The organism is Marinobacter sp. es.042 (assembly GCF_900188315.1).
In the GTDB taxonomy this organism is placed as follows: domain Bacteria; phylum Pseudomonadota; class Gammaproteobacteria; order Pseudomonadales; family Oleiphilaceae; genus Marinobacter.
In genome coordinates this window covers 223,071-279,492 of record NZ_LT897781.1, presented here as the reverse complement: position 1 = coordinate 279,492, position 56,422 = coordinate 223,071, and the positions used below count along the sequence as shown (strand labels likewise).

The 56,422-nt window shown below is 56.4% G+C and carries 55 protein-coding genes (2 of these 55 only partly in view); 27 read left to right on the top strand and 28 right to left on the bottom strand.

Annotated elements, in window-relative coordinates; translation table 11 throughout:
- From CFB02_RS01460 to CFB02_RS01430, 7 genes are all read left to right on the top strand, one after another.
- Positions 1–203, top strand: partial view of an MBL fold metallo-hydrolase gene (locus CFB02_RS01460; protein WP_088559127.1) — the end only. Its footprint begins 664 nt before the window's first position; only the last 203 of its 867 coding nucleotides appear in the window; the start codon falls outside the window, past its left edge; the stop codon is at positions 201–203.
- Positions 204–216: 13 nt separating this feature from the next.
- Positions 217–633, top strand: coding sequence for a TIGR01244 family sulfur transferase (locus tag CFB02_RS18225; protein WP_088556580.1), 417 nt, complete (start codon positions 217–219; stop codon positions 631–633).
- Positions 634–696: 63 nt separating this feature from the next.
- A complete protein-coding gene (locus CFB02_RS01450) occupies positions 697–1,959 on the top strand; it encodes an FAD/NAD(P)-binding oxidoreductase (RefSeq protein WP_088556579.1) in 1,263 nt (420 codons plus the stop codon).
- A gap of 12 nt (positions 1,960–1,971) precedes the next feature.
- Positions 1,972–3,732: a SulP family inorganic anion transporter gene (locus CFB02_RS01445; RefSeq protein WP_088556578.1), complete on the top strand. Its 1,761-nt coding sequence runs from the start codon at positions 1,972–1,974 to the stop codon at positions 3,730–3,732.
- Between the two features lie 34 nt (positions 3,733–3,766).
- Complete coding sequence (locus tag CFB02_RS01440) at positions 3,767–5,200, top strand: cytochrome ubiquinol oxidase subunit I (RefSeq protein WP_088556577.1); 1,434 nt, start codon at positions 3,767–3,769, stop codon at positions 5,198–5,200.
- A 2-nt stretch (positions 5,201–5,202) separates the two neighbouring features.
- Positions 5,203–6,204, top strand: a complete 1,002-nt coding sequence (cydB, locus tag CFB02_RS01435; protein WP_088556576.1) for a cytochrome d ubiquinol oxidase subunit II — start codon at positions 5,203–5,205, stop codon at positions 6,202–6,204.
- A gap of 73 nt (positions 6,205–6,277) precedes the next feature.
- Entirely contained in the window at positions 6,278–6,658 is a 381-nt protein-coding gene (locus CFB02_RS01430; protein WP_088556575.1) for a cupin domain-containing protein, read from the top strand.
- Between the two features lie 340 nt (positions 6,659–6,998).
- On the opposite strand, the gene CFB02_RS01425 is transcribed toward CFB02_RS01430, so the two are convergent.
- From CFB02_RS01425 to trxC, 4 genes are all read right to left on the bottom strand, one after another.
- Positions 6,999–8,819 carry an SLC13 family permease gene (locus CFB02_RS01425; RefSeq protein ID WP_088556574.1) on the bottom strand — a complete coding sequence of 607 codons (1,821 nt, stop codon included), beginning with the start codon at positions 8,817–8,819 and terminating at the stop codon, positions 6,999–7,001.
- Positions 8,820–9,259: 440 nt separating this feature from the next.
- Positions 9,260–10,429, bottom strand: a complete 1,170-nt coding sequence (locus CFB02_RS01420; RefSeq protein WP_088556573.1) for a MerR family transcriptional regulator — start codon at positions 10,427–10,429, stop codon at positions 9,260–9,262.
- A gap of 481 nt (positions 10,430–10,910) precedes the next feature.
- Positions 10,911–11,627 carry a substrate-binding periplasmic protein gene (locus CFB02_RS01415; RefSeq protein WP_088556572.1) on the bottom strand — a complete coding sequence of 239 codons (717 nt, stop codon included), beginning with the start codon at positions 11,625–11,627 and terminating at the stop codon, positions 10,911–10,913.
- Positions 11,628–11,884: 257 nt separating this feature from the next.
- Positions 11,885–12,325 carry a thioredoxin TrxC gene (gene trxC / locus CFB02_RS01410; RefSeq protein WP_088556571.1) on the bottom strand — a complete coding sequence of 147 codons (441 nt, stop codon included), beginning with the start codon at positions 12,323–12,325 and terminating at the stop codon, positions 11,885–11,887.
- A gap of 74 nt (positions 12,326–12,399) precedes the next feature.
- Between trxC and CFB02_RS01405 the strand changes: the two genes are divergently transcribed.
- Entirely contained in the window at positions 12,400–13,203 is an 804-nt protein-coding gene (locus CFB02_RS01405) for an SDR family oxidoreductase (protein ID WP_088559126.1), read from the top strand.
- A 9-nt stretch (positions 13,204–13,212) separates the two neighbouring features.
- Here the strand turns inward: CFB02_RS01405 and CFB02_RS01400 are convergent, their stop codons facing one another.
- Together CFB02_RS01400 and CFB02_RS01395 are read right to left on the bottom strand one after the other, a co-directional pair.
- Entirely contained in the window at positions 13,213–13,596 is a 384-nt protein-coding gene (locus CFB02_RS01400) for a DUF2750 domain-containing protein (protein ID WP_088556570.1), read from the bottom strand.
- A 47-nt stretch (positions 13,597–13,643) separates the two neighbouring features.
- Positions 13,644–14,453 carry a type II CAAX endopeptidase family protein gene (locus CFB02_RS01395; protein WP_088556569.1) on the bottom strand — a complete coding sequence of 270 codons (810 nt, stop codon included), beginning with the start codon at positions 14,451–14,453 and terminating at the stop codon, positions 13,644–13,646.
- A gap of 192 nt (positions 14,454–14,645) precedes the next feature.
- On the opposite strand from CFB02_RS01395, the gene CFB02_RS01390 reads away from it, so the two are divergent.
- Genes CFB02_RS01390 through CFB02_RS01380 form a run of 3 tightly spaced genes read left to right on the top strand, consistent with a single transcriptional unit; the run spans position 14,646 to position 17,688 of the window.
- On the top strand, positions 14,646–15,476 hold the full coding sequence (locus CFB02_RS01390; RefSeq protein WP_088556568.1) for a CPBP family intramembrane glutamic endopeptidase: 831 nt from the start codon (positions 14,646–14,648) through the stop codon (positions 15,474–15,476).
- Positions 15,477–15,484: 8 nt separating this feature from the next.
- Positions 15,485–16,690: a serine hydrolase domain-containing protein gene (locus tag CFB02_RS01385; protein ID WP_088559125.1), complete on the top strand. Its 1,206-nt coding sequence runs from the start codon at positions 15,485–15,487 to the stop codon at positions 16,688–16,690.
- Positions 16,691–16,731: 41 nt separating this feature from the next.
- Positions 16,732–17,688 carry a DUF2860 domain-containing protein gene (locus CFB02_RS01380; protein WP_088556567.1) on the top strand — a complete coding sequence of 319 codons (957 nt, stop codon included), beginning with the start codon at positions 16,732–16,734 and terminating at the stop codon, positions 17,686–17,688.
- A 27-nt stretch (positions 17,689–17,715) separates the two neighbouring features.
- Here the strand turns inward: CFB02_RS01380 and CFB02_RS01375 are convergent, their stop codons facing one another.
- From CFB02_RS01375 to CFB02_RS01365, 3 genes are all read right to left on the bottom strand, one after another.
- On the bottom strand, positions 17,716–18,513 hold the full coding sequence (locus CFB02_RS01375; protein ID WP_088556566.1) for an SDR family oxidoreductase: 798 nt from the start codon (positions 18,511–18,513) through the stop codon (positions 17,716–17,718).
- Positions 18,514–18,532: 19 nt separating this feature from the next.
- Entirely contained in the window at positions 18,533–19,582 is a 1,050-nt protein-coding gene (locus tag CFB02_RS01370; RefSeq protein WP_088556565.1) for a mechanosensitive ion channel family protein, read from the bottom strand.
- A 75-nt stretch (positions 19,583–19,657) separates the two neighbouring features.
- Complete coding sequence (locus tag CFB02_RS01365) at positions 19,658–21,214, bottom strand: BCCT family transporter (RefSeq protein WP_088556564.1); 1,557 nt, start codon at positions 21,212–21,214, stop codon at positions 19,658–19,660.
- A gap of 139 nt (positions 21,215–21,353) precedes the next feature.
- On the opposite strand from CFB02_RS01365, the gene CFB02_RS01360 reads away from it, so the two are divergent.
- Both CFB02_RS01360 and ovoA read left to right on the top strand, forming a co-directional pair.
- On the top strand, positions 21,354–22,547 hold the full coding sequence (locus CFB02_RS01360; protein ID WP_088556563.1) for a multidrug effflux MFS transporter: 1,194 nt from the start codon (positions 21,354–21,356) through the stop codon (positions 22,545–22,547).
- A 107-nt stretch (positions 22,548–22,654) separates the two neighbouring features.
- Positions 22,655–24,808 carry a 5-histidylcysteine sulfoxide synthase gene (gene ovoA / locus CFB02_RS01355; protein ID WP_088556562.1) on the top strand — a complete coding sequence of 718 codons (2,154 nt, stop codon included), beginning with the start codon at positions 22,655–22,657 and terminating at the stop codon, positions 24,806–24,808.
- On the opposite strand, the gene CFB02_RS01350 is transcribed toward ovoA, so the two are convergent.
- Positions 24,783–25,892, bottom strand: a complete 1,110-nt coding sequence (locus tag CFB02_RS01350; RefSeq protein WP_088556561.1) for an ADP-ribosylglycohydrolase family protein — start codon at positions 25,890–25,892, stop codon at positions 24,783–24,785. The two genes, ovoA and CFB02_RS01350, sit on opposite strands and share 26 nt — an antisense overlap.
- A gap of 116 nt (positions 25,893–26,008) precedes the next feature.
- A complete protein-coding gene (locus CFB02_RS01345; protein WP_088556560.1) occupies positions 26,009–26,455 on the bottom strand; it encodes a pseudoazurin in 447 nt (148 codons plus the stop codon).
- 186 nt (positions 26,456–26,641) lie between these two features.
- Here CFB02_RS01345 and CFB02_RS01340 point away from each other — a divergent pair, with 186 nt between their 5' ends.
- From CFB02_RS01340 to CFB02_RS01325, 4 genes are read left to right on the top strand one after another with little or no spacing between them, the layout of a single operon-like run.
- Positions 26,642–27,220, top strand: a complete 579-nt coding sequence (locus CFB02_RS01340) for a demethoxyubiquinone hydroxylase family protein (protein ID WP_088556559.1) — start codon at positions 26,642–26,644, stop codon at positions 27,218–27,220.
- Between the two features lie 10 nt (positions 27,221–27,230).
- Entirely contained in the window at positions 27,231–27,749 is a 519-nt protein-coding gene (locus CFB02_RS01335; protein ID WP_088556558.1) for a hypothetical protein, read from the top strand.
- Positions 27,750–27,763: 14 nt separating this feature from the next.
- On the top strand, positions 27,764–28,393 hold the full coding sequence (locus tag CFB02_RS01330; RefSeq protein WP_088556557.1) for a DNA-3-methyladenine glycosylase family protein: 630 nt from the start codon (positions 27,764–27,766) through the stop codon (positions 28,391–28,393).
- Positions 28,394–28,403: 10 nt separating this feature from the next.
- Positions 28,404–28,895, top strand: coding sequence for a nucleoside deaminase (locus tag CFB02_RS01325; RefSeq protein ID WP_227499637.1), 492 nt, complete (start codon positions 28,404–28,406; stop codon positions 28,893–28,895).
- Here the strand turns inward: CFB02_RS01325 and CFB02_RS01320 are convergent.
- Entirely contained in the window at positions 28,865–29,731 is an 867-nt protein-coding gene (locus CFB02_RS01320) for a DMT family transporter (RefSeq protein WP_088556556.1), read from the bottom strand. The genes CFB02_RS01325 and CFB02_RS01320 overlap by 31 nt on opposite strands.
- 119 nt (positions 29,732–29,850) lie before the next feature.
- Between CFB02_RS01320 and CFB02_RS01315 the strand changes: the two genes are divergently transcribed.
- The 3 genes from CFB02_RS01315 (at position 29,851) to CFB02_RS18420 (ending at position 32,097) form a co-directional block, all read left to right on the top strand.
- On the top strand, positions 29,851–30,777 hold the full coding sequence (locus tag CFB02_RS01315; protein ID WP_088556555.1) for an AraC family transcriptional regulator: 927 nt from the start codon (positions 29,851–29,853) through the stop codon (positions 30,775–30,777).
- Between the two features lie 12 nt (positions 30,778–30,789).
- The gene (locus CFB02_RS01310) at positions 30,790–31,449 is read left to right on the top strand and encodes a hypothetical protein (RefSeq protein ID WP_088556554.1); all 660 of its coding nucleotides are present in this window, start codon (positions 30,790–30,792) and stop codon (positions 31,447–31,449) included.
- Between the two features lie 114 nt (positions 31,450–31,563).
- The gene (locus CFB02_RS18420; protein ID WP_088556553.1) at positions 31,564–32,097 is read left to right on the top strand and encodes a Tfp pilus assembly protein FimT/FimU; all 534 of its coding nucleotides are present in this window, start codon (positions 31,564–31,566) and stop codon (positions 32,095–32,097) included.
- Positions 32,098–32,131: 34 nt separating this feature from the next.
- Here CFB02_RS18420 and CFB02_RS01300 read toward each other — a convergent pair whose 3' ends face one another.
- Complete coding sequence (locus tag CFB02_RS01300; RefSeq protein WP_088556552.1) at positions 32,132–32,545, bottom strand: hypothetical protein; 414 nt, start codon at positions 32,543–32,545, stop codon at positions 32,132–32,134.
- 126 nt (positions 32,546–32,671) lie between these two features.
- Between CFB02_RS01300 and CFB02_RS01295 the strand changes: the two genes are divergently transcribed.
- Complete coding sequence (locus tag CFB02_RS01295) at positions 32,672–33,241, top strand: NnrU family protein (RefSeq protein WP_088556551.1); 570 nt, start codon at positions 32,672–32,674, stop codon at positions 33,239–33,241.
- Positions 33,242–33,261: 20 nt separating this feature from the next.
- On the opposite strand, the gene CFB02_RS01290 is transcribed toward CFB02_RS01295, so the two are convergent.
- From CFB02_RS01290 to CFB02_RS01280, 3 genes are all read right to left on the bottom strand, one after another.
- A complete protein-coding gene (locus CFB02_RS01290) occupies positions 33,262–34,227 on the bottom strand; it encodes a putative zinc-binding metallopeptidase (protein WP_088556550.1) in 966 nt (321 codons plus the stop codon).
- 115 nt (positions 34,228–34,342) lie between these two features.
- On the bottom strand, positions 34,343–34,969 hold the full coding sequence (locus CFB02_RS01285; protein WP_088556549.1) for an NAD(P)H-dependent oxidoreductase: 627 nt from the start codon (positions 34,967–34,969) through the stop codon (positions 34,343–34,345).
- A gap of 124 nt (positions 34,970–35,093) precedes the next feature.
- The gene (locus tag CFB02_RS01280) at positions 35,094–35,672 is read right to left on the bottom strand and encodes a substrate binding domain-containing protein (RefSeq protein ID WP_227519288.1); all 579 of its coding nucleotides are present in this window, start codon (positions 35,670–35,672) and stop codon (positions 35,094–35,096) included.
- Here CFB02_RS01280 and CFB02_RS01275 point away from each other — a divergent pair.
- Both CFB02_RS01275 and CFB02_RS01270 read left to right on the top strand, forming a co-directional pair.
- Positions 35,653–36,099 carry an EamA family transporter gene (locus CFB02_RS01275; protein ID WP_227519287.1) on the top strand — a complete coding sequence of 149 codons (447 nt, stop codon included), beginning with the start codon at positions 35,653–35,655 and terminating at the stop codon, positions 36,097–36,099. The genes CFB02_RS01280 and CFB02_RS01275 overlap by 20 nt on opposite strands.
- A gap of 121 nt (positions 36,100–36,220) precedes the next feature.
- Positions 36,221–39,502, top strand: coding sequence for a carboxyl transferase domain-containing protein (locus CFB02_RS01270; RefSeq protein ID WP_088556548.1), 3,282 nt, complete (start codon positions 36,221–36,223; stop codon positions 39,500–39,502).
- 9 nt (positions 39,503–39,511) lie between these two features.
- Here the strand turns inward: CFB02_RS01270 and CFB02_RS01265 are convergent, their stop codons facing one another.
- The 6 genes from CFB02_RS01265 to CFB02_RS01240 form a co-directional block, all read right to left on the bottom strand.
- Positions 39,512–40,606, bottom strand: a complete 1,095-nt coding sequence (locus CFB02_RS01265; RefSeq protein WP_157677782.1) for a hypothetical protein — start codon at positions 40,604–40,606, stop codon at positions 39,512–39,514.
- Positions 40,607–40,704: 98 nt separating this feature from the next.
- Entirely contained in the window at positions 40,705–42,162 is a 1,458-nt protein-coding gene (locus CFB02_RS01260) for a DUF4105 domain-containing protein (RefSeq protein ID WP_157677781.1), read from the bottom strand.
- Positions 42,163–42,234: 72 nt separating this feature from the next.
- A complete protein-coding gene (locus CFB02_RS01255; RefSeq protein WP_088556545.1) occupies positions 42,235–43,074 on the bottom strand; it encodes a hypothetical protein in 840 nt (279 codons plus the stop codon).
- Between the two features lie 84 nt (positions 43,075–43,158).
- Complete coding sequence (locus CFB02_RS01250) at positions 43,159–44,859, bottom strand: BamA/TamA family outer membrane protein (protein WP_088556544.1); 1,701 nt, start codon at positions 44,857–44,859, stop codon at positions 43,159–43,161.
- A 52-nt stretch (positions 44,860–44,911) separates the two neighbouring features.
- A complete protein-coding gene (locus CFB02_RS01245) occupies positions 44,912–46,795 on the bottom strand; it encodes a monovalent cation:proton antiporter-2 (CPA2) family protein (protein WP_088556543.1) in 1,884 nt (627 codons plus the stop codon).
- 68 nt (positions 46,796–46,863) lie between these two features.
- On the bottom strand, positions 46,864–47,724 hold the full coding sequence (locus CFB02_RS01240) for a LysR family transcriptional regulator (RefSeq protein WP_088556542.1): 861 nt from the start codon (positions 47,722–47,724) through the stop codon (positions 46,864–46,866).
- A 191-nt stretch (positions 47,725–47,915) separates the two neighbouring features.
- On the opposite strand from CFB02_RS01240, the gene CFB02_RS01235 reads away from it, so the two are divergent.
- Entirely contained in the window at positions 47,916–48,191 is a 276-nt protein-coding gene (locus tag CFB02_RS01235) for a hypothetical protein (protein ID WP_227519286.1), read from the top strand.
- On the opposite strand, the gene CFB02_RS01230 is transcribed toward CFB02_RS01235, so the two are convergent.
- The 3 genes from CFB02_RS01230 to CFB02_RS01220 all read right to left on the bottom strand — a co-directional run bounded on the left by CFB02_RS01230 (position 48,188) and on the right by CFB02_RS01220 (position 51,532).
- Positions 48,188–49,093 (bottom strand): homocysteine S-methyltransferase family protein, encoded by a 906-nt coding sequence (locus CFB02_RS01230; RefSeq protein WP_088556541.1) that lies wholly within the window; start codon positions 49,091–49,093, stop codon positions 48,188–48,190. The genes CFB02_RS01235 and CFB02_RS01230 overlap by 4 nt on opposite strands.
- Positions 49,094–49,103: 10 nt before the next feature.
- Positions 49,104–51,134, bottom strand: coding sequence for an alkyl/aryl-sulfatase (locus CFB02_RS01225; protein WP_088556540.1), 2,031 nt, complete (start codon positions 51,132–51,134; stop codon positions 49,104–49,106).
- Positions 51,135–51,208: 74 nt separating this feature from the next.
- Positions 51,209–51,532 (bottom strand): hypothetical protein, encoded by a 324-nt coding sequence (locus CFB02_RS01220; RefSeq protein ID WP_062781459.1) that lies wholly within the window; start codon positions 51,530–51,532, stop codon positions 51,209–51,211.
- Between the two features lie 133 nt (positions 51,533–51,665).
- Between CFB02_RS01220 and CFB02_RS01215 the strand changes: the two genes are divergently transcribed.
- Positions 51,666–52,130 carry a hypothetical protein gene (locus CFB02_RS01215; protein ID WP_088556539.1) on the top strand — a complete coding sequence of 155 codons (465 nt, stop codon included), beginning with the start codon at positions 51,666–51,668 and terminating at the stop codon, positions 52,128–52,130.
- A 16-nt stretch (positions 52,131–52,146) separates the two neighbouring features.
- Here CFB02_RS01215 and CFB02_RS01210 read toward each other — a convergent pair whose 3' ends face one another.
- The gene (locus CFB02_RS01210; RefSeq protein ID WP_088556538.1) at positions 52,147–53,247 is read right to left on the bottom strand and encodes a mandelate racemase/muconate lactonizing enzyme family protein; all 1,101 of its coding nucleotides are present in this window, start codon (positions 53,245–53,247) and stop codon (positions 52,147–52,149) included.
- Positions 53,248–53,465: 218 nt separating this feature from the next.
- Between CFB02_RS01210 and CFB02_RS01205 the strand changes: the two genes are divergently transcribed.
- Complete coding sequence (locus CFB02_RS01205; RefSeq protein WP_014578027.1) at positions 53,466–53,669, top strand: DUF3185 family protein; 204 nt, start codon at positions 53,466–53,468, stop codon at positions 53,667–53,669.
- Between the two features lie 13 nt (positions 53,670–53,682).
- Here CFB02_RS01205 and CFB02_RS01200 read toward each other — a convergent pair whose 3' ends face one another.
- Together CFB02_RS01200 and CFB02_RS01195 are read right to left on the bottom strand one after the other, a co-directional pair.
- Positions 53,683–54,075 (bottom strand): DUF2784 domain-containing protein, encoded by a 393-nt coding sequence (locus tag CFB02_RS01200; protein WP_088556537.1) that lies wholly within the window; start codon positions 54,073–54,075, stop codon positions 53,683–53,685.
- A gap of 16 nt (positions 54,076–54,091) precedes the next feature.
- Positions 54,092–55,126: a GGDEF domain-containing protein gene (locus CFB02_RS01195; protein ID WP_157677780.1), complete on the bottom strand. Its 1,035-nt coding sequence runs from the start codon at positions 55,124–55,126 to the stop codon at positions 54,092–54,094.
- Between the two features lie 391 nt (positions 55,127–55,517).
- Between CFB02_RS01195 and codB the strand changes: the two genes are divergently transcribed.
- Positions 55,518–56,422, top strand: the 5' portion of a protein-coding gene (codB, locus tag CFB02_RS01190) for a cytosine permease (RefSeq protein ID WP_088556535.1). It continues 379 nt past the right edge of the window; only the first 905 of its 1,284 coding nucleotides appear in the window; it begins with the start codon at positions 55,518–55,520; its stop codon lies off the right edge, out of view.

Sequence of the window (56,422 nt, the reverse complement as noted above, 5' to 3'; positions counted from 1 at the left end):
CTGAGCAAAGGGCTAATAACATCCACGTTGGCGAGGGTATGAGCGAGCAGGATTTTGTCGTTCTCCGAACAGAGCGAGATGCCACGCTGAACATGCCTCGCCTGATCCTGCCGTCTGTTCAAGTCAATATGCGTGCGGGCGAAATGCCGGTCCCCGAGGAAAACGGCCAGGTCTATCTGAAGGTCCCCATTAACCTGTTCTAAACGGAGCACCGAGATGAAAATTCAATTTCTTGAACCCGAATTTGCCGTTGCAGACGCGGTCTATCCCGAGGACATGCGCGAAGTCCAAGAGCAAGGATTCCGGACTGTCATATGCAATCGCAGGGAGAGTGAAGAGGATTACGAGGGCGAACGAGCCTACGCCGAAGCTGCCGAGGCCCAGGGCCTGGAATGGGTGAGCATTCCCGTCGCATCGGGTGAGTACCCGCAACGCGATATCGAGGCGTTTGGAAAAGCCCTCGATACATCAGCCTCGCCCATTCTGGCGTTCTGCAGGACCGGTCGCCGAGCGGTCCACATGTGGGCTCAGAGCCGCGCAATGAGCCCAACGTGCAACATCCCGGATCTTCTGACAGCGGCCCATGAAGCCGGACATGATCCTCAGCCGATCAAGGATCTGCTGGGGCAATGATGCCAGTCATGACTTACTAATGCGGACAAGGAGGTCCTCGAAGCGAACGGAGAGTATCCTTACATGTCTTTTTCCAAACCTGAGTCCGCAACAAATCACAGACACCACGACGTTGTAATTATCGGTGCTGGAGCCGGCGGCATTGCGACCGCTTCCAGCCTTTTGAAACGTCAGGGAGACCTGGATATCGCGGTTATTGATCCCAGCGAAACTCACGATTACCAGCCGGGCTGGACCATGGTTGGCGGTGGTGTTTTTTCTGCTGAGAGCACGCGTCGGATGGCAGAATCGGTTATCCCGAAAAACTGCACCTGGTATCGGGCGGCTGCCGAAATCGTTGATCCCAAGGCACAAACGGTCCTGCTGTCAGACGGTAACTCGGTTGGTTACAGTCGCCTTGTTATTGCACCCGGCCTGGTTCTCAACTGGGGCGCCATAGAAGGCCTTGAGGATACCCTTGGTCAACACGGTGTCACCTCGAATTACCGTTATGATCTCGCACCCTACACCTGGTCACTGGTACAGGAGCTAGAGAAAGGTAACGCCGTTTTCGTTCAGCCACCGATGCCCATCAAATGCGCCGGGGCACCACAAAAGGCCATGTACCTGTCGGCGGATCAATGGCGCCGTAACCATCGATTGGACAATATCAAAGTTTCTTATCATTCGGCCGGAAAGGTACTTTTTGGCGTCGAGGACTACGTCCCCGAGCTACAACGATACATAGACCTTTACGGGATCGATCTTTGCTTTGACGAGCGACTACTGAGCGTTGACGGCCCGAACCGTATTGCCCGGTTCTTGAAAACTACGGCCCAAGGACAGCACCAAATCGAGGTTCCGTTCGATATGCTTCATGTCGTGCCTCCGCAATGCCCCCCTTCGTTTATCGAGCAATCCGGTCTGGCCAATTCTGAAGGCTGGTTAGACCTCGATTCGGAAACACTGCAGCATAAACAGTTCCCCACGATTTTCGGCCTCGGCGACGCAAGCGGTACACCTAACTCGAAGACGATGGCGGCGGTAAGGAAACAAGCACCGGTGGTTGCGCAGAACGTCGTGCAAACCCTTCATGATCGTCCTTTAACTGCAGCCTACCTCGGTTATGGGTCCTGCCCGCTGACCGTTGAGAGGGGCCGAATCGTTCTTGCTGAGTTTGGCTACGGTGGCACGCTCCAGCCCAGTTTTCCGAAATGGATCAATGATGGAACCAAAGCCACAAGGATGGCCTGGTTCCTGAAAGCCAAACAGCTTCCATGGCTCTATTGGAACGGGATGCTAAAAGGGCGCGAATGGATGGCTGCGCCGGCCGTCCGTGATGCTTAAGGGAGGTAAATTGTGAAAAATCCTGGTGCCTACCTGCCGATCATCAACTGGCTGAAAGGCTATCGTTCGGATGCGTTGATCAGCGACGGCCTCGCGGCGGTTATCGTAACGCTCATGCTCGTCCCCCAGGCTCTGGCATATGCCTTGTTGGCCGGGCTGCCGCCCGAAGTTGGCCTCTACGCCAGCATGATCCCCCTCGTGGTCTATGCCATATTTGGCACCAGCGCGACTCTCGCGGTAGGTCCCGTGGCGGTCGCGTCTCTTATGACAGCGTCGGCGCTTGGCGGTATCGCGGTAATTGGCTCTCCGGAATATGTTGGCGCAGCTCTGGTGTTGGCCACACTCTCCGGGCTGATCCTCTTTGCCATGGGCCTTCTGAGGCTGGGGTTCATGGCCAACTTCCTGAGCCACCCTGTGATCTCCGGCTTCGTAACGGCATCAGGCGTACTCATTGCCGGGAGCCAGCTTGGCCATATTCTGGGCATTCAGGGCGGCGGTCACACGCTCCTGGAAATGGTAGGCAATCTCGTCAGAGATTTGCCTGCAACCAACCTTGTTACATTGACGATCGGTGGTGGCACGCTGCTTTACCTTTTTCTTTGCCGGAAATACCTCAAAAAGACTCTTTCCGGCTTTGGCCTGCCTACGCGGTCAGCGGATTTGATTGCAAAAGCGGCACCGGTTTCTGCCGTGATCGTAACGACCGCCCTGGCCTGGCAACTCAACCTAGGGAGTGCCGGTGTCAATCTGGTTGGCAAGGTGCCAAGCGGTCTTCCCGACATCAGCCTTCCGCCACTGGAATTCGACATCTGGGCCACCCTGGTTCCGGCCGCCATTCTGATCAGTCTGGTCGGGTTCGTGGAATCTGTTTCAGTCGCGCAGACGCTGGCCTCCAAAAGACGCCAGAGAATTGATCCTAACTCCGAGCTAATTGCACTGGGATTGGCCAATGTGGGCGCCGGCGTCAGCGGTGGGTCTCCGGTTTCCGGTGGTTTCTCACGTTCTGTCGTGAACTTTGAGGCGGGTGCACAAACACCGTTGGCCGGCATGTTCACAGCGGTCGGCATTGCCCTGGCGACCCTAACGCTCACAGGAGTTCTCGCGTTTCTGCCCAAGGCGACGCTGGCAGCGACCATCATGATTGCAGTGAGCACGCTTATCGATATCGACGCAATCCGTCGGACCTTTAACTACTCGAAAGCCGACTTCGTGGCGATGTTTGCAACCATCCTCCTGACGCTGGTTGAAGGCGTTGAGGCTGGCATCCTTGCCGGTGTCGGGCTCTCGATAGGCCTCTACCTTTACCGTACAAGTCGCCCTCACAGTGCCGTGGTTGGGCTTGTACCCGGTACCGAACATTTTCGGAACGTTGAGCGCCACCGGGTCGAGACGGATGATGAAACGGTCGTACTTCGCGTCGATGAGAGTCTCTACTTCGCCAATGCCCGCTACCTGGAAGAAACCATACTGGAGCTCATTGCCAACAACCCTCAGGTGAAGAATCTGGTTCTGGCTTGCCAGGCCGTGAACGTGATTGACGCATCCGCGCTGGAGAGCCTGGAGGCAATCAACAGTCGGATGAAAGATTCAGGCATCGTGCTTCATCTGGCTGAGGTTAAGGGGCCGGTTATGGATAGCCTGAGCCGAACGCATTTCTGCGAAGAATTGTCTGGACAGATCTTCATGAGTACTTACCACGCGTGGAAAGCACTCGCTCATTCACCATATTTGGGAAGAGACAAGCTACACCTGGCTGCAACCTCAACCCAATAGTCTTACCACCTATGTGTCTACTGGAGTACGCGCTATGGAATTAGATCCCCTGATTCTTTCAAGAATCCAGTTCGCGTTTGTAGTGTCCTTTCATGCCATTTTTCCGGTGTTTACCATCGGCCTTGCTTCTTACATTGCGGTACTCGAAGGGCTGGCCTTCAAAACCGAGAACCCGGTTTGGGTTAAGCTATCGGCCTTCTGGACCAAGGTGTTCGCCGTGGTGTTTGGCATGGGGGTGGTCTCGGGCATCGTGATGTCGTTCCAGTTCGGAACCAACTGGAGTAACTTTGCCCAGGCGTCTGCCAACTTCCTGGGCCCTGTTCTCAGTTATGAGGTGGTGACCGCGTTCTTCCTGGAAGCGGCGTTCCTCGGGGTGCTCCTGTTTGGTCGCGACAAGGTGCCCGCTGGTGTTCACCTGTTTGCCGCTATCATGGTTGCCACCGGCACCTTTATTTCGTCGTTCTGGATTCTCTCGGCCAACAGCTGGATGCAGACTCCGGCGGGCACCGAGCTCCGTGATGGGGTGTTCTACGTCACTTCCTGGAGCGAGGCGCTCTTCAATCCCTCTTTCCCCTACCGCTTCGCCCACATGGCACTGGCCTCCTTCCTGACCGGTGGCTTTGTGGTGGCCGGTGTAAGCGCCTGGTACCTGCTGCGCGGCCGCGAGGTTGAGGCGAACAAGAAAGCGTTGTCCATGTGTCTTTGGCTGTTGCTGTTCATTGCCCCTGCACAGGCAGTCCTGGGGGATTTCCATGGCCTGAGCACTCTGGAGCACCAGCCGACCAAAGTAGCGGCCATGGAAGGCAACTGGGAAACCTCCCGCAATGTGCCGTTGCTGCTGTTTGCCATTCCCGATCAGGAAAACCAGCGCAACCTGTTTGAGATTGGCATTCCGAGTCTTGCCAGTTTCATCCTCACCCACGAATGGGACGGTGAAGTACCGGGCGTAAGCGCGGTGCCGGTTGAAGAGCAGCCGCCCGTCGCAATCGTGTTTTGGTCGTTCCGCATCATGGTGGGCATTGGCTTGCTGATGATCGCCTTCGCGGTTACCGGACTGGTTCTTCGTGCCGGCGGTCGATACTGGCGCACCAACTGGTTCCTTCAGGGCATGCGCTTTATGAGCATTGCACCCTTCTTTGCGGTGCTGACCGGCTGGTTTGTGACCGAGGTAGGTCGGGCGCCCTGGCTGGTGTACGGCCAGATGACCCAGGCCGAAGCCCTAACCCCGTCATTGACCGGTGGTATGGCTCTGTTCACACTTATCGGCTATGTCGTGGTCTACGCTCTGGTGTTCTCCGCCGGCGTGTACTATCTGATGCGAGTACTCTACGTCGGTCTGGAGGATCGTCACGACGAAGATGAGCACGAAGCGGAACGTCCCAAGCGACCCCTCTCAGCCGCTCATGTACCGCTCGAACCAGAAGAAAACGAAATTCCAGGTAACACCACGGGACAGGGAGCGCACTGACTATGGAACTGTTTGATCTGCCTCTTATCTGGGCATTCATTATTGGCTTCGGCATCATCATGTATGTGTTGATGGACGGCTTCGATCTGGGCGTCGGAATTCTCTTTCCTTTCGCCCCGAATGAGGAAGCCCGGGACACCATGATGAACTCGGTGGCGCCGGTGTGGGACGGTAACGAAACCTGGCTGGTGCTGGGTGGTGCCGGCCTTCTTGCTGCCTTCCCGATGGTGTATTCCATCTTCCTGCCGGCACTGTACATTGGTGTGTTCCTGCTGCTGGCCGGTCTGATTTTCCGGGGCGTGGCGTTCGAGTTCCGGTTCAAGGCCCGCACCTCGCGGTATCTCTGGAACTGGGCCTTTGCAGGCGGTTCAACCGTTGCGTCTTTCGCTCAGGGCGCTGTCGTCGGCGCCTATATCCAGGGTTTCGAAACCGCCAACGGCGTTTATGTAGGTGGCGCATTGGACTGGCTCACGCCGTTCACCGTGCTGACGGGTCTGGGAATGCTGGCCGGCTACGCCCTGCTGGGTTCCACCTGGCTAATCATGAAAACCGAGGGTTACCTGCAGCAGTGGGCCTACAAGATCACCGTGCCTCTGCTGCTGGCGGTGCTGGTTGTCTTTGGCATCATTGGAGTCTGGACACCGTTCGTGGACGAAATGGTCCGTGAGCGCTGGTTCTCTAACCTGAGCATTATCTGGATTCTGCCGGTTCTTACACTGCTGTGCGCTATCCAGATTTATCGTTCGGTGCGTGATCGCCGGGACGGCATGCCGTTCGTCGCCACCATGGGGCTGTTCATAACCACCTACCTGGGCCTGGTGGTCAGCCGCTGGCCGTATGTGGTTCCGCCGGAATACACCCTCTGGGACGCCGCGTCTGCCTACGAATCCCAGCTGTTCCTGCTGTTGGGCCTGCTGTTCGTAATCCCGATCGTGTTGGCCTATACCGCGTGGACCTACTGGGTCTTCCGGGGCAAGGTCCGTGCCGGCGAGGGATATCACTGATGAGGCCTAAAGATTAAATTTTATCCGATTCGTCAAAACATCGAATCATCAATCTCATTCGGGAGCCAAAATCATGAAAGAAGTTAGACAAACCACCCTTCCCATCGTGGAAATGGCAAAGGAAAACGAAGAGTTCCGACAGGTCCTCTGGACGGGAGAAAACACCCAACTCGTGCTTATGGCTATCCCCCCGGGTGGAGAAATCGGTGGGGAAGTTCACGAGGGGCATGACCAGCTACTCTACTTCGTTGAGGGCAACGGCGAGGCCAACATCGGAGAAACCACAGTGCGTGTTAAAGCGGGTGATGTCAGCATTGTGCCGTCCGGGGTTTATCATAATTTCCGCAACACGGGCAGTGAAATGCTCAAGCTCTATACAACCTACTGCCCTCCCGAACATGCGCCTGGAACCGAGCATGAAACCAAAGGAGAGGCGGACGCAGATGAGTCATAACTAGCCAAATCCGCGCCTTCGGTACTGGAACTATTGTTCCGAAGGCGCTTTGCACTGACTGTCCGAACTAGAGGTTCTTTTTACAACCAGTCACTCAAGGGTTTGCTTGACGCTATTCAATTTTAATTATCGTGTTTCTGGTCTTTTCAGAGCAGGCGCTATCTTTGTCGCAAAAGGTCTGAATTCATAGGGTGTAACTTCCACGCATGACGCAACGAAAAAAGGCTGAACTCAAAAATTACGGAAGGCCTGATGCAAGCCCAACTTTCCGTCGCGAATGCGCCCGCGCTCACTGCGAGGGCGTCTTTGGGAGAGATGAAGAAGGCTTAAGGGAGAGACTTCAAAACGGAAAAAACAGCGGCGTGAGCCAAATTACCACGCCCATGGCAAGCAGCTGCAGGGGCACCCCTACCTTGGCGAAATCGAGAAAACGGTAGTTTCCCGGCGCAAGCACCAGGGTATTGACCGGCGAAGCAATGGGGGTGGCAAAGGCAGTGGACGCCGCCAGGGCTACAGTCATTAGCACCGGCTCGGGATTGACCCCCATTTGCTGCGCGGTGGCAATGGCAATGGGGGCCACCAGCACGGTGGTAGCAGTATTGGAGATAAACTGACTGAAAACAGATGTCAGCACAAACAGGCTGACGCAGAGGGCTCGGGGACCGGCGTCGCCTAGGCCCGCCACAAGCTGGTCCACAATCAGTGCCAGGGCACCGCTTCGTTCCATCGCCAGCGCCAGCGGTAACAGTCCGGCAATCAGGACGAGGCTGGTGGCATTGAGGGATCGATAGGCTTCCGGCAGTGTCAGGCAGCCACTGCCAATCATCACCAGCGCAGCCAGCAGAACAGCGGTCAGGTTCGATGTCAGGCCGCTGACCATCAGCACCAGCATCCCGAGCATAATCGCCAGCGCCAGCGGGGCTCGCTGGCCGTGGCTGGGCGCGTCTTCCATTTCCTCGGGCGTGTCCAGCAGGACAAAATCACGCTCCTGCTGCAATTCACGAAGTCGGTTCCAGCCACCTGCCAGCAATAGTGTGTCGTTTTCTTCCAGGCGTGTGGCACCAAACCGCGTAGCTAACGGCTGTCCCATCCGCCGTACACCAATAACACTGAGCCGGAACCGCTCACGAAAGCGTCCCTCTTTGAGGGTCTTCCCGATCAGTGACGAACCTCGTCGCAGTGCTACTTCTGCCACCCCGAACTCCTTCCGGACCCGCTCCATTTCACCCTCAGGAAAACCCAGGGACGACAGGCGCTGCGTTAGACACAACTGTTCAACGGCTTCAGGCGAACCATACACCAGCAGCCGGTCGCCGGCCTCCGCGCGGGTTTCAGACAAAACCGGCACCAGAGTGGAAAGCAATCTGCCCGCCCGCCGGATGCCAAAAAGCGTGACCTCGTAGTGTGTACGCAGGCCCGCCTCAGCCGCGGTTTTGCCGGCCAACCCCGAGCTGGCCGGCACCCTCAACAGGTGCAGCTGATCGGCAATGTCGTAGCGTTCGGCAAGTTCTGCCAGAGGAGGGTGGGCTGCACCGTGTTTTTCCGTGGCGCGGTTGGGCAGCAAGTGACGGGCAACGAAAATGAGGTAGAGTCCCGCCACCAGCAGCACGACAAGGCCAATCGGCGTGAAGTCAAAAAATCCGAAAGGGGTCATGCCCGATTCGCGCATCTGGCTGGCGACCACCAAATTGGGCGGCGTTCCGATGAGCGTCAGCATACCTCCTACCAGGGAAGCATAGGCCAGCGGAATCAGCAGGCGGGCCGGGTTCATACCTGAACGTCGGGCCATGCTCAGTACTACAGGCAGCAATAGCGCTACGGCGCCGGTTGAGCTCATGAAGGCTGAGAGCAGCGCAATGAGCGGAATAAGTACAGCCAGCAGGCTGGTCTCGTCAGTTCCACCAACCCGCAGCAACCACTGCCCTGCAGCTGCAGCAACACCGGTCCGAAAAAGCCCTTCCCCTACCACAAACAGGGCAGCGATCATCACCACCAGCGGGTTACCGAAGCCAGAGACCGCTTCGGCGGGTGAGATCAAGCCGGACAGGGCGAGCACAGCGACCACCAGGAGCGCGACCATATCCATACGGATTCTGTCGATCAGAAAAAGACCGACAGTGGCCGCAAGCAGTGTGAGGACGAAAAAAATCTCGGCGTTCACAGGCAATTTCCTTGAGCGAGCAAAAAGCGGGCGTCGTTAACAGAGTTATCTTAAGCAGTACATAACCATAGGGAAGCTCTGATTAACGCCTTTTCCGAGCCACTTTGGCGGAACCCAAGAGCACTTACCCTATGCCAGAAGATATTTTCACCAATCAGCGTACCTTTGGTCTGCTACTCGGCTTCTGAGAAGGTGATCTGAAGCATAGTGGAACGAGTCCCGTGCGGTTTGCGATGAGCGTATTATCGCCGGTTTTGGGACTTATTCAGAATCTTCTCAGTCTATTGGGAGTTGGCCAATTGTGAACAGCTCAAAAGGTCCGCCCTCCAATGGAAGCGCACATAGTGCAAGGGGCTATCCAAAGTTCGCTTTTGTTTAGCTGGGTTCAGACGATGCCCCGGTCGCAAAGCGGACATTCGAGATGGAGCAAGCCGTTCTGTCTAATCGACCTGCAAGATGAACATCTCATAACCAAACTCACCGAGATACTGGTCAATAATTCCAATCTCTCGATCAATGTCGTTCAGTGCCATCGGTTCTGCCATCTGAGGCTTCAATTCATTGAGGCGTGAGCGTAAAGGTTCATAATAATTTGCCCATGCCTTCTGGCTCAGGGAAAAATGATCAATTACCGTATATCCCGCCCGCAGGATTTGTTGCTCACGTAAAGAAACTGATTGCATGTCAGGATATTCTTGATGCCAAAAGTCCATGGCGGTCTGACTTGGCGTGTCTGTCAGCCAGACCAAATCATTCACCACGATGCAGCCTTTTGGCTTCAAGAGTTTTTTCCAAGTTGTAAGCGCTTTCTCAAAGCCCATAACGTAGGCTGAAGCTTCTGCCCAGATGAGATCGAAGCTGCCAGTCTGGAATGGCAAATCCGTCATACTCTCGCATTTGGTTCTCACTCGGTCTTGAAGGCCTTGCTCAACAAGCCGTTGTTTTAACGCCTCTAGTGCGCTTGCTTCATTGTCTACGGCTACGACCTGAGCCTGGGTCTTTTCGGCAAGTATGATAGTGGTAAGGCCCTTGCCACAGCCGATATCAACCACTTGGGTTGGTACGATAGGCAATTGCGCCAGAGCTTTAACAGTATCTTCTTCAGAACCTGGTCCCCACCGGTCAAGGCCCTCGAAAACGGCCATAAAATCGGCCATGTATTGATCATGTTGATTCATATCTTTAGATAACCATTTTAAGTGCAGGGCTTGCTGCTCATTGAAGCCTTGCTGTTTAAGCCAATCCAAGTGGGCATCGGGGGCGAGCCGATCAGTTATCTCATGCCAAGAACGCAATGAGTCATTACCGAGCAGTGCGGTAAGCAGGCGACTGGCTCTCTGCTTTGCTTCGATCTCAGCATTCAACTGCACCACTCGGCGTTGCAGCATATTTCTGTCGAGCTTGCCATTGAGGCAGTCCTTGCACTCCTGAAGGCTCAGCCCTCCGGCTTGTAGCTGTTGCAATAGTCGAAGCCGCTGGAGGTCCTTTTCCCCATAAAATCGATATCCGTTCGACTGACGCTTACTACTGATGAGTCCTTTTTTTTCGTAATACAACAAAGTCGATCGGGTTAGACTGAGCTGTGCAGCCAGCTCTGAGATTCGATACATGACACCCCCAACTTTGCTACGACAGATATAAGGTAAACTATGAAGTTATAGACGGGTCAACAGCGAGAGCGTTTTGAGTCAACCTACAGTGTCCCGAAAGCCGTTCCAATGTCCGCTTTTGTTTAAAAACTGGGGAAGCTCGGCCTGGTCGCAAAGTAGACATTCAGGTGGATGAACCACCCCTTCCCCTGGGAGAAGCACAGCTTCTTTATTCCAGGAATATCCGCAACTGAAAACCAGAGATCTCAGGTTCTTCAAACTTGGCGCTAACTCTCGCAGCTTGGAAGATGCTTTTTTTCTCTGTCTCAACATCTACATGTAGATGTTGATTGCGGGAATCGAGTAACAGGCCAAGAAAACCACTATCCAAATAGGCCCAAGGCAACGGCCAGGCCAACAAGCAGAATGGAAACCTGCAAACACAATTGAATGAGGTTGTATTGGATTGAATGGCGTATGGACAAATCGACCGTCAATCTCTTCAACGATCCGGCCGCGGCAATTTGGGTAGCATGGCCTCCACGTCAATCGTGTAGGTAGAGAAGAAAGCTTCCGCCGCTTCAATTAAAGCAGTCTCGTTTTTAAGTATCCCGAGATAGACCGGCCACTCGGCGTCTATCAGTTCCGTGCTGTAAAGCTCTGGATCGACGTCCCCTAGCTGTGCAAGAAACCGGAACTCCATTTCGTTCATGACGATGTAATCGCAGCGTTTGTGCAAGAACATGAGTAGCATCTGCTCGGCGTTGTAAGCGTCATGGCGAACCAGCTGGTTCCCGATCCGCTCCTCAAGTCGATCACTGTAGACAAACCATCTGCGAAGGCAGATACCTCCCTTGAGGTCATCGAATGAGTCCGGTTGCCGCCCAGGTTGCGCGAACACTCGGTCACGCCAGGTCAACAGCGGCCCTACGGCATGCATTTGGTCCGGCGAAGGCATCCATAACGGGTTGGCGAAAACCGCGTTGGCTAGCCCCCGCTCCAGAGCCCAGGGCTGGCGTTTGCGCGCCATCGGGAGGAAATCGGCTGCAATACCGGTCTGCAGGGTGAATTCATTGATCACCTCGACCAAAATGCCCTCGTTGAGGTCGTTGCCGTAATAAAACGGCAGAAAGCCCTCGTCCGATCCCATAATCTTGAGCGTTTGGGAAGAAGCTGGGAGGAGCCAGAATGCCATGATCGTAAACAGGACTGCTCTCATTCGGTCCTCGGTGGAGTGATCACTCGGATAAGGCCGTCGCTTGCCCGACTATGCCTTGCTCGTTACAGACAGTTTGGCTCGAATTCTGGCCACACGCCATGAAAAAGTCGACATCGCTGCAACGTCAGCTTTACCCACAAAAACTGTGGATAACTTTGTGGGAACTGCTCGGATAGGTGCCTTCAGCCCTGCAATGGCAGGGCTTCAGCAATTGTGGCGTTTTAATGACCGGCCAGCGAATAAATGGCCTTATCAGGCTAGCGAATACCCTTGGACTGCAGCCACTGACTGATCTGTGCCTGGTTCATGGCGCCGCTCTGGCGGGCGACTTCCCGGCCATTCTGGAACAGGATCATGGTAGGTATGCTGCGAATGCCAAACTGGCCGGCCGGGCCCTGGGCCTGTTCTGTATTGAGCTTCGCAAAGCGTACCTTGCCCCGCCAGTCTCTAGCAGCCTGCTCGAACTGGGGCGCCATCATTTTGCAAGGGCCACACCAGCTTGCCCAGAAGTCCACCAGTACCGGCACATCACTGCGCCCGGTATGAGCAGCAAAGGTCTGGTCCGTAAGTTCCAGGACCTGATCCGGCCACAACGGCTGTTTGCAGGCACCGCAATTGCCGCCCGCTGACAGTTTATCCACGGGTACGCGATTAACCTTGTGACAGTGGGGACAGACCAGGTGTCGGATGTCAGTCATGATTGATTACCTTCAGGTTGTATACTGGTATACATGATCTGGGCAGACGAAAAGAAATCAAGCTGGGGTTCAGGATGAAAAGACTCGATGGCAAGACCGCTTTGATCACCGGCGCGGCCCGCGGCATTGGTGAAGCAATCGCCATTCAGTTCGCTGAGCAGGGAGCAACGGTCATCGTATCGGATATTGATGACCAAATGGGACAGGCACTGGTTGATGGCTCAAAACTGGACATGCACTATCTTCACCTGGACGTCAGCGATGAGTCCCAGTGGATAACCTGCGCCAAGTCTATCGAAGATCAGTTCGGAGGGCTGGACATTCTGGTGAACAATGCCGGGATTACCGGTTTCCTCGAAAGTGCTGGCCCCCACGATCCGGAGCACCTCGACCTTGCTTCCTGGGAGACAGTCCACGCCACGAACCTGAATGGCGTTGCCCTGGGCTGTAAATATGGAATCAGATTGATGAAGTCCTCGAGGTCCGCCAGCATCATCAACGTTTCCTCACGATCCGGGATTGTTGGCATTCCCGGGGCGGCGGCTTACGCATCCAGCAAGGCCGGCGTTCGGAATCATACCAAATCAGTCGCGTTGTACTGCGCCGAAAAAGGCTATCCGATCCGGTGTAATTCCATTCATCCCGGCGCCATCATGAGCCCCATGTGGGAAGCGATGCTTGGAGAGGGAGAAGCAAGAGAGGCAGCGATAGCCGAGGTTGAGGCTGGCGTTCCAATCGGAAGGATGGGAAAACCCGAGGATGTTGCCTATGCCGCCCTTTACCTCGCCTCTGACGAATCAAACTACGTCACCGGCATTGAGCTGAACATCGACGGGGGCATACTGGCCGGAAGCGCCTCTGCTCCGGCCAGGCGATAAAATCCGTCTTCAGAAATCGGACATTACATCCTTAAGATCCTGCTTGAGCTCTGCAGGTTCGGTGATCCATACCGTTTTATCGAGGCCGGGAAACACGCCCACATCAAGGCCGTCCCTGGTTAAGCCTGGAACCCATTTCCGGAAAAAGTCTGGCAGTGAAATACTGCGGGGCGTCAGCTCCTCGCCGCCGTTGGCGTATTCGGCGGCAAATCCCGAAGCCGGCCACACGGGCAGATATTCCACGTCGCCATCGTCCGAGGCGATCTTGAGGAACTGGCTCTCGCCGTTCACCAGAATCCAGATTTCCCGCTCTTCGGCCACCTGGCTCAGGAAGTAGTCGTACCGCTCTTCACCATCCATTTCCATTACTTGATTGAGGTCTTCACCGCTCATGTCAGGTACGCCACTCCAGTCGTTTGCTTTTGGGTATTTGCCGGAGACTAACACGTATTTGGCAGAGACTGGCGACCGCTTTTCCAAAACATGACCAGCAGCGCTGCAAGGGCCAAGTTGCCGAAGAGCATGAAGGGGTACATTTCAGGGGAAATTCGCAACCATTCACCGGTGAAGTTCATCATGGCGTGGAAAATCAGGACCGCCAGAATGCTTCGACCAGTGCGGTTATAAACGAGCACAATCAACAACGTATGGCAGATGATCATCGGCATCCACCAGTAAAGCTCGGGGTGAAACGTGGTGTTGGCGTAATACCCGGGGAAAAAGACAAAGGGTGCGTGCCACAGCGCCCAGACCACACCGTTCACCAGGCCCGCTAAAAGGGGACTGAAGCGCTGTTGCAGGGCCTCCAGATAAAAGCCGCGTAACCCCACCTCTTCCACTGCCGGGAACACAAAGGAAAGAACCAACAAGAACAGCAAGGGCCCGGGATTAACAAACAACTGCCAGTTCGTATCGAGGGGCTCGCCAGCAACGCCCAGAAGCATTGCCAGGCCGGCCATGGCAAGATCGTAAGCAAGCCAGAACAACAGGATGATGAGCCACCAGCGGCCGGGTATACGACGCCATGCTGTCAGGCGCCGCCAAAGGTCTTCCAGTTGCTCTTTTCCACCGTTCGCCGCTGCAAGGCCAAGACCGGCAACGACAGGGCTGGCCCCGCCAATCAAAAACCAGATCAGGTTTGGAAATGCCCAAACCGAGGAATCCGAGAGCAGCACCGGTATCCAGAAGATATACGCCCAACCCAGATAAACCAGGGGAAAAGCTATTAACGGTCGCCGGATCAATGGCATTGCCCTCCGTGAGTCATCGTTCCGGGCAGTATCCCCTCAATCCACCAAGCTTTGTTGATATATATCAAGGGGTCAACAAGTCATTGGTGACGGAAGGAGTTCACACTTTCCTCGCCCCCTTTGACCTGAGTATCATCACGGGTCGATGGATTCGGCTCACTCCTCAGCCACCCACAACGCGAACTCCCGAGAATGCCATCTGCAAATCAAAGCACGCAACCCGATGCCATTCCTTTTCGGTCGATAGGGCTGTTTCTTCTGCTGACCTTTGGCATCGCCTGGGGGATCCTGGCTGCCTTCATCTTTTTTCCGGAAACCATGGTTGGGCTGTTCGGCGAAATCACCGGCGAACACCCGCTTTTCTATCTCGCGGTCTGGGCCCCGGCCATCTCGGCGTTCATTGTGATTTTTCAGTGGTCCGGGCTGGAAGGATTGCGACGGCATTTGGGGCGCGCCCTGCTGTGGCGCTGTTCATGGTCCTGGTATGCGTTTCTGCTCCTTGGTGTCCCCCTGGTGTTTTTTGCGGGTTCATTCTTCAAAGGGAACCTGTCGGAGGCTGCCTTTCCCTTCCCTTCAATGTCATCCTTCATAGTCGCGCTTATTTTCATTGCCATAAAAGGCCCGATTGAGGAGTTTGGCTGGCGAGGCCTGGCACTCCCCCTCCTGCAACGCAAGATGACGCCAATATGGGCCGCACTTGTCATTGGCGTGATCTGGGGCCTTTGGCACACCCCGGCTTTTCTACTGAGCGGTACCGAGCAGAGCGCCTGGTCATTTTTGCCATTCTTTACGGGCACCATTGCACTGAGTGTGATTGTCACCCCACTGTTCAATGCTTCCCGGGGCAGCATCTTCCTCCCCGCACTCTTTCACTTCATGCTCATCAATCCAGTCTGGCCCGACGCCCAACCCTATGACACCTATATTTTCGCGTTGATTGCCATTGTCATCGTCTGGTTACATCGGGACAGTATGTTCACGCGCACCAATAGCGTTACCGAGGTCGTCCCGGACAAACAGTGAACGCATTGATGACTTTGCGAAAAGGGCCGGGTTTCGGCCTCAAAATTTTAATTCTGGTGAGCCTGCTCTGGTTGACCGCCTGCCTGGCCAGTCCTCAGCGGACAGCCAATACGCCCCTGGAAGCCGCATTCTCAGATGCACTGGAGCGGTTTCAGAGCGAGTACGATTTCCCCGGCATAACCGCCAGTTACGTGCTTCTTGATGGTTCTTCGCACTCGACAGCAGCGGGTTGGGCCGATGCAGAACTTCGCGAGCCAATGACGCCGGAGTCGAGAATGCTGGCCGCGAGTATCGGCAAGACTTTTGTTGCCGCCACCATGGTGTCGGTCGCACAGGAACGGGACATTGATCTGGACGACCCCGTATCGGCCTGGCTGGCCCGGAACAGCTGGTTCCGGCGGCTTCCCAACCATCAGGGCCTGACCGTTCGCCAGCTGCTTAACCACACATCGGGCTTGCCGAACCATGTGTATCTGCCAGCCTTTGCAGAAGCAGTCTCACAACGCTGGTCGGAACCCGGAAACCCATTTACACCCGGAACACTTGTCGGTTTCGTTCTGGACTCAGAGGCACTGTTTCCAGCGGGCGAGCAATGGGCTTACACAGACACCGGATATATTCTTATCGGACTTGCCATTGAAGCCATCACTGGGCGAACTTACTACCAAGAGGTTAATGACCGTTTTCTCGAACCACTGGGGCTGACGGCGACATCAGCATCGAACAAACGCTGGCTTGCGGGTCTGGCTGCCGGGTATGTTGCTGTCGACAATCCCTTTGGCTTCCCGGCAAAAACAACAGATAAGAACGGCGTTATGGTCTGGAATCCAGCGCTAGAGTGGACCGGCGGCGGACTGATCAGCTCTTCCCGTGACCTGGCACAATGGGGAGCTGCCCTGTTTGGCGGACAAGGAGTGTCAGAGGAGATCCTGAACCCAATGCTCCAGTCTGTTCCGATCGGCGAAGACATGCCCGGAACCTATTATGGCCTTGGCGTGGCTATTTCCCGATCGGGTCCGCTTTCTCCGGTTTTCGGTCATGGTGGCTGGATTCCTGGCTACAGCTCAAGCCTCCGTTATTATGCCGAGAGTGGGATTACCATTGCCTTTCAGGTAAACAGTGATCGTATCTCTCACCAACGCCTGTCTGAAATCGAACTATGCCTTGCCGCTGTAGTCATATCAGGTGGCAAGGAAACCGACTGTGTACCCTGAAGCACATAGCCCCCGACGAGTCGCTAACCCGGAGCTCAAGCATGAAAAAACACCTTTCTCTCCCGATCCTGTTCATCGCGATGCCTGTCTTCGCACAACCGGCGCCTCCTCAAAAGGGGTTCAGTGGTGAAATCTCGCTGAATGCAGGGATCATCTCTTCCACGTCCAACTTTAACGTCGATGGCGACCGAACCATCAGTTCCCTCGAGAACAAGGCAGACAGCGAGTCAGAGGGCCTGATCGCGCCCCTTGGCAATGTTGCCTACACCTTCGGCGATGGACTGAATCAGCAGACTTACTTTGGTACCACCAGGGAAGATATTGCGGTCGGCACCCTGGCCGTGCAACTCGGGTATAAATACAGTCTCAGCTCGGGCACCGTGGTGGATGTTTCCTTTTTGCCCACGGTGATTTCGGGAGAAACCTGGCAAAACCCTTATCAGCTCAACACGCCGAGGAAAGAAACAGACGTCTCGGGCAACGCCTACCGTCTGCAACTTAACAGCATCTCCGGCTCCGGCTTCAGCCTGGATCTCGCCTTTGCAACAACGGATGTTGAAGATGATCTGACGGCCGGATCAGACTTGGCCCGCGATGCGGACAGTTACTACACCAAAGGTAGTTACCGCTTTACCGTCTCGCCGACCAGCTTTGTTTCACCCTCCATTATTTACATCCAGCACGATGCCGATGGCAGTGCCAGCAGCTTCGACGCCTATGGAGCCGAAGTCAGCTGGTTCAATATTCTGGACCGGCACAGACTGGTGTTGACCGCAGGATTCACAAGACGGGATTACGACAGCGCCAGCACCCTGTTCAAGAAGACGCGCTCGGATGATGAGTTCAGTCTCTTCGCAGCCTACGAGTACCCACAGTTCATGGGCTGGAAGGATTGGTCGTTTATTTCGTTTGCAGGTTACGGCGACACCCAGTCCAACCTGACCTTCTACGATGAATCCTCGTACCTGCTTGCAGTGGGGCTGAACTACAAGTTTTGATCAGCCCCGGCTTTACTCGGCTGAACCCTAGGATCGAGCCCTCGCCATACGGAACAGGGCCTCTGGCGAGATTCGCTTGATCCAGAGGGCAGCCATTTCCTTGCCCTTCCCCACCGGGATTTCGCGCTTCTTTGCCTCGAGACCCTTGAACACCACCTCGGCGCACTCGGTCACGTCCATGCCGGCAGCAATGTCCTCATCTTCCTTGCCGTAGGCTGAGCCGTCACCGGCAAGGGCATTGCGAGAAATATCCGTGCGAATGAAACCGGGGGTGATGGTCGAGACACTCACGCCCTGGCCTTCCACCTCGGCCCGTAATGCATCAAAGAACCCCATAACGGCATGCTTCGCGGCACAATAGCCGGTACGCATGGGGGCGCCGACTTTACCGGCGACGCTGGAGGTCACGGCGAGGTGGCCGGAGCCACGCTCGAGCATATGGGGAAGCACCGCTTTGGTCAGGGCAATCTGGCCCATGACATCCACATCCATCAGTTTCTGGTAGACCGACATGTCGGTGTCCTTGCACAGGGATCGCTGCGAAACGCCGGCGTTGTTCACCAGCAGATCGACGGTACCGAACTGTGCCAGAACCGTCTCAACCTTGCCCGGAAGTGAATCCCAGTCGGTAACGTCCAGCGGGAGTACCAGTACCTGCCCGGTTGCTGTCCCGGCGACAGCCCGGCAACGTTCGGCAACACGCTCCAACTCATCTTCCCGGCGAGCTGAAAGCACCAGACGGTCGCCATTCTTCGCAAACTGCAAGGCAAGTGCTTCACCGATGCCAGAGGAAGCACCAGTTATCCAGACGGTTTTGGCAGACATGCAGGGTCCTCGAGAAATCTCAGTTTTCCACCATCCGGGCCCGAAGCCTGGGTAGCTGAGCCGGGTAGTGTTCCTGAATGAAGGTTACCATGCCCTCCCGGACCGCACATCTCAGGTCCCAGTTCTTGCTGGAATTGGCGGCGCTCATCAAAAAACGCACCTGGATGGCCTGATCACTGGAATCGGTCACCTGCACTGAGGAAAATTCGCCATCCCAGAGCCCCGACTCATTGAGCAGACGAGTGAACTCCTGCCGGAGCGGTTCAACCGGCATGGTGTAGTCGACCCAGATAAAGACTGTCCCCAGCAGCTCTGCGGTATTCCTGGACCAGTTCTGGAACGGATTTTCGATAAACCATTGCAGTGGTACTACGAGGCGACGCAGATCCCAGACCCGCAAGACCACATAGGTGGCTGTTACTTCTTCCACCCAGCACCACTCGCCCTGCACATATAACACGTCGTCTATACGGAAAGGTTGTGTCAGGGCAATCTGCATGCCGGCCAGCAGGTTGCTCAACACAGGACGGGCTGCGAAACCGAGAATCAGGCCACCGACACCCGCGGAGGCAAGAAGGCTGGCGCCCATGTGCTGAACCGATTCAAAGGTCATCAGGGCAGCGCCGAGACCGATGATCACGATGAGAATGTTAAGAGCGCGGACCAGGAATCGGGTCTGGGTTTCGACCTTCCGGGCTCGCTTCCACTGCCCTTCCAGCACCGGATTGAGCGCGACAATGACTTCGCCAATGGCCGAGGTCAGTCTCACTGCCGCCCAAGTGATGGCGAGGATGAGCAGCAGGGTGGCGACCTGCTGAATGGCTGAGATCAGGGGCAGATCCGATGGCGCGGTAGCCAACGAACCGACCAGGGTAAGCAGGCAGAAAACGACACCCAAAGCCCGGGCAGCGGCATCCAGAAACAGCCGGATGACCGTTCTGGACTCTGAGAAATGCCGGAACACCGCCAGAGCCAGGCGATAAACAACATAAGTAGCGGCAACCGCAAGAATCGCCGAAGACCCCGGCCACAGCCATACCGTGAAACCGGCTTCAAACGATTCCAGCATCTGCCCTCCCGGAGCGCTCAGTCAGCAAAATCAGCAGGCGGACACATCCCTGTGTTTCACTCCGCTCCTAAAAGACTAGACCAGCCCTTGCTCACGCGCCATTGCCATGGCCGCTTTCGGCCCGGTCCAGAGCGAGGGAAGGATGATCAGTGAAACCGGAATCGCCGTCAGCACAATGAACTGCTGGAGCACACCGATCTGGCCCGCCCCCATGTACAGAAGGATCGCTGCCATCAATGCCATGGCACCCCCCCAGAAGACACGGATCCACGGGTTCGGTTCGTCATGGCCTGCCCCGACCATGGCAATGGAATAGCTCATGGAGTCGCCGGTGGTGGCCACGAAAATGGTTGTCAGCAAAAGAATCGCAGCCGCCATCCAGGTGCCGCCGGGCAGGGCCTGTGCCACGGTCAGTGTGGCCACATCAAAGCGGAAGTTGTTCAGTGCTTCGGTCAGGTCGAAGGTGCCGGCAAGCTGGTGGTAAATGCCGGAACCACCGAGCAGTGTGAACCAGATGGTGGTCGCGATGGGCGCCAGAACAGCCACCGACAGAACCATTTCCCGAACCGTCCGGCCCCGGGAAATTCTGGCAACGAAGACCGCCATCAACGGCGTGTAGCCAATGAACCAGGCAAAGAAGAACACCGTCCACCATTTCATCCACCAGGCCGGGGCGGTTTCAGCGGTCATGGTTGCCATGGCAAAGAACGAGGTGACGTATTCGCCCATCGACTGGGTGTAGGTATTGGCCAGGAAGAGCGTTGGCCCGAAGACAAAGATCACCCCGGCAATGACCAGAGCCAGAATCACGTTGAAACGGCTCAGCAACTGAATGCCCTTGTGCAGTCCGGTCATGGCAGAGGTCATGTAGACGCCGGCCAGCACCACCAATACCGTCAACTGGGTGCCATATCCATCCGATACGCCAAAAAGCTCATGCAACCCAAAACTCATCTGAGTGGCCAGAAAACCGATGGGGCCAACCGTCCCCGCTACCACGGCAATCACACAGAAGGCATCGATAACACCGCCAAGGCGCCCCTGAATGACCTTCTCACCAAACACCGGGTATAACAGGGTTCTCGGCTGCAGGGGTTTGCCCTGACCGTAATGGGCCCGGGTCAGAACCAGCGCTGTGAGGGAGCCCAACACGGCCCAGGCCAGGAAACCCCAGTGAGTGAACGACTGGGCCATTGCAGGAGCAACGGCCGAGGCTGAGCCAGCTTCGGTATCAAAGGCCGGCGGTGTGACGACGAAGTGGTAAACCGGTTCCCCGGCAGCAAAAAACACTCCGCCCCCGGCCAGCAGGGTGCACATGATCATCGACAACCAGCGAAACCGGCCGATCTCCGGCCGATCCAGTCCGCCGATTCTGGCAGCGCCGGCACGGCTCAGGGCTGTTCCTATAGCGATGAAAAACGTGAGTAGCAGCAGCACCTGGAAAAAAGAGCCCAGATAGGTTGCAGTCCACGCAAACCCGGCTCCGATCAGGTCGGCCACGTATCCGCTGTCGACGATCGAAGCTCCCACGAACAGAAGTATGAAGCCGATCGTGAGCACGAGAACAACGGGATCACTGTCTGTTAGCGGCCCGCTTCTGGTTCGCGGGAGAGATTGGGATTGAACGGTCATAAGGTATGCCTCCGGAAGAAAAAGCCGCGCAGGCTACAGGAAGTGAATGGATCATGCACGGGGGATTTCTGAAAATACGCATGGTCTGATGAAATATGCCACCGTATTGTTAGGATTCTATCTTTCAAGGAGATCACTCTTGTCGCATCTGCACCTGGCCATACTGCTGGGCATGACCGTGGCACTCGGGCCACTGGCACTCGATGCCTACCTGCCCGCTTTCCCGGAGATTGCCGATGGTCTGGGCGTTGATCATGGGCACGTGGGGCTCACGCTCAGCGCCTATGTCACCACCTTGGGGCTTGCCCAGCTGGTGGGCGGCCCCCTGTCTGACCGATACGGTCGCAAACCGGTGCTTTTCGGTGGATTGCTGATTTTTATGGCAGGCGCAGTCATGGTATCGCTGGCTGACACCCTGTCCGACATGGTGTTCTGGCGGATCGCGCAAGGCATTGGTGGCGCCTTCTGTGCGGTGTCGGTTCCTGCGATTGTTCGCGACGAAGTCAGCGGACAGGACGCTGCCCGGCTGTTCGGGCTCATTGGCCTGATTATGTTCATAGCGCCCGCTGCGGCGCCGTCGCTGGGTTCACTGATGCTTGCACTGGGTGAGTGGCACTGGATATTCCTGATGCTGGCCGGCTATGCCGCGTTTCTTGTGCTGACTCTCCAGCTGGCGCTTTTCCCAAGGCTTCAACCGCGCACACCGACATCCACGCCCATTCGCTCCCTGGTGACCAATTACCTGCTGGTGCTCAGACACAAAACCACAATGCGTTTCATCGGCATTCAGGTTCTGTGTTTCAGCACTATGCTCCTGTTCATCACCCACTCTTCCTTTATCTACCAGGAATGGTACGGGCTCTCCAACAGCACCTTCGCCATTCTGTTCGCCGCCAATATTGCATTCATGGCTGCCCTGAACCTGACTAATCGTCCGCTGCTAAGGCGATTTTCCTCGGTGCAGTTGGTGCGTGCCCAGGTTATTGCACAATGCCTGGCTCTTGTCGCTCTGGTTGCCAGCGTGCAGTTCCAGGGGCCTCTCTGGCTGGTAGCAGGGTGCATCATCGTTGCCATCGGCTGCCAGGGCGGCATCGTGCCCAACAACATGGCGAACGCCATGGAGTTCTTCCCGAATCTCAGCGGCACTGCGGCGGCTCTTCTGGGCGCATCGCAGTTCACCATTGCCGGGGCAGTCAGCACCCTATCCTCTCTCTCTGGAGGCCAGACACTCCTGAGCATCGCAGTTTCAATGCTTGTCTGCTCATCGGGTGCCGTTCTTCTTGCACTGGGCGCGCCCCGGGCGGTAGCTTTGGCCAAAGAATCCGGCTTGTAACAATTTCAGCAAAGGAACCGTCTGACTAGTTTTAGGGGGAAATTGAACCATCCCCCACCCACGAAACGTATTGCTGTTAGCTAACACAACAAAGGACGTGTCCAGAAATGACAATGCCAATACCGGAAGTGCAGTCCCCCAGCCGAGCCCTCAAACCCGGAGTCGGCCTGCTTAGAACGCCGGAACTGAGTGCTGGGTCTGTGGAGGATAAGCGCGTCGAAATCGCTTCCTACTTCACCAACACCTTCGACACCTACACCCGCCTCTTCGACTGTCTCGCCGGTGATTCGGGCTATTTCCAGAAGTCGATTCCTCTGAGGCACCCGCTCATTTTTTACCTCGGCCACACCGCAACTTTTTTCGTCAATAAACTGGTGCTGGCCAAACTCCTCCCCGAGCGCATCGCCCCTCACATGGAGTCGATTTTTGCAGTTGGCGTTGATGAGATGAGCTGGGACGATCTGGACGAAGATCATTACGACTGGCCCACCGTTGCCGAGGTGCTGGATTACCGCGCTAAAGTCCGCGCCACCGTTCTGGAGCTGATTGAAACACTCCCGCTCAGCCTGCCGATCAACTGGGAGAATCCCTGGTGGCCGATCGTTATGGGTGTTGAGCACGAACGCATCCACCTTGAGACATCGTCCGTGCTGATCCGGCAACACGACCTCTCAAAGGTGCGGCCTCAGCCAGAATGGGAGCCGATTCGCGAGACCGGGGAAGCACCCGAAAACGAACTTTTCACCGTGCCGGCTGGCACAGTTTCCATTGGCAAACCCTACGACGACGCCTTCTACGGCTGGGACAATGAGTACGGCGAACACGAGGCCCAGGTTGATGAATTCAGGGCCAGTCAGTATCTCGTCAGCAACCAGGAATTCCTGGAGTTTGTTGAAGCTGGTGGTTACCAGGAAGATCGATTCTGGAGTGAAGAGGGGTGTGCCTGGCGGCAATTCGCCAGGGCGAAGCACCCGACTTTCTGGCGCTGGCAGAACGGCTGGCATCTGCGCCTTATGACCGAAGAGGTCGAGATGCCCTGGGACTGGCCCGTCGAGGTGAACTACCACGAGGCCAAAGCCTTTTGCGAGTGGAAACGGGAGCAAACCGGCCAGCCCATCCGCCTGCCAACCGAGGACGAGTGGTACCGCCTGTGCGACGAGGCCGGCATCGAGGAAGTCGGCCATGACCCCGCCAATGCCAACCTGCACCTGGACCACGGGGCGTCTTCATGCCCGGTTACCCGGTTCCGGCACGGTCAGTGGTTCGACGTTGTTGGCAACGTCTGGCAATGGACGGAAACACCGACCTATCCGTTCGATAATTTCAAGGTTCATCCGCTGTACGACGATTTCACAACGCCGACGTTCGACGGGCAACACAACCTGATCAAGGGCGGCTCCTGGATTTCCTGCGGCAACGAAGCCCGATTGTCGGCTCGTTATGCTTTCCGCAGGCACTTCTTCCAGCATGCCGGCTTCCGCTACATCGCCTCCGAAAGCGAGGCCGTGCAACCCAACGCCTACTATGAAAGCGACCGGTTGCTGACCGAATACGCCGAATTCCACTTCGGTGACACCTGGTTTGGTGTCGACAACTTCCCGAAAGCCCTGGCGGATCTTGCCCTGGATGCGATGACGGGCAAGCCAACCGGAAAAGCCCTGGATCTGGGCTGTGCCTGCGGCCGGTCCAGCTTTGAATTGGCAAGGCGCTTTGACGAGGTGGAAGGTGTCGATTTCTCGGCCAACTTTATCAGGCTGGGCGTGGAGATGGCCGAGCAGGGCTCCATTCGCTATGCGCTGGCAGAGGAAGGTGAACTGGTCAGCTATCACACCCGGACACTTAAAGAGCTGGGTCTTGAGGAATGCTCAGATCGGGTAAGCTTCTACCAGGGCGATGCCTGTAACCTGAAACCGCAGTACTCGGGCTACGACCTTGTTCTGGCGGCCAACCTAATTGATCGCCTTTACCGCCCCAGGCGCTTCCTGGACAGCATTCACGAGCGCATTAACGACGGTGGCCTGTTGGTTATTGCCTCTCCCTACACCTGGCTGGAAGAACATACGCCGAAAGAAGAGTGGATTGGCGGTTTCAAGAAGGATGGTGAGAATCACACCACGCTGGATGGCCTGAAAGAACACCTCTCACAGCATTTTCGGTTAGTCAGTGAGCCGCAAAAGGTGCCTTTCGTTATCCGCGAAACCCAACACAAGTTCCAGCATACCCTGTCTGAAGTGACTATCTGGGAGCGCTTGCCGCGCTGATCAGCGCGGTGATCTCCTCACTGATCGCCTCGTGGTCCACCAACTGATCGAACCAGTTGGTGGCCACTTGTTCGGTCGTCAGGCCCAACAGCGTCCCCAGCACGATGCCTCTGTGAACGTTATCGCCACCGAGATTGGTGTTCATGCGAAGCGCCAGCCACGGATCGTTCCGGTACTTGTAGGCCAGGTAAAGAACGACCGGCCAGGAGTCGGAGATATAACACGCTGGCGAATACATCCGGCCCACGATCTGGTTGTCGGGCAGGTTCCGCTTGACCAATCCGGCGACATCCAGCCCGCCAGCACCCTTGCCAGCCTCTGAAAGCAGCGCCTTGATACCCTCGTCATCGGGACCTTCGAGCAGACCACAGAGAAGTTTCACGTAGCGGTCGCATACCCTCATCAAGCTCTCATCCGGATGGGTCAGCGCAAGATGGTCCCGACAATGGGCCTGAATACCGGTTACGTCCCTGCCACGGAGTCGCTCTGCGAACACCAGTGCAGCAATCGTCACCAGGCCACCGATGGACGGCGTATCGTGGGTAACCATGGCACACTGCTGCGCCGGTAAACCTTTCGCATAATTGGCGAAAAACCCTCGGTGGTAGGATTCAGCATAGGTATCCGGATGCGCCGGTGGATCGGCGGTCATAAAGCCGATGTACGCCGAAAGAAACGCCTGAGAACTGTATTCACCTTTCCCGTCCGCCAGGCAACGCATGAGCACGCGGCTGCAATGGGCATTCAGGGTGTTCTCTCCCGCACCCATGCCATGGTGATAATGCACGTTGGGCACATTCCAGAACTGGTCGCGGCCCTTGAGGATAACCTCGCCCACAATTTGCGGCTCCGCCTCAGCATTATGACCATAACGGCGACCACCACGGCGGGTGGAGTGCAAAGACATGATCGAAGAAGGATGGAACTCCGGTGCGGCCTCGAATTTCTGGACTCCGCCGGGAAAAGCCTTTTCAATGTCCATGGGGTTGTAATACCAGTGGACGGGCATGGCGAGGGCATCAGCAACGAACTGTGTTTTCAGTGCGCTTGCAATCCGGGATACATAGTTGGAATCAACGCTCATCACATCATCTCCTGACAAAACGCCTCATAGTCCCGTTGCTGTCGACTACAGACAGTTTTCTGAGGCACACAAAAAAACCGCGCCCCGGAAGGCGCGGTTATGATCGGACTCTCTAATCACTGCACTTGCTCGAAGTAACCGGTCAGCCGGTCCTTATTCGTTGCAGCGGCTGCCGTGAGCTTATCCACCGCGGCTTTCGCAGCATCGTAATTGACCGCTTCGCCTACCTGAATCACACCGGCCATGTTCAACGCAGCGTGAGGTGTGCATTTGTAAACGTATACGCCCTCTTCGTTCAGGGTCACCGTGATACCCTCATTCATGGCTCCCTGCCAGCCTTCAGCACCCTCAGGCACCTCTACGGACGCTGAGTTGTGTGCTGGATCGACAAGGACAAATTTGACGGTATCTCCAGGCTCGGCCTTAACAAATCCCGGTTCAAAGACCATGGCACCGTCAGCGCCGGAATTCTTCATTTCAACGACATGTTCGGCCGCCATCGCAACCCCGGAAATCAGAGCAAGCCCGACTGCAGCAACGGTGTGTTTCAGCGTTAATTTCATAGTGACTTCACCTCATTGGTTGGTCATTGAAAGCACTAAGTACTACGCATCCTACCCACATCAGGATCCCTTTCGACTCTAAGGGCATATCCTTATGGGAATGACACTCCTCGTTCGCCAAGGCTCGGTCCTGAGAACCAATGAGGGTCTGTTTCGTACAAACGTCATCATGTCTGCGGATATTGAATGATGGCGGAACTACAGATCGACGGCATACACCACCAGCAGCTCTCCCTGGTTGGAGTAAGCAGGCAGTTTGAGCAAGAGCTGCGTTGCAGTCATGCGGGAGAAACCGGTGCCGTGTGGATCTACCGGGGCATCCTGGCGACGCGACCCCGAAAAGAGCTGCTGGATTTCGCAACGGAGCACCTGGCCTCGGAGGGCGAGCATCTACGCTTCTTTAACCAGCTTCAGTGCTGTTATCGCCCGAGCCTGCTGCTGCCACTGTGGCGCCTGGCCGGATTTTTGACGGGTCTTATCCCGGCATTGATGGGAAAACAGGCGGTTTTCGCCACGATCGAAGCCGTGGAAACCTTCGTTGACCTGCACTACCAGGAGCAGATCAAAACGCTTTCTCCCTATGCATGGCGCGAGTCGGAGCGGGCTATACTTGCAGGGTTCGAGAAATGCAGACTCGACGAAGTCCACCATCGTGACGAAGCCGGGCAGAATCGATCTGCTGAAGCGAGTCCTCTTCTGAGGCTATGGACAGGGCTCGTGGGGGCCGGTTCCAAAGCGGCTGTCCAGTTTGCCCGACTGATTTGAGAGTCATTCCATGAGCCTGATATCCAAACCCTTCGATGACAGCGGCGTTGAAATGGTGGACGAGATCGCCCAGTACGGCACTGCCATCTCGAAACGGCTCGAACAATTCCGATCGAAACGCCAGCTTCGCCACGACACACCAGGCGGCTTCTCGGGCATCGTGATCGCCGCTTCCATCTGCAGCGCGATGGGAAACATCATCGAACGCTCGAACCAGGAGCCTTTTCGTGCCGGTTACGCCCGAGCGGCCCAAACGTTTTTCTTTGAACACGTCTCCCCGGATGCACCATCAGACTCTGCAACTGTTGAGGATTGCTGCTCTTCTCCCGAGCTACTGCAGGTCATCAACGCCTTATTGGCAGACGACCAGATACTGCCCGCGGATGGCAGCGTTTCGCTCCAGACTGTCATGATGGCTCTGGTCTGGTCGGCACTGACCTTTGCAATGGAGTCTCTACCGCCGGAGCAAGCTCGCTCCTTCGTGCAACAGCAAATTCTGAACGGAGACCGGGAATCGGCTCGCCATTAGGCAAAAAGGGGGTTATGCAACAAAAGACGATCACTGACGAAACCTTGAGGATGGGCGTTGACGTCCTGGCTGAGAAAGATCCCGACCTTCATGAGGTGCGAGCCCGACTTGGATACCCGCCAACCTGGACTCGCGAACCCGGGTTTGCATCGTTGGTCCACATCATTCTTGAACAACAGGTATCAATCAAAGCCGCCGCCACCATGTTCCAGCGGCTCGCCTCCCACCTTGAATCAGTAACGCCTGATTCTGTGAGGGGCGCCGGCGAGTCCGGGCTCAGGAATGTCGGGCTCACACGGCAGAAATCCCGGTATTGTGTGGGGCTGGCCAACCGGATAGCGAATGGCGAGCTCAACCTCTCCAGGCTCGCAACACTTGACGATGCCGAGGGCCGAAGCCACCTTTTGGACATACCCGGTTTGGGCCCCTGGACCGTCGATATCTATTACATGATGGCCTTGGGCAGGCCGGACGTCTGGCCCCAGGGCGATCTGGCACTGGCATCCGCAATACAGGACATCAAAAAGCTCGATGCCCGACCGACAAACAATGAGCAGTTGGCCTTTGCCGAACAATGGGCGCCGTGGCGCGCGGTAGCCGCTCGTATGCTCTGGATGCATTACCTGGACGCCCGAGGTCAGTGAAGGAGGAATTGTGATCTACGAAACTGAAATGAAACACCTTGCCCGCTGCGTAGAACTGGCTTCAATGGCCGTTGATAGCGGGAATCCGCCGTTTGGCTCTGTGCTGGTGGATGAGACCGGTGCCGTCAGATACGAAGGACACAACGAAACCGCCGGCGGTGATGAGACTCGCCACCCGGAGTTCGAAATAGCCCGTTGGGCGGCTGCCAACATGACCCCGGACGAGCGAGCAGCTTCAACGGTCTATACCTCTGGCGAACACTGCCCGATGTGTGCGGCTGCCCATGGTTGGGTGGGGCTCGGCCGCATCGTCTACGCAAGCTCTTCAGAGCAGCTTTCAACCTGGCTGGACGAACTGCACGTGGCGCCACCGCCCGTTGCAACCCTGCCAATCAACCAGGTGGTTCCGGGCGTTCCCACCGAGGGCCCCTTCCCCGCGCTGGCAGACGCAGTGCGCGAGCTACACCAGCGTTATGCTTTGGCTGATCGAAACAAAACATAATTTCCCAGCAGGGCCAGGGATGCGCCCAGCACCGCGGTTGCTGTCCATTCAAAACCCTCGAGCCAGGTCGACACACTCAGGGCCACCACCGGGAAGAGCACGGTGGCGTAGCCGGCCTTGTCGGCCCCGAGAGTCTGGATAACGGTGATGTAGCAATAAAAGGCAATGATGGAGCCGGGCACCGCCAGGAAGACGGTTGCCCCCCAGAATGTCGCCGCAGTGGGAACCACCCATTCCACACCCTGAACCAGGCACCAGATGCCAAGAATCACCGCGCCGTAAACCATGGCCCACGCGTTTGCCAGGAAGAGCGGCACCTTTGACATCCGCACCTTGATGCTGACCAGGTTACCCATGGAAAACCAGAAGGTTCCGGCAATTGCGAACAGAATGCTGGTCGCCGTGGCATTGCCAAGCTGCAGATCATGCCAGAACAGAAGGGCCACGCCCGTAATACCCAGAGAAATTGCCGGATAGAGCCGGGCAGTCGGTCTCAGGCGCAACCAGAGCCAGCCATTCAGGGCGTTAAACAGAGCGGCCAAAGAAAACACCACCGCCAGCAAACCGCTTGTCATGGATTCAGCCGCACGATAAATCAGCAGGAAGTTGATGCTGTACAGGGTTGCCCCCTGCAGCACCAGCCAACCGTGCTGTTTGAGGGTCAGTTTTTCCAGCCTGCGCACCAGAGCTACCACCAGCAATGCGACGGCAGAGGCCATGACGAATCGGTAGAAAACGGATAGATCGACAGGCGCCGCTTCAACCTGCAAACGAATCGCTGTCCAGGTGAGCCCCCAGATCAGTACCGTCAAACCATAGTGAACAGAGATGGGCATGGCGTTGATTCCTGTTGCTATCGGGAACAATCGTTGAGCAGCGACCAGCATAGGGCTCAAACCACACCAAAACTTGTCAGATCCTGCTGAACCATGGATGATTCTTGCGGAGGCTCCCTATGCAGACTGATTCCGAACCCATGCCCGAATGCCCAAAGCAATTGCAGCCGGCCAATCGCGACATTGTCGATACCCTGAGAACGGCTGGCGTCGCTCCGCAGCGAATGCTTGAACTGGATCAGGGGCGGGCTCTGGCGCAATGGCAGAATCGTCAGGGCGAGGTGCGTTACGAGCGGCCCAGACACCATGCTTTGAGCATCTACATAGACAAGGGCGAGCAGGCCCGAAGGGTATTGAACGGAAAGGTTGTAAGCCAGGGCTTTCCGGGCGCCGTCTGCCTGTTCCCGGCAGGCAGCCGCTCAAGTTGGCAAATCAGCGGACAGTTCGAATTTTTTCATCTCTATTTTAATGATCTGGACGTCGCCCGATGCGCCGAACAGACTTGGGATATCGATCCGGACAAGCGACAGCTTTCCGAGCTGTACCACGCCGAGGACCCGGTTCTCGCTCAGGCCGGCAAGCTACTGGCGCTCAGCGACTGGCAGGCTCCCGGCCAGACCATGGCCATGGACCACCTCGCACAATGGCTTCTTCTCCAGGTTGTCAGTCGCCATTCCTGTGTCCGACAGACACTGCCGGAAGTCACAGGGCAGCTGTCACTTCGATACCGCAGAATGCTGCAGGAACGCATCCACGCTCATCTGGATCAGTCATTAACGCTTGCCGACATGGCCAGTTGGGTCAACCTGAGCCCCTATCATTTTGCCAGGCTTTTCAGGGCAACGTTCGGTTGTGCGCCTTATCAATATGTTCAGGAACAGCGATTGGTCCACGCCCGAGAACGGCTTGGAAATAGTAGAGACAAGATCACGGCTATTGCGCTGTCATGCGGGTTCAATGATTCCAGTCATTTCAGCCGGGCATTCAAATCCAGGTTTGGAATAACGCCATCGGCCTGCCGAGCAGAAGCCCACTTTAACCACTGACCCTGGAGACCTATGCGCATTCGCATAACGCACCAACGGATTACTCTTGCTCTGCAATTGATACTGCTTGGTGAAGCAGTGTTTGCCATCTGGGGCCAACGATGGTTCACCGCTTTCTTGACGGCAATGATTATCGCCATCACGTTCTTCCCACTACTGTTTGAACGCCGTTTCCGTATCCACATTCCCCCGGAGTTACAGCTGGCCGCCATCGGGTTTGTGTTTGCTTCCCTGTTTCTCGGAGAGATCCGCGATTACTACACGCGATTCTGGTGGTGGGACATGGCGCTGCACACCACGTCAGGATTCTTGTTGGGTATTTTGGGTTTCCTCCTGGTGCACATCATGAACGAGACCGAAAAAATTCACGTGCACATGAACCCTGGCTTTGTCGCATTTTTCGCGTTCATGTTTGCACTGGGTGTGGGCGCACTGTGGGAGGTTTTCGAGTTCACCATGGATTCTCTATTTGGTATGAATATGCAAAAGCCCATGCTTGGTGACCCGTCCGGGCTGACGGATACCATGTGGGACCTGATCGTCGATGCGACAGGGGCTCTTGTTATTTCCGTATTAGGCTGGCGCTACCTGAAGAACCCTGACAAACGCTCCTTTTTAGAGCGCTGGATTGACTCTTTTATTGAAAGAAATCCGAGATTTTTCAGACGTTAATGATTTTAAGGAAATGATATGCAAGTCTGATGACCCCGTCAGAGAGGGCGTGGCGTCATGACCTGTCAAATGGGATAATGCGCGCAAATTCAAATCCATCGAACGAAGCCACTCATGCTTTTATCGCATCAGAACATCTCATACTCACAAGGCTTTACCCTGATCGAGCTGGTTCTCGTCATCGTGATACTTGCGGTATTGGCCGCGTTTGCGCTACCCCGTTTCTCGGACCTCTCCACCGATGCCCGCCTAGCCGCATTGGATTCACTGGAAGGCACGATGAAAAGCACCATCGGAATTGTAAGAAGCAAGGCCTATGCTCAGGGGCTGTCACCTGCAGCAACCAATCCTGGCGGGAATCAGCAGACTGGTTACGTAATAGAAACGGAAGCAGGCCGTTCAGAGGTGGATTGGCGCAATCTTTGCCCCGAGAGCCGAGCCGAGGCCGCAGACTCGCTAACAATGCTGGATTACATCTCGGTGGACGCCAACGATTCCTCGCTTGAGACTTTCGTCAACAACCAATATACCCGCGCGGGATTCTCCGTTCCCTCAGGATCGGCCCCAGGTCTTCCGGGTTGCTATGTCGAGTACGATTCCTTCGGCGATCCGGAATGCACGGTGACCCAGATAACCTCGGAATGCTGACACACGTCTTATCCGAAAATCGCTTGAATGCGGCCTACTTTACCAAGCCTGAACGGGGCACAAGGCACGCCATCGCCGTGAGCGAAACATCCCGGAAAGTCGCCTCTGAAGCAACAACACTTGGGAATCGATCGTAAAGCATCCGACGGCAAGTAGAGGTTCTTGCCTCGGCGTTTTCGACGCAATCAGCGTGAACCTTCGTGCCACTGCCCTCGCTCGTGGCATCTGAACAGAAGTCCGGAATCTGGGTGAAAATCCAGTCGACTGCGGCACTGAGTTCCACAGGATTGGCCCGCAGATTGGTCAGGCGGTTTGCATCAATTGGGTCGGGCTGTTCACGGGTCTGGTCCCATAGAACAAACAGCAGGGCGGCAGATACCAGTACAACAGTGACCTTGGGAAACTTCATGGGCGCCTTTTCAATCCGGTGAATCAGAACGCCGATCATAAACGCTCAGGCATCTGCTGTCCCGGTTTCCTATACTTATCTGGATTTCACATAAATGGGCTTTCCAAAGAAAGCGCCCTAGCCAATCAGGTAACCCTGCTACTTAAGCCAAAAGGAGTTTTGTAAATGACCACACTGATCGTTGGTCTCATTCTGTTTCTGGGCGTGCATTCGCTTTCCATTATTAACGAGCCACTGCGTGACAGGCTGAACGCGTCCATGGGCGAGGGAGCCTTCAAGGGACTGTATTCCGTGGTGTCCCTCGTCGGTCTGGTTCTGATCGTTTGGGGTTACGGCGCCGCCCGGATGGATCCGACGGTGATCTACATGCCGCCGGCGTGGCTCAAGCACGTGTCATTCCTGCTTCTGGTGCCTGTATTCCCGCTACTGTTCGCCACCTACCTCCCGGGTAAGATCAAGGCAAAACTGAAGCACCCCATGCTCATTGCCGTCAAACTCTGGGCTCTGGCTCACCTTCTGGCGAACGGGATGCTCCACGACCTTCTGCTGTTCGGCTCCTTCCTTGCCTGGGCGGTGGCCGACAGGATCTCCATGAAGCGCAGAACTCAGCGCGCCATCACAACGTTACCAGCCACCAAAGCCAATGACGTGATTGCCGTCTTAGGTGGCCTTGCGGTGTATGTGATCATGGTGGTCTGGGCACACCAGTGGCTCTTTGGCGTGGCGCCGGTCTGAACGACCGGCACTCAAACGGATTAAAGCCCCTGGGCTCCACGGCGCAACCAATCGTGCACGAACGCAAGCTTGCGTTGCGCCGTTTCGGAGAGGACAAACGGGTACAGGTCAGACAGCCCCATGGAGCGGTTCACATGGTTAACCCGAATAGCCAGCGACGCAGCTACGTTTATCAGCATTGCGGTATCGGGTTCCGAGTAGGGATCCCATCCATGCCGAGGCACCTCCGGCGATGTCAGACCGGATGACACAAGACTGTCTGTAATGTCTGTCAGGTGCAGCAGATGCGCAGCGGTCTCGGCCCAGTCCTCGTGAGGGTGTGCCGAGGCATAGCTGGTCAAGTAAAACAGTCGCCAGTCTTGCGGCGGGCCGTTATGGTAGTGATGCTCAAGCGCCGCAGGATAATCAGCGCGTTCATCACCAAACATCTCCCGGAACGCATCCAGAAAATCCTCCCGCAAACTCAGGCGCCACCAGAGCATATGGGAAATCTCATGGCGCATATGGCCGACCATGGTTCGATAGGGTTCGTCCAGGGCCTGCCTCCGGGTGGCACGAACCACGGGATCAGCTTCGGCGACACTGATCGTCACCACACCGTTTGCGTGCCCCATGGCAACTGGGGTCAACCCCTCGGCCAACATGTGAAACATCGGGCGCGTGCCGGGATCTTCCGGCCGGAACCAGTGCCACCGACCGAGATTGTCGAGTACCCAACGCTTTGCTGCCTCGGTTGCCGCCCAGTTCGGCATGGCATGCGGAATGCTGGGATCAGGGGCCAGGGCCGTCATCGAACAAGAACGGCAGAAGGCCCCCTGCTCCGGGGCGATCCAGTTACAGCCAATAATGTCACGATTGGCACAAAACGGCGGCATAGGAACGAAAGACCGCGCCTGGGGATCGTAGGCGACCGGTGTGCCCTGTGCCGTGGTGAGATTGTCAAACCACAGATTTCCGGAACCAACCGGGTTGGAAAAAACCTTCATAGAGCTGGTGCTCCTTTTGAACGGCAGTAAGCTCGAAAATGTGTTGCCGTTCTTCCGAACCTATACCCTATAGACAAGGAACACCAGCCAGACCACCAAATCGACCGGGTATCACTTACACGCTGATCACCATATCGCCGTAATCAAACCGCACTTTCGGTAAGCCTGAACTTCGGTCACGGGCACTGCGGTAACCCAAAGCAACGATGGCAGTAGTCTCAAGGCCCAGTTTTGCCAGTCCAAGTACGTCATCGTAGGCTTTGTGATCGAAACCGGTCATCGGGCAGCTATCTACGCGCATTGAAGCTGCCGCAGTGAGCAGGGTCCCCAGGGCAATATAGGCCTGCTGGTGCGCCCACACCCGTTTTTCTTCTCGGGATTTGGCTGCAAGCGCCTCTTTCATGTGTGCCACATAGCCGGAGATATCCTGGGCAGGTATGTCGCGGGTTTTCACAAGCTGCGTGACATACCTGTCGACCGTGTGGTCACCAATATCCGTTTGCGCCGCAAAAACGATCAAGTGAGAGCAGTCCAACACTTTCTGTTGGCCAAAAGAGTAGGCCAGCAAATCCTGTCGAACCGACTTGCTTTCGACGACCAGAATTTTATAGGGCTGCAGTCCATAGGAAGAGGCGCTCTTGCGGGCCGCATCAACCAGTGTTTCCACCGTTTGGGCACCAAGCTTCTCGGGCGAAAATTCACGGACGGCGTACCGCCAGTCCAGGGCTTCGTGAATGTTCATAGAGTTGTCTCCTTCGCATTGAGGTAGCAACTCTATGGAACTTCTGGACCCTGAAAAACGGACAGAATAGAACTACATAGTTTCCAGAATGGAAATAGCCAGAAGAAAAGCCACGGGACCAGCACTATTCCCAGTAGGGTTTCTCTCCAAGATACTGGTCCAGATGGTCAAGCAGCAGCCGAACCTTGGTGGGTTGATTGCGCCCCGGTGGAAACAGGGCAAACACACTGTAGGGTTTAGGCGGAAAGGCAGGCAGCAGGTGGACCAATGCGCCTTTTTCAATATCTTCCTGGACGAGGAACCGGGGCACCAAACCAACGCCGGCTCCCCTCAAAAGACTCTGGCGGATCGCCAGGCTGCTGTCCGTTCGATAGTTACCGCTGACCACCACCTCCTGATCACCGAGCTCCCAGACCCTTGGTCGGTCGTGGAGACTGAACGTCAAACAGTTGTGTTGGGCCAGATCCGACGGGGCTTTAATCTCTGGCACACACTCCAGATACCCCGGTGACGCACAAACAATGTTTCTGGACTTTCTGAGTGGTCTGGCCAGAAGACTCGAGTCGGCCAGGGAGCTGCGAACCCGAATAGCGATATCGACGCCCTGCTCCACCAGGTCCACCATTCGATCACTGAGCTGTAGGTCGATGTCGATTTCAGGATAGGCGCGGAGGAAGCTGTCGATGGCACTCTGGTTTGCCATGGGCCTGCTCATCCCGGCCATGCTGTCTATTGGTAATGTTTACCGGTCGGTGGCCTGGCCTTTCGGTGTAAAGCCCATGATCCTGGCATCAGGAACCTTGCTGGCGTCCGCAGCGACGCTTGGTTTGTTCGCAGGGCTGACGCGCACCTCCATCTTCCCGGAAACAACAGGGCTGCAACTGGTCAGCATCGTGGGTATTCAGGGGCTTCTAACCGCATTGACCTACCTGTGCGCCTTTGAGCTTCAGCGTCGCTCCAACCCGGTTTTCTACAGTCAGCTCGGCGCAGTCGCCGCCATGTTCGGGTTACTGATTGGCGTAATCTGGTTCAAAGAGCACTACTCAGTGAGCATCTGGCTTGGCGCCCTCGTGGTTATCCTGGGGCTCAGGATAAGCAACAGAACGAAACGAACGAGCCCTGAAACCTGAGTCATCAAGGTCATTCATGACCAACCCTCAAACAAATTCATTTGCCTGATCCGGATGCCGTTTCTAGGATGGTGGCTTCTGTCGCCCAAAATAAAAATCACACCCCGGGGAACAAGGCACCATGACTTTTCGCTCCGTACTGATTGCCAATCGCGGCGAAATCGCGATCCGCATTGCCCGAGCCTGCAACGAACTGGGATTGCGGTCTGTGGCCGTATTCTCTGAAGACGACGACGCCAGCCTGCATACCCGTATGGCCGATGAGGCGGTGGCTTTAACGGGCCATGGCATAAAGGCTTACCTGGATGGAGCGCAACTGATAAACGCCGCAAAGGCCCATGGCTGCGAGGGGGTCCATCCTGGCTACGGATTCCTGGCGGAAAACGCCAGTTTTGCCCGCGCATGCGAACAGGCCGGGCTGATCTTTATCGGCCCTTCGCCCGGCGTGTTGGAGGCGTTTGGTGACAAGTCGGCTGCCCGGGCCCTGGCAGAGCGCTGCGAGGTTCCCCTGATAAAGGGAATCAACAGATCGGTGAGCCTCAACGAGGCTCGCGCCTTCCTGGGCGAGCACGGCCCTCTGATGATCAAAGCGATTGCCGGTGGCGGCGGCCGCGGCATGCGGGCGGTTCACGCCGAAACAGAGCTCGAGCAGGCTTTCCAGCGATGCCAGTCCGAGGCTCAGGCGGCGTTCGGCAACGGCTCACTTTACGTTGAGCAGTTGATCGCTCGGGGAAAGCACATCGAAATCCAGATAGTCGGCGACGGTACCGGAGCCGTCAGTCACCTCTGGGAGCGCGACTGCAGCCTGCAACGGCGAAATCAGAAGCTGATCGAGATTGCACCGAGTCCTTTACTGGACTCCTCGATCCGGGATGCCATGATCAACTGCGCCCTGAAACTGGCCGGCGCCGTTAACTACCGTGGTCTCGGCACCTTTGAGTTTCTGGTGGACGAGGATCACCCCGGCCGTTTCTATTTCATGGAAGCCAATCCCCGCATCCAGGTAGAGCACACCATCACCGAGGAGATTACCGGCGTTGATCTCGTTCAAACCCAGCTGCAATTGTTTGGCGGCCAAAGCCTCACTGATCTGGCTCTTGAGTCGGCACCCACCGTGCGGGGCTTCGCGATTCAGGCGCGAATCAACAGCGAAACACTCCACGCCGATGGTCATGCCACCGCCGCTACCGGCACATTGAGCACCTACGAGCCACCGTCTGGCCCGGGTTTACGGGTCGATGGCTACGGTTACGCCGGTTACACCATCAGCCCTTCGTTTGACTCCCTGCTCGCCAAGCTGGTTGCCCATGGTAGCGATTACCCTTCAACACTTCGGCGGCTGTATCGCGCCCTGTGCGAATTCCGGCTAACCGGTGTCAGCAGCAATATTGGTCTGCTACAGAATCTGGTCCGCCATTCCGGCGTGGAAACCTGGGCTGTTACCACCCGCTTTGTCGAAGACAACCTGAAACACTTGATCCCGGAAGCGACCAAAACCGCTCACCCGCACCTGCACTTTGGCAACGCATCTGCCTCGGAGGTCAACGAAAGCCCGGGCGCCATCGCCGCACCGGCGGGCACCATCGGCATTGAGGCGCCCAGTTCCGGCACGGTTGTCAGTATCGATGTGACACCAGGAGATTCAGTCGCCATCGGCGACCCGGTAGCGGTGCTTGAAGCGATGAAAATGGAGTTTGTGGTCAAGGCAACCAACTCCGGCATCATCCACTCTATTGCCGCAGAACCAGGGACAACGGTGAACGACGGGCAGGCACTGGTCTATCTGGAACCAGCCGATGTCGAGGCCGGCGGCATTCAGAATGAAGAGACGGTTGATCTGGAGTACATCCGGGCCGATCTCGCCGAGGTTCTGGAGCGTCATGATCTGCTGACTGACCAGCGCCGACCGGACGCGGTCGCAAAGCGGCGTAAAACGGCTCAGCGAACCGCTCGTGAGAACGTTGAAGACTTGCTCGACCCGGACAGCTTCAATGAATACGGAGCTCTTGCACTGGCGGCACAGCGACGCCGACGTTCGGCGGACAAACTGGCAGAAATGAGCCCGGCGGATGGCCTGATTACCGCCATTGGCACCGTAAACGCGCCCGAATTTGGCCCCGAAACCGGGCGTTGCGCCACCATGGCCTACGATTACACGGTGTTCGCAGGCACACAGGGGCTGACGAATCACCGCAAGGCAGACCGAATTCTCGCTCTGGCCGAGCAATGGCGAATCCCACTGGTTCTATTCGCGGAGGGCGGCGGGGGTCGCCCATCCGACACCGACGCCAACGGCGTTTCATTTCTGGACTGTCATACCTTTGTCGGCATGGCACGGCTCTCCGGCGTCGTGCCCACGCTCGGTATTGTGTCCGGCCGTTGCTATGCGGGCAACGCGGCGCTGCTTGGCTGCTGCGACACCATCATTGCCACCAGAGACGCCAATCTGGGGATGGCGGGACCCGCCATGATCGAAGGCGGCGGCCTTGGGCGGTTCAGCCCGGAACAAGTGGGGCCGGTTTCCGTCATGGGGCCCAACGGTGTGATAGATGTCCTGGTCGAGGACGAAACTGAAGCGGTCAGTGTGGCGAAGAAATATCTGTCGTACTTTCAGGGCACGTTGGAAGACTGGCAGTGCGACGATCAACGACGGCTACGCCACCTGATTCCGGAAAACCGCATGCGGGTCTACAACATCCGCCAGGTTATCGAGACCCTGGCCGATCAGGACAGTGTCCTGGAACTCCGCAGCCAGTTTGCGCCAGGCCTGATCACGGCGCTGGTCCGTATTGAAGGTCGTCCCATGGGCCTGATCGCCAACAACCCGGCCCACCTGGGCGGAGCGGTCGATGCCAGAGCAGGCGACAAGGCTGCCCGCTTTATGCAGCTCTGTAACGCCCACGGCCTTCCGATCCTGTCACTGTGTGACACACCGGGCTTCATGGTGGGGCCTGACGCCGAAAAACAAGCCACCATTTGCCACATCTCGCGTATGTTCGTGGCGGCAGCCAAGCTCAATGTGCCTTTCTTCACCGTGATTCTGCGGAAGGCATACGGTCTTGGCGCCCAGGCCATGGCAGCGGGCAGCATGCTCACCCCCTTCTTTACGGCCGCCTGGCCAAGCGGTGAGTTCGGGCCCATGGGCTGGGAAGGCGCCGTGCGCCTGGGCTTTGCCAAAGAGCTGGCCGCCCAGCCCGATGAGGCATCAAGGCAGAAGATGTTCGACACCCTGGTCGCCAAAGCTTATGAGCAGGGCAAGGCACTCAACGTGGCCAGCTACCTGGAGATCGATGCGGTGATCGACCCGCAGGAAACGCGGGCCTGGCTGGTCAGGGGGCTTAATTCCACGACCGCCGGAGACCCTGGCGGACGTGGAAATGGGCGATTTGTGGACACGTGGTAAACGTCGATCTCAACAACTTGTGACCTGAGTAACCTTGACACGAAAGTCGCTCGCAGCACACGGCAAGGTCTCGGGCACTTCCTCCGTGTCACCGTAGCAACCGTTCACATTGTTCAACATTGTGTCCATGACCCCACGATGCTGAACACTTGCGGAGCCTGGACAATAGACTTCGAAATAGACATCAAGGCATCCCACCTCCTCCGGCTTGATGTTTGGGACAGTTCCGAAAACGTGCTTCGAGGGGCCCGGACAAGATCGGCCATACAGTTTTATACCCTGCTGCATTGTTGCCAAATAAGCCGCCCGGCGAGCCTCACGTTCTGCCTTTTCGCGCTCTCGCGCACGCTGGCGCTCCAGTATTTCTTGCTGGCGAGCCAGTCTCCGCGCCTCTTCAGCCTGACGACGTTCTTCCGCTCTTTGACGGGCTTCTTCCTCAGCCTGTCGGCGTGCCTCAAGCCGACGCCGCTCCTCCTCCGCACGCTGTCGTCTTTCGATCAGCTCAGCTTCCCTAAGTTCTGCCTCGGCAAGCTGTTGAGAGCGTCTGCGCTCCATCTCTCGCCGCTGTTGCTCCTGCTGACGCTTGATGGCCTCCTCACGGCGCCTTTGCTCTTCATACATCCGCTGTTGCATCTCCAGCTGCTGTCGCTGCTGGGCCAACTGGTTTTCGGTGAACTGTTTGAACTGCTGAACGGTCTGATTGAGCATTAGCATCGTGTTGTTGGAGCTGGAACTGGAGGGCTGATCATAAGAGGGCTCACGGCAGTACCTCGGATTCTGGTAACCGTCGACGCAATCTTCGTATTCTTCCCGAATAGGGCAATTCGCACTGCATTCCTGAATCCGGCGCTCCATCGCCAGGCGCTTTTTCTCTTCCTCGGCAATTCTGTACATTTCCTGTCGATAGTCACGGACTTCTGCCAGACGTGTTCGGGACGGTTCATCGAAAGCCAGTCTCTCCGCCTCTTTGAGCTGCCGATCCGCACACGAAAAATTCCCTGCGTCCGCACATTCATAGGCCTTGTCGACGGCAGCGCTGAAATCCTGACGATCCAGCTGGTCCAGTTGCTCAAGCATTTCAAGCTGTTTCAACATCTCATCCATGTTGTTAACACCAGGTTGTGGCTGATTGGCTGCCACTGACTGAGCGAAAACAGCCAAAACAAGTGCGAGAAGAAAAGGTGGCTGGCGAACGATGTTCATTAAAGCGTCCTCAGGTAGGCAAGGTTTTCGTGGGTCTGTTCGATTTCAAGGCTGAGATTTCTCAACGCCCGGACACTCCCGTGCCCCTCGGGCAGCCAGTCATTTACCAGCCGTTTGGCAATAACTTGAGATTCTGGCTGATCGCAGCCTGTCCCGACCGATGGAAACAGCTGCATGAATTCGGGGCCCGGTATTCCCTTCGACACCGGCAAACGCCCCTGGAGCTTCCGAACCGGCTGAAGGACACACTGTTCAAACCACCGCCGATGGGTATCGGGCTCCATCTCATTCAAACCGTTCTGAAGCGACGCCATAATTTCAGGGTCGCCTAAAAGGCTCATCAGTGATTGGAGCCGGGCCTGTTCAAGGCTGATCAGCGCCCTTTCCTCCAGCAGCAAATGAGCCTCCCTGGCATGCTGGTCATGGGCGTAGACTTCCAACAGCTCGTCGGATCTCAAAGCGGTCAGCAGGCGCTTGTTGGCCGGTGTGCTTAAGTATTCATCAAGTGATGAGGGCGAATTCCAGTCCGCAGTCTGGCTGACCAGTTCGAACGCCCGTTCGTAATAGGGACGAGTGCTGGAAAAGTAGAATCCTTCCTGCTCCGCCCTTTCCAGAGAGTCGAGAACACGGTCATCAGCCAGTTCGCTGCGCCTGAGCGCTTTGAAAAAAGAGTCGGGGCGCACATACCCGGTTTCCAGGTTACCGGGCACTGTCCGTTCACCCTCCGCCGGTTCCAGCAAGCCAGCCAGAGTTTCTTGCAGTAGCGTTGCGCAATTATTTGTGAAAAAGCGGTAATCACCCCTGAAGCTCCAGTGAATCTCCGATAACTCCCGAACCACTTGTTCGGTTTGTTCAGGGCGCAAATTCAGGGGTATTGAAAACAGGTTCCTGTCCGCAAGCAAGGTGTTGGTTCGGTAGGCTTCCATAAAGGAAAAGCCGGTCAGATGGGCGTCGTATCCGCCGAACGCGCCTTTGATCAGGCTCATCTCAAGTTCATTGATTCGGGCAACGTAGCCAAGAACTACATGATCGAAAATGTTTTCGTTGCACTCGGCATCGCTCGAGGACCCGGAGGGGCAGACGATGAGTCGCATAGAAAGATGACCGAATTGCGAGGCAACCGACTCGCCAGGTGAGGCAAACATTATGTGTATGCTGCGGACAAGATCCGGCGCTACGGAGAACTGATATCCGCCTTTCTCACGATCCAGCAGATAAAAAGGCACGGTTGGAGGACACTCTCCATAGTCCAGGGGCTCACCCAGCCTTTGGGAGAAATAGTAGGCATAGGCCGGGTGCCGACATTTATAGGACGTATCGGAGCGGTACTTCGTGAGTTCAATCAGGAACTCTGCATCGCTGCCCTGCTCTCCTGTCACCAGCCTGCTCAGATCCGAAAATCGGTCATCAGGTTCTATCGATGCGGCACGATCGCCATCCAACTCAAGCGTACTCAAGTTGGAGCAGCCTCCCAACGCCAAAAGCGCCAGGCCAGAAAGAAACAGGCGGAATTTCACGGCGAAGAAGCGTCAGAGTTTGTCCGCGGCCCTCGCGACCAGAGAGTCAGGGTTCGCCCAGCGTGCCGCAGCCGTTTGGCGACGCAATGTTTCCAGCCTGCTGTCCTTGATCTGCTGGTCCGTGGTCGTCACCGGTGTTGAAAGCAGTTCAGCTGTAAATGTTGGAGCTACAATCCATGGCGCCGAAATAATTTGAGAAGAGCCCGGATCATCACCATAGATCCCGAGAAGCGCGGACTCAGACATCGCAAAATATTCCATCTTGCTGGCCTCGAGATCATCGATCTTTTTCTGACGCTCCGCTTTCACTTCCCAGTCGGACGCTGCCTGTGCGTTGGCGGGCACACCATCCCCGGAACGATACCTCTGTGCCATGCGCTCCATTGCGGCGGCATTTCCCGCCCGAGCACTCGCCAGATCTTTCTCCAGCTGCTCCTGCGCGGCCTTTTCAGCGGCAATCCGGGCCTGTTCCCGACGTCGCTGTTCTGCCTTTTCTGCGGCCATTCTCGCCTCTTCCTTGCGCAAGGCTTCCTGCTTCTGGCCATAAGCTGTCAGGGTTTTATCCGGCAGGGAAACACGAACCCGCTCAGGCACTCCGGCACGAAGCTCAATTCGTTTGACGAATACCTGCTCAAATTCCCGACCGACCGGACGAACCACTCGCAACTCATGGGCGCCAGCGGTTGTCAGAATCGGAAGTTTTGCGTAATCCTCGCATTCGAATTGATAGGCACCGTCTAGGTAGACGGCCGCACCGTTTGTATCTTCCTGGCAATCAATGCGAACAAGAGAGTTAGATGCGAATACAACCGACGAGAAGGCAAATAGCAGGAAACCCAACAACAACTTCATTTTTTTTACCTTTGCGACATCAGGACCTGATTACATATTAGTAATGTGATCATGGATTGGCCAATTGATCAATATCAAGTTGCCTTAGAACTGGCTCCGACCCCTCAACAGAAACTGAACATCATCAATACTGTCGTCGCCATCCAGGGGGAAGGCGAAGTCAAGGTGCAGCATGCGCTGCACCTCGATGCGGCTGGACGCCAGCCGCATGCCGAAGCCAACATCCTTCAGAACACCTTCGTCCGGCCCACTGTTCCGGTCGTCAGTGAACCAGGCCCGACCAACGTCGGTGAAGACTACACCGCCAACCCGAAACAGCTTGAATGGGTGCCAGTCCGGGAAATAGCGCCGCTCCAGGGTCCACAGCAGCCGGCGGTTACCCTGCTGGTATTCGCTGGGATAGCCACGCAGGCCGTTCTCCCCGCCAATCAGCAGTTGCTGATCGGCTGTCAGATTGTGCGCTGCGGTGAACGCGAGGTTGGTGTACCAACTGTTCCAGCGCTCCGATCCGCCATGGAAGTACTGAACGCTCACTGTGCCCAGCAGGTTTTCCACCCGATCCTCGTCGAGACGGTAGGTGCCGCTCTGGCTGAGGGAATAGCTGGCGTAGTTGGTCTCCGAGGCATGCAACGCATCCTGGAAATCCATATTGAGAACCACCCGATCTTCCGTGGCACCCAACCCGCTGCCCGAATAGCCCAGCTCGGTTCGCCAAACGAAACCGTCCCGCACATCTTCCACCCGCTGGAGCCGGGTAAGGTTGGTCATTTCACGGAAACGGTTCTGGCGGTAATCAAAGCCAACCCAGGGGTAACTCAGGGTCCTGTCGTCCGGGAGGATGTCGAGATCGGGTTCGTTGGGCAAACGGTCGAACATGAGTGCATTGTAGCGGTAGCCGGCGAGCAACCTCAGTTGCCGGCTGTCCCTCTCCGCCAGCCGCCAGCCTCCATCGATACTGAAGAACTCCTGGCTGCGCCGATAATCGGCAATAGCCTCCGCGCCGACATATCGGGATTCCTCCCTTACGTCGTCGATGCCGCTCAGGCCAAAACGCCAGTTGGTGGTCTCGCTGAAGAAAGGCCTCTCAAGATAGGCGCCTCGGCCCCGGCCGTCGCTTCTCTCGTCGAACGAGAACCCCGCCTGCCAATGCGAACCCAATACGTTCGGATCATCAAAATACAGACTGGTTTCTGTGCGGTCCGGGTCCTTCGCATAGCCAATGCCGAGGCTCTTGCCTGATCCGGCAAAATTGGGATCAGACAATCCGAAGTTGGTGGTATTTTCACCCCCGGATCGCGATACCCCCACGCTCGGAAACAGTGTCCAGGTATCTCTGGTAAGCACGCTTACCTCAACCTCGTTGCCACAAACCCGGGTTACGCCTACCCAGGCAGCGGTCAAATACTCACGCTGGCGCAGCACCCGCTCGGATTCGGAGATAAGCTCCGGCTCGTAGACATCTCCTTCTTCAAACACCAACTGGGCACGCAGGGCGGACTCCCAGGTAGGTGTGTTGAGCGCGTTCAGAGTTCGATAGAGCGCGTTGTCCTGCTCAGGGTCGGTGGTATTAAAGATAGGACGGCGAAGAACTCGGATGCTGGCGATGCGCGCATCCTCGGGAATCACCAGATCGTTCTGGCGGGCGAGCTGATCTCTCGGTTTGTCCAGATCAATGGCTTCCGGCTGGGTACTGCTGGCAATGCAATCGCCCTGGCCCGATTCGGCGGCCAGGCAGGATCCCGCAAAAACCATTCCTGAAACAAAAAGCGTTTTCCTGAAAACCATACTGACCTCTCGAGGCGCCCAGACAATAATTTAGCCCAGCGATGCCCCCGTGTCAGCGTTCAGGCGGTCTCCAGACAGGGACATCCTCCTGCTTTGGCTCATCCCAATCACTCTGCATGGCACTGCTGAGTGATTCTTCCAGCTTCATGAATAACTCACCGTAGCGGGGGCTGAACCGGATGCCTTCCTCGATTTCCTTCCAGGCGTCGAACAGCTCATCCTCGTGGGCTTTTTCATTGTCGAGGAAGGCCCAGGTCATCTGACGGGCACGCATCGGGTGCACACCCATGGCGGTCAGAGCATGACCACCGAGCTCAAGTGCCGAATGATAGGTTTCACTGACCACATCATCGGCCCCGGCCTCGCGCAGTCGGTATCCGTGGCCTCTGTCGAAAGCGCGGGCCAGCACCCAGACACCGGGGAAGAACTGCTTCACGTGCTCCACCATCTGCACCGAACGGTCACGGTCGTCAATCGCCACGACCAGCAGCCGGGCCTGTTCGATGCCTGCGGTTTCCAGCAAATCCGGGCGACTCGCATCTCCGAAAAAACTTTTGATGTTGATCTGCCGGAGGTTCTCGATCTGCTCGATCTCATGGTCCAATGCAACGATGGGAACATTATTGGCCCGCAACAGCCGGCAGACAATCTGGCCGAAACGACCGACACCAGCGACGATAACCGGTGCCTGTTCATCGATGATATCCGCCTCCCGCTCGTCGTTTTGTGAACGACGATAACGGGGCAACACAACCCGGTCATACACGATAAACAGCAACGGCGTTAGGAACATCGACAGCGCCACCACCAGTGAGAGGACCTGTGACGTTTCCATGGGGATCACCTTGCTCTGGACACTGTAGGTCAGAAGCACAAAGCCAAACTCACCGGCCTGTGCCAGGGACAGCGTGAACAGCCAGCCATTACTGCCATGAACCCGGAACAGCAACGCCAGGCCGAGCAGGATTGCGGCCTTGACTGCGATCACCGCGACCGCAAGTGACACCACCGTACTCCATTGCTCAGACAACACATCGAAGTTGATGCCCGCGCCAACGGTGATGAAGAACAGGCCCAGCAACAGTCCCTTGAACGGTTCGATGTTCGCTTCCAGCTCATGCCGGAATTCACTGTTAGCCAGAACCACACCGGCCAGGAAGGCTCCAAGCGCCGGGGACAGATTTACCAGACTCATCAGAGCCGCAATCCCGATGACCAGCATCAGCGCCGTGGCGGTGAATACTTCACGCAAGCCCGATTGCACCACATAGCGAAACAGGGGCCGGCTCAGATAGTGGCCGCCAACAATCACTGCACCAACGGCCGCCACCACAACCAGCCCGTGAGCCCATCCCGAGAGATTGTCCACCAGGCTGAGGTGACCTTGCTGGGCGTCGGATCCTGCCGTGGCGTCCATGAGTTCCGGCAGTGCCAGCAAGGGAATAAGGGCGAGCATTGGAATGACAGCGATGTCCTGAAACAGCAGGACGGAGAACGCACTGCGACCGCCTTCGGTTTTGACCAATCCCTTTTCGTTGAGGGTTTGAAGAACAATCGCCGTGGACGACAGGGCAAAGATCAGACCGACCGCAATGGCTGTCTGCCACTGCAGTCCCAACCATGCGGCCACTGCCATGCCTGCAGCCGCCGTCAGCACCACCTGAAGCCCACCCAGCCCGACCAGGCGCACACGCATGGCCCAGAGCGCCCTGGGGTCGAGTTCCATACCCACCAGGAAGAGCATCATGACCACACCGAACTCGGCAAAATGCTGAATGGTATTGGCTTCCTGCCCTACCAGCCCCGTGACCGGCCCAATAACCACACCGGCCACGAGATACCCGAGGACAGAGCCCAGCCCCAGGCGTTTTGCCAGGGGCACAGCGATGACTGCTGCCACCAGGTAGATAAAGGCCTGGACGAAATAAACTGTCATCAATGATTTCCTTGATTCAAAGTCGGGCGGCTAGAGGATATGCGGAATACTATTACCTGCAGCTCTGTTTAGCGTAGACCGAGGAATGCCTCTTTGACATGAGAGGCAAGCGCATCATTAAGGGGATTTGAACCCCGGCGTACCAACGCCAGCTGATAGAAGCCGATTTTCGGCAGGCTGTCACCGGCAACCTCTTTCAGAGGCGGACGAATCAGGCTTTGCGGAAACGGGGCCACGGCGAGATCCGCCAGCATAGCGGCCTCCTGGCCGGAACAATGCTCACAGGTGTAGGCAATCCTGTAGGGTATACCCGCTTTGTCCAGTGTCCGGAGGGTCATACGCCGCCAGGCACATCCTTCATGGGCCATGGCAATCGGCAGCGGGGAACGCTGATAGGCCGATGAACCCTCTCGTCCGGCCCAGACCAGCGGTTCCTCGTGCACTACCTCACCGCGGGGAATACGCCCCTCATCGGCCACAGTTACCAGGGTCATATCCAGTTCACCGGCGTCCAGGCGAGCAAGATTCTGTTTGCTCGAACCAACCACGACGTCCACCAGTACGGCGGGATAGGATCTGGCGAATTCTGCCAGAACTTCCGGCAGAATCCGGGTACCCACATCGTCAGAAGTGCCAATACCCACTTTCCCCTCAAGGGTTGGCGAAACGAAATACTGCACGGCCTCTTCATTCAGGCGCAGCAATCGGCGCCCATAATCAAGAAGAACCTCACCTTCTGCGGTCAACGTGACGCGCCTGGGTTCGCGAACAAACAGGGTTTTCCCAAGGTTCCTCTCAAGCTGTTTGATCTGCATGCTCAGGGCGGAAGGTGTCCGGTGAACGGCTTTGGCGGCACTGGTAAACGTGCCATGTTCCGCAATGGCAACAAAACTCCGGAGCACATCGTTATCAAGCAGAGGCATGTTCATGGGCGGACCTTGGGGATAGATTTATAGCCGGCAATTGCCTTAAGCATAACTTAACAAGATCTTAAATTCTTTTCGTTTGATTGAAGGCAGGGAGAATACCAGAATAGCGGCTGTGGGCACCCGTAAGCGAGTTACAAGACGTCTCCAAACGAGCTGCTGCAAGTCATTCACCAACAGTCGGGGCCGTAGACATGTTGAAGAGCACAGAGCATCAGGCACACTCCGCAATGCAGCCGATCACCTCCTGGATTGAGGGATATTCCAGACGCCAGCAATTCCGCCGTATGGCAGAGTCATTGCTGAAAGAAAAAGATGATACGCTTTCGGATCTTGGTTACGACCGCCATGATCTGGAAGGCGCCTTGCACCTTCCCATCCGGAACGATGCAATGCAATACATCGAGGCACGTCGTTCCAGACGTGCTGTTGAAGCGCGCAGAGCCAAAACTCCGCGGCTCGCCGGCTAACCGCGCGGCAATTCCGAGAACCGTATCAGGTTATACTCGCCTGTCAGCACATCGGCCAGGTGGCTGATGTGCTCGGGCGTGATTTCACAACAGCCGCCAACAACACTTGCGCCGTCATCCAACCACTGTTTCACCTGAAGCCCATACACCCCGGGTGACACGTCCTGCCTGACTTCCAGTTCATCCACCAGCGCTCCGCCGGCCATTGGCTCAACTGTTTTGAACGCGTTTGCATAGCCACCCGTGCAGGGGTAAAGGCCGGCCAGTTCAGGCATTGCCTGCGAAATTACTTCCGGGTCGCAGCAATTGAGCATAATCGCTGTTGGCCCTGACGCCTTCACCGCTTCAACAGCCTCGGCGAGGGTCTCCCCTGACCGGAGCTTGCCATCTGCTTCCAGTCTGAATGCCACTCCAAAGGGTTTGCCTGATTCACTGGCGGCAGCACAGGCGGCTTTCGCCTCCAGCGAGTTGGTCATGGTTTCGATGAGGAAGACGTCCGCCCCACTCTGCAGTTTAACGAGGATGTCGAATTCCGATTTCAGATCCTCGAACGTCCGGTCAGGCTGGCTCCGATAGCTTCCGACCAGGGGCGGCAGGCAGCCGGCGATATCAACGTCGGCACCCGTTAACGCGATGGCGCGCTCCAACACCTCGAAAGCCCGTTGATGGATTGCACCAATCTCGTCACCAAGGCCTTCTCTGGCCAGTCGCGTCGGCGTTGCAGCATAGGTGTTCAGTGTCAGGGTACGGGCGCCGGCCCTGATAAAGTCAGCATGGACATCGGTAACCACGTCCGGCTGCTCCCGCATTACCGCCACTGACCAGAGCAGTGACGTAACATTCATGGCCCTGCGGTAGATTTCCTGGCCCAGGCCGCCATCGAGAAGTGCAACAGATTTCATAAAGTACTCATCAGGGTGTAACGATATTGAACCGGCCCTGAGGCTTGTCCAGCATACTGAAAAAGCCTATCAGGTCGAGCCGGCTTCCCTCAAAGCTGATCTCGTCGCTGAACAGAAGTTCCTTCAGCCCCGCACGGCCGATCAACAGATCCACAAACAAAGACCGCGTCAGATTCAATGTGGCGTCAGCGGGAGTGTCCTCATTAACCAGACGGTTGTGAAGCACGGAATGTTTCAGAGTCAGCAGATAACTTTCCTTCAGATCCGTGAAGGTAATCTTGATGACGGCACTCTCCCCTTCTGCGTCTTCGGCCTTCAGCCGCACCGCCATGCTGTCGAAGAACAGGGATACCGGCGTGTTCAGCAGCACTTCTCTCATCATCGCCGGTTTGATGCCCTCTTCCGGCGAGCCGTGGCGCAGCTCGTATGCCCCCGTCAGGTAGAAGTCCCGCCAGGGTGCGGATTCTGCCTGATAGCCAAGCTGGTCATAGACGTTGGCCAGAAGCTGTTTTGCATCGTCATTCCCGGGCTCGGCGAAGACCACCTGATTGAGCAATTCAGCCAGCCACCGGTAGGTGTCGCGCCCTTCGCTAGCCCCCATGGCAGAGGCCGCCTCGAAATCCTCGCGGGCTCTTTCCAGAACCTTTTCAACCCCACCCATCATCTGCACATAACGCTGGGCAGAGTCACTTTCCGGAAGTGGGTCTAGCTGGGCCGGGTTCGCTGTAAACCACCCCAGGTAGTGCTGGTACACCGCTTTGGCGTTGTGAGACACGGTGCCGTAGTACCCCTGGTTATGGAACGCCCGATTCAGCTCCGGCGGCAGCTTGAGCTGATCGGCGATCTCCCGCGGTGTCGCACCCTGATTCATCAAACGCACCGTCTGATCGTGAATGAACTTGTAGGTATCCCGCTGAACAGCCAGGAAGTCCTGGATATTCTCTTGCCCCCACAGCGGCCAGTGGTGGCTGCCGAAGTAGATATCGGCGTCGGCGAACAGAGCCTTTGCTTCGTCGATAAAGCCGCTCCATAGACGGGCATCCCGAACCTTCGCGCCCCTCAGGGTGTAGATGTTGTGCATATTGCGGCTGACCAGCTCGGCACCGCAAAAGGCCTTTTGTTCGGGGAGGTAAAAGGTGAACTCTGCAGGCGCTTCGGAACCGGAGACAATCTGGAAAATCATCGGCACGCCGTCCACCTCCAGCTCCGTGCCGGTTTCGCTGATCAGGTCTGTCGCCGGGGCAAAGCCAAAGGTGCCAAAAGCCGGGCCTTTGCCCAGACCAGTGCCTACATGGCCGCGTTCGTCCCGATCCAGACGCTTGCCATACATGAACATGGCCCGGCGTGTCATGGCAGGGCCGGCGATGATGTTCTCGCTGGTTGCCTCCTCCTCAAAGCCCTCTGGCGCGATAATCCGCAGGTTGGCTTTTTCCTCGTCCGAAAGGTGCTGGAGAATGCCCTGCACGCCGCCAAAGTGATCAATGTGGCTGTGGGTAAAGAGAATCGCCCGCACCGGCTTTTCGCCCAGATGTTCTCGCGCAAACAGGAAGGCTTTGCTGGCCGTCTCCCGGGCGGTCAGAGGATCCACCAGAATCCACCCGGTTTCGCCTTCGATGATCGACATGTTCGCCAGGTCGTAACCCCGGATCTGGTAGAGACCGTCGGTGACCTTGAACAACCCGTGAATGTTGTTGAGGGCAGCCTGGCGCCAGAGGCTTGGATTAACCGAGGCAGGGGCGTTTTCTCCATCCTCGTCGATAAATCCATAGGCCGGCATGTTCCAGACTTCACCGCCTTCAAGATGATCAATGACCAGTTCAGGGTCCTGGGCAATCAGTCCGCGTCGCGCGTTCTCGAAATCGTCACGGTTTTCAAAGGGTCGCTGATCCAACACATCCCGATTGGCCTGCTCGGTCGTGGCGGTCGGCGCAGTGTGTCCGGCGCTGTTGGCTGCGGAAGAATCGGAGCCGAAATCGCAACCCGTCATGACGAGGGTAATGCCCAGCAAAGGAGCGAAAAGAAGCGTTCGGGTTAGTGGCATATGGGGAAACCTTGTCGGTCTATTGTTGTTGGTTACCCCAAGTTTACTTCAGGGTGGGCCTGGATCCGTGCAAATTAGCCAAAATACTCCTGAATCCACTCGAACAGTTTGGTGGTTGTCATGTCGTTGAGCGCCATCTGCTGAAAGTCGTTCCCCACTTCGTCTTCTATGGTCACGAACTGGTATAGAAGAGTGCCCGGCTGTTCGTCGTGAAGGATCAGCGTAATCCTTCGGCGGGTACGCAGGCAGTCAATGGTCATCACATCCGCCGGTATACCGGCATCACGCATACCACGGCGCACCTCTACCACCGGATTGATGTGCTGATGGGTTGCCTGGATGCGGGCATGGGCATCGCTGGCAAGGTCGGACAGGGTTTTCAGGGGATCTTCAGACATTGGGCTCGAGTCGCTCCGGGGGTCGTCAGGATTGGCCCACCAGATTACCAGAGAATGAGCAATCCTTAAGCGAAATCAACGGCTCTTGTCAGTAGCCTGCGTCTGACTTGATCAACGCTGGGGGTTATACACTATGGTCAACATGCTGGCAGCAATTCCGGTCAGGGCACTATTCGCCCGATTATTTTCTCTGGTTTTCTTCGTGCTCGCTTTCACTCTGGTCAGTGCCACCGTTATGGAAGTGATCGACGCGCTCCAGTCTGGCCAGCAACTTATGCAGGCCCTGATCAAGGGCGTTAATGGCAGCATTATCGCTCTCGCAGTTTACGAACTGGCCATGGTGATACGCTCCGAGTATAGCGGGCGGTCAGAATCCCACGACGTCATAACCATGATGAGACGCACTCTGCCGCGTTTTATTGGAACAGTATGCGTTGCCATGTCGCTTGAAGGGCTGATCATGATCATCAAATACAGTCAGTTGGAACTCGCCGGCAACCTCTATTATCCCGTTGCCATAATCGTCAGCACCGCCCTGCTGCTGGCATCCCTGGGCCTGTTTTTGAAGATGGCTCCCAAAGATCAGGCTGGCCCTTGAGGTATCGAGGCTGAGGTTATTCATAGACATCATGCAAGGTCAGCATTTTGAAGTCCGGAACCACACCGAGTCCAGGGCGATCGCTGAGTGTCATTCGCCCGCCGGACACATCCGGCGCGCCTGTCGCAAGCTGAGTAGTGTTGTAGTTATGGAGGTCAGTCGTATTCAGCAATACCCTTGTTGGGGTACTTGCAGCCAGGTGCGCATAGGCGGCCGTTGCAATGCCACTGCCCCAGGCATCTTCGATCGTCATGGATATTCCAGCGTCCACGCACACATCGCGAATAATGCGGGATGGCGTAAGCCCGCCAAACTTGCTGACTTTAAGGGCGATGGAATCCATGGCGTCATCCCGCAAAGCACGCTGCAAATCGCCGAGAGAATTCAGGCTCTCATCCAGTTTGACAGGGTGTCGGACCCGCTGGCGCACCGACAGGCATTCCTCGTATCCTCTGCAGGGCTGCTCCAGGTATAGGTCTACATCCTCAACAGAACGCGAAAAACGCAAGGCCTGACCCCGCCGCCACGCCCCGTTTATGTCTCCAATCCAGAGCTCGTCAGGTTGCTTCAGCTTGCTGAGGGTTCGAACCAGTTCAATGTCTTCCTCCACATCGTGCCCGAGCTTGATCTGGATATGGCGAAATCCCTCCGAGCGGTATTGGCGCAGAGACGCCTGCATATCGATCGGGTCTGCCAAAGGAACAATCCGGTGTAAGGGCATAGAAGGTGTCTGCAGACCACCAAGAAGGGTGTAAACCGGAAGGCCTGTCGCCTTTCCAAGAATGTCCCAGCAGGCGATATCAATGGCCGCCTTTGCAACAGCCTGGCCCGTGAGGGCCTGATTCATCCGCTCATGGAGGCATGAGATTTCCCTGGGATCCTCACCAATAACCGCCGGTGCCAGCAAAGCGAGGCAGGCAGGAATCCCTTCGGCAAAAGCCGGCATGTAGTTGGGGCCGCATGGACAGACCTCGCCGTAACCTTCCAGCCCCGTATCCGTCGTTAAAACCACAACCGTGCTGGTGAAGACCTGATGGGAGCGGCCACCGGCAAAAGCATAGGCTTTGCCGGTGTACTCAAGATCTGCGGTGTAGGCTGCAATACTTGCGATACGCATGATTGGCCTCGGGCTTAGCCCCTGAAAATGATTCACTGTATATTCAATTGAAGTGTAGTCCCTGCTTCCTGTTTCGCTCAGTACATATGCCAACGTATTAAGCCCCTGATGGCAGTGTCCCCTGCCATGTTGGCAGTGCCAGACGCTTTAGAATTAGCTTTCGGAGCGCCTGAGCCCGTGGCAAGCTGACTGTGAGAGCCAATTAAAAGGAGAATGCAATGGGAAGTTCAAAGCTGGTCGGTATCGTTTTGTTGGTGGTTGGCGTCGGGCTGCTGTATTTCGGCTACCAATCAACCCAGTCACTGGGGAACCAGTTGTCCGAAACGGTGACGGGGCGTTTTACAGACCAGACCATGTGGTATCTGATCGGCGGGGCGGCCGCTGCTGCAGCCGGCGCTTTCCTGACATTTTTCAAGAAATAATCCTGCCTGTTTTTCACCGCTCGGGCCTGACCACAAACCAGCTGGCCAGGACGAGCGCTCCGAAAACCGTGTAGGCCAGAATAAACACCCAGTCCGGAGCACTGTAATACAGAATGGACTGCAGCCAGTGCTGGATAAACGATCCCTCATAGCCCGCCTCCCCGGCCTTTGCCCGAAGCGCCATTTCCCAGGTCGTAAGCGGGCATAGCACACCCAGCCAGGATTGCAGAACCACTACAACAATCACAATCAGGTGGCTGAGACGGAACCAGAAATTGCGAACCCAGCGCCACTGGAAGAAATAGCCGGCAAAGGTTGCGACCAGCCCAAGGATGACAAAAACCACCAGCATCGTGTGCAGGATCAGGAGCGTATCAGCAAAGATCAGTAACCAGCGGCTATCCATCGCTACTCGACGCCCACTAGGCCATTACGTGTCTGGCGCGACCCTGTTTTTTCGCGCGGTACAATGCCTCATCGGCCCTTCGAATCATTTCATCGATGGAATCAAACTCGGTGGCCAGGCCCTGACAGATTCCAATGGAACAGCTAAGTACCTTGCTATCGGGGCTATCCTCATTCGGCACCGCGCGGTCCTGCCATTGTTCCAGAACCGCTGCAGCAAGAAGTTCAAACCGGTCGGCATGTTCGCCCTCGATCACGGCCATGAATTCCTCACCGCCGTATCGCCCGAGGATATCGGTCTGTCGTTTGAATACCTGCCTCATGATGTCAGCCTGCTGTCGAATAGCCTGATCACCCTGTTGGTGGCCGTAGTGGTCGTTGAACTGCTTGAAATGATCAAGATCCATCATGAGTACAGCGAGTCTCTGATTGGAGCGCCGCTGCCGGGCAAACAAACGCCCGGATTCACTCATCAATGCCCGGCGATTGAAGAGATCGGTCAGTTCATCGATGGTGCTCAGGCCAATCAACTGCTCGTTAGCCTCCTGAAGCTGCCCCAGCAATCGGTCAATCCTGTGCCGGCCGATCACACCGATAAACAGTGAGCCAGCCACGAACCCGACGTTCATCCAGGTTCGCTCGCCGTAAACGGAATCCATGAGCATCAAGCCGACAAAGCCCAGAGAACTGAGCACCATCGCGGCCAGCGCGTAATGGAATTTCATTCCAAAAACAAAGAAACCGAAGAAGGCGTACAGCAACGTCCCTTCGTAAGGAAAGCTGAATGATGCCTGCTCCCATGCCACGTGGATCAGGTAGTAATTGGCGTAGGTAATGCTCAGAACAGTCGCCAAAAACGCGGTCTGGGCAAAGCGAAGAAATTGCGGAACGAAGGTGAAGGCGAGTAGGCCTGCGAGAATCGGAAGTTGAATGAGGGCTCTGTTCGTTATGTAGGCGCTCGCCAGATCCGGCGGGATCAACTGAAGATCACCAATCATGAACAGGGAGATCAGAATGCCACCCACCACGATGGAGAGTCGCAGCATGAGCATGTCGCGTGGGGATACCTTATTCGCTTCAACCGAGGGAGTCGGCATAAAAATAGGACTCGATGCGCACTTTATTCCCTGTACATGCCGAATCTAAGCAGATTTCAGCCTGCACCACCAGTTTTTGTCCGATTCAAAAGGGGTACAACCCTCAGAAAGGGCTTGAATCAATTAATGAGATCCCGACCAACCCTCTGCGCACCATATCAGCGATCACGGGCTCAAAATGCACTGCTTCAGCGCAAACCATACCGAACATCACGGTCTTGAAAGCAAACATTGTGCATTTTGCACATCAAGGCCAAGCCAAACTCATACACCCACCCCAAAAACATAGCCATGGCACAAACGTTGCGAACTCTCTTCGTGTTACCTACGACACGGAGAGATCGTCATGACCACTGAATCTACACCCAAAGAACAGGATTATCCCCTAAGCCCGGTCCCCATGGATCAGCGCAAAAGCGTCTGGTCCATGGGGTTGGTGCTCCTCGGCTTTACTTTCTTTACCGCCACCATGTGGGCTGGTGGCAGCGTTGGCGTTGCCTTCGACTTTTCCACCATGCTGCTGGTACTGGCGGCCGGCAATCTGCTGCTGGGGCTGTACGCAGCAGGGCTGGGTTATATTGCTGCGAAGACAGGTCTGAACACAGCCCTGATGAGCCGGTTCACCTTTGGCGAGCTGGGCAGCAAGCTGTCCGACTTTATTCTGGGCTTCACCCAGATTGGCTGGTACGCCTGGGGCACGGCCACCATGGCAATTCTGCTGGTCAAACTCACCGGAATGCCGGAAGGGATGACAACGCCGCTGATGGTGCTGTTCGGGTTTGCCTTCTGTGTTACTGCGTTTATCGGTTACCAAGGCCTGGAGTGGCTATCGAGGTTTGCCGTCCCGGCCATGATTATTCTGGTCGCCGTCAGTATGTCCATCGCCACATCCGATGCCGGCGGCCTGTCCGGGCTGTTGGCCATTACCCCGACCAATGAAATGAGCGTTGCAGCGGCAATCACGCTGGTCTTCGGCACCTTTGTCAGTGGCGGCACCCAGGCCACGAACTGGACCCGCTTCGCGAAATCCGGCAAAACCGCTGTGATCGCCACATTGCTTGCCTTCTTCCTTGGTAACGGTCTGATGACCCTGATCGGCGCCTTTGGTGCCCTCGTTTACCAGCAGGCCGACATCGTCGACATCATGGTCGCCCAGGGCCTCGCCACACTTGGTATCCTGATGCTCTTCCTGAATCTCTGGACCACCCAGGACAACACGGTTTACAACTTTGCGGTCGCGGGCTGCAATCT

What these genes read in the sequence shown, in the direction of transcription:
- CFB02_RS18225 (WP_088556580.1), top strand. Translation starts at nt 217, where the DNA reads ATGAAAATTCAATTTCTTGAACCCGAATTTGCCGTTGCAGACGCGGTC.
- CFB02_RS01450 (WP_088556579.1), top strand. Translation starts at nt 697, where the DNA reads ATGTCTTTTTCCAAACCTGAGTCCGCAACAAATCACAGACACCACGAC.
- CFB02_RS01440 (WP_088556577.1), top strand. Translation starts at nt 3,767, where the DNA reads ATGGAATTAGATCCCCTGATTCTTTCAAGAATCCAGTTCGCGTTTGTA.
- cydB (WP_088556576.1), top strand. Translation starts at nt 5,203, where the DNA reads ATGGAACTGTTTGATCTGCCTCTTATCTGGGCATTCATTATTGGCTTC.
- CFB02_RS01430 (WP_088556575.1), top strand. Translation starts at nt 6,278, where the DNA reads ATGAAAGAAGTTAGACAAACCACCCTTCCCATCGTGGAAATGGCAAAG.
- CFB02_RS01420 (WP_088556573.1), bottom strand. Translation starts at nt 10,429, where the DNA reads ATGTATCGAATCTCAGAGCTGGCTGCACAGCTCAGTCTAACCCGATCG.
- CFB02_RS01415 (WP_088556572.1), bottom strand. Translation starts at nt 11,627, where the DNA reads ATGAGAGCAGTCCTGTTTACGATCATGGCATTCTGGCTCCTCCCAGCT.
- trxC (WP_088556571.1), bottom strand. Translation starts at nt 12,325, where the DNA reads ATGACTGACATCCGACACCTGGTCTGTCCCCACTGTCACAAGGTTAAT.
- CFB02_RS01405 (WP_088559126.1), top strand. Translation starts at nt 12,400, where the DNA reads ATGAAAAGACTCGATGGCAAGACCGCTTTGATCACCGGCGCGGCCCGC.
- CFB02_RS01400 (WP_088556570.1), bottom strand. Translation starts at nt 13,596, where the DNA reads ATGAGCGGTGAAGACCTCAATCAAGTAATGGAAATGGATGGTGAAGAG.
- CFB02_RS01395 (WP_088556569.1), bottom strand. Translation starts at nt 14,453, where the DNA reads ATGCCATTGATCCGGCGACCGTTAATAGCTTTTCCCCTGGTTTATCTG.
- CFB02_RS01390 (WP_088556568.1), top strand. Translation starts at nt 14,646, where the DNA reads ATGCCATCTGCAAATCAAAGCACGCAACCCGATGCCATTCCTTTTCGG.
- CFB02_RS01385 (WP_088559125.1), top strand. Translation starts at nt 15,485, where the DNA reads ATGACTTTGCGAAAAGGGCCGGGTTTCGGCCTCAAAATTTTAATTCTG.
- CFB02_RS01380 (WP_088556567.1), top strand. Translation starts at nt 16,732, where the DNA reads ATGAAAAAACACCTTTCTCTCCCGATCCTGTTCATCGCGATGCCTGTC.
- CFB02_RS01375 (WP_088556566.1), bottom strand. Translation starts at nt 18,513, where the DNA reads ATGTCTGCCAAAACCGTCTGGATAACTGGTGCTTCCTCTGGCATCGGT.
- CFB02_RS01370 (WP_088556565.1), bottom strand. Translation starts at nt 19,582, where the DNA reads ATGCTGGAATCGTTTGAAGCCGGTTTCACGGTATGGCTGTGGCCGGGG.
- CFB02_RS01365 (WP_088556564.1), bottom strand. Translation starts at nt 21,214, where the DNA reads ATGACCGTTCAATCCCAATCTCTCCCGCGAACCAGAAGCGGGCCGCTA.
- ovoA (WP_088556562.1), top strand. Translation starts at nt 22,655, where the DNA reads ATGACAATGCCAATACCGGAAGTGCAGTCCCCCAGCCGAGCCCTCAAA.
- CFB02_RS01350 (WP_088556561.1), bottom strand. Translation starts at nt 25,892, where the DNA reads ATGAGCGTTGATTCCAACTATGTATCCCGGATTGCAAGCGCACTGAAA.
- CFB02_RS01345 (WP_088556560.1), bottom strand. Translation starts at nt 26,455, where the DNA reads ATGAAATTAACGCTGAAACACACCGTTGCTGCAGTCGGGCTTGCTCTG.
- CFB02_RS01340 (WP_088556559.1), top strand. Translation starts at nt 26,642, where the DNA reads ATGATGGCGGAACTACAGATCGACGGCATACACCACCAGCAGCTCTCC.
- CFB02_RS01335 (WP_088556558.1), top strand. Translation starts at nt 27,231, where the DNA reads ATGAGCCTGATATCCAAACCCTTCGATGACAGCGGCGTTGAAATGGTG.
- CFB02_RS01330 (WP_088556557.1), top strand. Translation starts at nt 27,764, where the DNA reads ATGCAACAAAAGACGATCACTGACGAAACCTTGAGGATGGGCGTTGAC.
- CFB02_RS01320 (WP_088556556.1), bottom strand. Translation starts at nt 29,731, where the DNA reads ATGCCCATCTCTGTTCACTATGGTTTGACGGTACTGATCTGGGGGCTC.
- CFB02_RS01315 (WP_088556555.1), top strand. Translation starts at nt 29,851, where the DNA reads ATGCAGACTGATTCCGAACCCATGCCCGAATGCCCAAAGCAATTGCAG.
- CFB02_RS01310 (WP_088556554.1), top strand. Translation starts at nt 30,790, where the DNA reads ATGCGCATTCGCATAACGCACCAACGGATTACTCTTGCTCTGCAATTG.
- CFB02_RS18420 (WP_088556553.1), top strand. Translation starts at nt 31,564, where the DNA reads ATGCTTTTATCGCATCAGAACATCTCATACTCACAAGGCTTTACCCTG.
- CFB02_RS01300 (WP_088556552.1), bottom strand. Translation starts at nt 32,545, where the DNA reads ATGATCGGCGTTCTGATTCACCGGATTGAAAAGGCGCCCATGAAGTTT.
- CFB02_RS01295 (WP_088556551.1), top strand. Translation starts at nt 32,672, where the DNA reads ATGACCACACTGATCGTTGGTCTCATTCTGTTTCTGGGCGTGCATTCG.
- CFB02_RS01290 (WP_088556550.1), bottom strand. Translation starts at nt 34,227, where the DNA reads ATGAAGGTTTTTTCCAACCCGGTTGGTTCCGGAAATCTGTGGTTTGAC.
- CFB02_RS01285 (WP_088556549.1), bottom strand. Translation starts at nt 34,969, where the DNA reads ATGAACATTCACGAAGCCCTGGACTGGCGGTACGCCGTCCGTGAATTT.
- CFB02_RS01275 (WP_227519287.1), top strand. Translation starts at nt 35,653, where the DNA reads ATGGCACTCTGGTTTGCCATGGGCCTGCTCATCCCGGCCATGCTGTCT.
- CFB02_RS01280 (WP_227519288.1), bottom strand. Translation starts at nt 35,672, where the DNA reads ATGGCAAACCAGAGTGCCATCGACAGCTTCCTCCGCGCCTATCCTGAA.
- CFB02_RS01270 (WP_088556548.1), top strand. Translation starts at nt 36,221, where the DNA reads ATGACTTTTCGCTCCGTACTGATTGCCAATCGCGGCGAAATCGCGATC.
- CFB02_RS01265 (WP_157677782.1), bottom strand. Translation starts at nt 40,606, where the DNA reads ATGGATGAGATGTTGAAACAGCTTGAAATGCTTGAGCAACTGGACCAG.
- CFB02_RS01255 (WP_088556545.1), bottom strand. Translation starts at nt 43,074, where the DNA reads ATGAAGTTGTTGTTGGGTTTCCTGCTATTTGCCTTCTCGTCGGTTGTA.
- CFB02_RS01250 (WP_088556544.1), bottom strand. Translation starts at nt 44,859, where the DNA reads ATGGTTTTCAGGAAAACGCTTTTTGTTTCAGGAATGGTTTTTGCGGGA.
- CFB02_RS01245 (WP_088556543.1), bottom strand. Translation starts at nt 46,795, where the DNA reads ATGACAGTTTATTTCGTCCAGGCCTTTATCTACCTGGTGGCAGCAGTC.
- CFB02_RS01240 (WP_088556542.1), bottom strand. Translation starts at nt 47,724, where the DNA reads ATGAACATGCCTCTGCTTGATAACGATGTGCTCCGGAGTTTTGTTGCC.
- CFB02_RS01235 (WP_227519286.1), top strand. Translation starts at nt 47,916, where the DNA reads ATGTTGAAGAGCACAGAGCATCAGGCACACTCCGCAATGCAGCCGATC.
- CFB02_RS01230 (WP_088556541.1), bottom strand. Translation starts at nt 49,093, where the DNA reads ATGAAATCTGTTGCACTTCTCGATGGCGGCCTGGGCCAGGAAATCTAC.
- CFB02_RS01225 (WP_088556540.1), bottom strand. Translation starts at nt 51,134, where the DNA reads ATGCCACTAACCCGAACGCTTCTTTTCGCTCCTTTGCTGGGCATTACC.
- CFB02_RS01220 (WP_062781459.1), bottom strand. Translation starts at nt 51,532, where the DNA reads ATGTCTGAAGATCCCCTGAAAACCCTGTCCGACCTTGCCAGCGATGCC.
- CFB02_RS01215 (WP_088556539.1), top strand. Translation starts at nt 51,666, where the DNA reads ATGGTCAACATGCTGGCAGCAATTCCGGTCAGGGCACTATTCGCCCGA.
- CFB02_RS01210 (WP_088556538.1), bottom strand. Translation starts at nt 53,247, where the DNA reads ATGCGTATCGCAAGTATTGCAGCCTACACCGCAGATCTTGAGTACACC.
- CFB02_RS01205 (WP_014578027.1), top strand. Translation starts at nt 53,466, where the DNA reads ATGGGAAGTTCAAAGCTGGTCGGTATCGTTTTGTTGGTGGTTGGCGTC.
- CFB02_RS01200 (WP_088556537.1), bottom strand. Translation starts at nt 54,075, where the DNA reads ATGGATAGCCGCTGGTTACTGATCTTTGCTGATACGCTCCTGATCCTG.
- CFB02_RS01195 (WP_157677780.1), bottom strand. Translation starts at nt 55,126, where the DNA reads ATGCTCATGCTGCGACTCTCCATCGTGGTGGGTGGCATTCTGATCTCC.